Genomic DNA, 57,671 nt, shown 5'->3' on the forward strand with positions numbered 1-57,671 from the left:
ACCACGTAGCCCAGTGGCTGCGTCAGGGTGAACGGGAACAGCACTGGCAGCGACTGCAGGCTGGGCACTGAAACGGGCTTGCCAGCGTGGCGCACGGCGGCCTCGATCAACCAGGCTGTGAGTTCGTCATCATCAATCAACACCGCTTGACGTTTGATGACACGCTTAGCCGTCTCATCTCGTGTTAATACTTGCCAGCTTTCCTGAGTCTGAAGCACTCTAGCTACCGCCCTCTCGATCCCACTGCGATCGCCGTACTGCTCTGCCATACGGCGCTGAAGCTCTTTGATCGAACAATCTCCTTGCAACGCAAGCAGTCGGCCTGTTGTTTCAGAGGTTTTCCCGAAGAATGGATAGCTGGCTATGGAAGCGCCCCAGACCAGCGGCAGCACAACGTATTGCCCCTGCCTCTTGTAGATAGCAATCCCTCTGCTGATGAAATCAGCCAAGTGCTCAAAGGGCTTGGTGCTCAAACGCTTGAGAACATCCAGTGTTTTTCGCTGGGACTCGATGCCCGGCAGCATTGTGGCAACCTGATCCCTGACAACTTCGATAGAGCTTTGGGTCGCGGCTGCATCAAGTGCTATTCGACACCATTCAATGTCTACATACCGATCAAAGCCAATAAGTGGCACCTTTGTGGTCATGCCACATCTCCTGAATAATTGACTTTCACAAAGGGCACGATCAACTCTTCGACCGACACCCCGCCGTGGACGACCACTTGGTCGCCCTCCGGCACAAAGGCTGTTCGCCCGCCTGCAAATAGCGGCATGAAGTTCGCGGGTAGTCCTGCGATGTCCAGACTGAGCGTGCCGGGATAAGCCGTGGCTGAATCGGCGCGTAAGGCTTCGCTTCGATACACCCTTACGCGCTCACCGCGCGTTTCGGCTATGACGCCCTGGTTGGGCCTGCCAACGCCAGTGGCCTCAACGTTCCCGTGATCCGCCGTGAGGTAGATGTGGTAGCCCTTGTCGAGCAGCATCGAAAACAGCCGGTCAACAAAACCGGTCGTCAGCCAGTTGCCGATCCACATCGCCACGTCTTTCTTGGACCGCTCCTTGTGAAGCCGCTCATCCACCTCATCGATGACCAGGCCTACCACCTTCGGATGACGGTCGTTCAAATCCGCCTCAAGCGTGTCCAGTTGATCAATCTGGCGTAGCGCACGGCGGTACATCACCTCATTAGAGTTGACACCCTCGTTCTGCCAGAACATCTTCCACAAGGATTCCTCTTTGTCCGTTCGGTCGATGGAATCCTCGAACTCGCGCGGCTTCAGGCCAGAGAACAATGCCTGGCGTGATACCGATGTCACTGCCGGCAACCATGCAAACGCAGCGCCCTCGTCAAATGCGAATCGCTTTGCGTTGGCGCTTAGGTGCTCGCGAATCTGCACCCACTGGTCAAAGGCCAACCCGTCAAAAACCAGCAAAGCCAGCTTGGTTTCCCCGGCGGATCGCCGATGACGCAAAAAGCGCGGTACGTGATGCACCATCGCCGGGCCTTTGGTCACTGGTTGCAGAATCAGGTCGGCGTAATGCTTGGCTGCCACCCAGGCTTGCAGATGGTCGTCTGACTGCGCCTGCAGGGTCTTAATGCGATTTCGAATTGCCGTGAGATGCTCGCTGACTTCCTTGCCTGGCAGACCGTGCGTACGGGCAAGGATCTCACCGTAGCGCTTGGCGAATTCGCTCCAATCTTTGTGCGAAGAGGCTGCCGTTGGCGTTGTCTCGATCAGGCCGTTGATGCCTTTGAGCATCAATGCCTGCAATGCCGTCGGGTCCTGGATGACCCCAGCCTTGACCCAACTCGGCATCCCTGCGGGAACGCTGTGAACCGCCAGCGGATGCAAGCTGCCATCGAGAAACATGGAGTCGACCAGCACCTGCACATCAGAGTGGTCGAACGGAATCTCGATCCTGGCCACATAGTCAGGTGGTGGCGGCTCCCCTATACGGGTGCCATCCAACCCCAATTTCGACAGGTAGCGATACCACGCGTCCTGCACTACGCGCAGCAGCGCACTCTTGGACGTCAGCCATGTGGCAACGGGAAAATCCGCGAACAAGCCCTTGCCCTGAATGATGCTTGCCGCGTGCTGGGCGAACATGGGTGGCAAAGAACGGTTGGCGAAGTGCATTCGCAGCAGCTCGCGCCAAAAGTCCACCGGGTTACGGATGGATCGGGGCGCAAGCTGGTAGACGTGTTCAAGGATGAAGTCCTTCGACTCGCTTTCACCCCGAGCCGACTGCAACTCAGTCTGATGAGCATGAAACAGCTCGGCAAAACGCTCTGGCTCGACTTGCTGTACCGCGCTGTACGCCAGCTTGGGAAATAGATCAGCAAGGCTGAGCCGAACCACACGCCCGTGATGCACGATGTCCCAGGGCAAGGCATTCGCGTCCGCGCTGCGCAGATGCAAAACCAGCGATGGTGCAGGCCCTGGCTCACCCCGATCCCATGCTGCGCGATAGCGCTCTTCGTACTCCGCACGGAAGGCGAACGGGTCTTCGTACAGCATCAGCTCAAAGCCCCGGCTGCGCAGCTCGGACAGCAGCTTTTCGTCCAGCAATACATCGTCAGGGTCACACGCCACCCACAGCCGGGTGAGGTCGGCGGTGAAATGACTCAGGATGCGTTCCGTCCACAGGCTCATGCCTCACCTCCAACGCGCACCATCATCACGGCATTCAAATCCGGCACGCTGGCCTCCATGTCGTCCAAGGTGGCCATGCGGGCCTCGTGTTCCTGTTGCAGCCGCTTGCGGCGGTGTTCCCGCACGGCAGGTAAGCCGATTCGCCCAATGGCTTGGCCTCGTGCCTCGAACGCATACACAGCACGTTCCCGCTCTTCCTTCAAGCGGGCGCGGTGTTCGGTCAGCAATTCGGTGAAGATCCGTTCCCCCTGGACATTGGCCGCCGCATGGGATGCCTCAAACCACTTCGCCGACGCCTCGGTGCCGGTCACCGCATGCACGTCCACCGTTTCAGTCAGCAGCAAATCCCACACGCGCTTGGCGGTCGGCACAAAAGAACGGCCGTCCTCATTGATGAACACGGGCAAAAAGCGCTTGCGGCTCAAACCCTCAGCCGCCAGGCTGATCTCCCACAGCGACCAGATGCCGCGCACCGAATCCGGCAAGCCGGTGACGCGGATCATCGGCAACGGCTGCCCGGCGACAAAGCGTGGCAACTCGCTGATCACCGCCCGAGCGCGCGGGTCTTCCATGGTGATCCATTCCAGCTCCGGGCTCTCATCCGCTGTGCGGGCGTCAAAACAGGCTTGTGCTGACTCACTGCCGTCCGTCCATTTCACCCGCCACGCCTTGCCGGCCTTCGTTGCCGAGCCACCGCGCACGGCCAGCCCACTGGTGATGGCGCGCTCCAGCCAGAACTGCGCCGGGTGGTCGCGCCATTTGCGGGCATCGTCGGCGTCCAGGTCGTGTTCGGTGGTGAGCAGGTCGGAGGACTTCTTTGAATCCGCCAACGTAGATCGCAACTGAGACACCGCGTCATCGCACTCCTGCTCGATGGCGTCCGGGTTCTGCAAGCCGCGCACGAACAGTTCGTCGAAGATCGGGTCGGCCTCGACTGAATCCATCACATCGGCTGCCTTATCGACGCCGAACTCCTGCGCGATGACTTCCAGCTTTTCCTCCAGAACCTGACGCACGCGATGCTCGACGGTGTCTTCAAGCACGAAGTTGATGGCGCGCACCACATGCTTCTGGCCGATACGATCCACCCGGCCAATGCGCTGCTCGATCCGCATGGGGTTCCACGGCATGTCGAAGTTGACGATGACATGGCAAAACTGCAGGTTCAGGCCTTCGCCACCCGCATCCGTCGAAATCAGCACGCGCACATCCTTGGAGAACGCCTGCTGTGCACGGGTGCGGGTTTCCAGATCCATACTGCCGTTGAGCGTCGTCACCGAGAAGCCACGGCTATCCAGGAAAACGGCCAGCATCGCTTGCGTGGGTACGAACTCAGTGAAGATCAGCACCTTCAGCGCCGGGTCGCCTTCTTCCTGCTGCAACTTGTAGATCAGCTCCAGCAGCGCCTCAGCCTTTGCATCGGTACCGGCGGCCTCGGTTTCCCGCGCCAGTTCCAGCAACATCTCGACTTCAGACTTTTCCATCTCCCAACCGCTGGACTGCATGGCCAGATCCACCTGTGACTGGCCATCCAGGTCCGCCCATTCGTCGGTACTGGTGTTCTCGAACAGATTTGCCTGGGGCTGCGGCGCATCAAGCAGCGCTTGGCGCTTTTCCAGTGTGGTACGAATGGCCGCCGTACTGGATGTGACCAGCCGCTGCATCAGTATCATCAAGAAACCGATGTGGCGTTGCTTTGCGGCCAATGCTTGGTTGTAGCCGTGGCGTACGTAGTCGGTCACTGCCTCGTATAGGCGCTGCTGTGCACCGTGGCGCGCCTGCCAGGCCACCGCCTGCAGGCGGGTCACACGTGGCTTGAACAGCGGCTGGCCCTCGGCGTTGATCGATGCACGCTTTTCGGTGCGGATCACGAAAGGTCGCACGCGCTCACGATTGACGCTGCCTTCGTCTGGAAAGGCTTCCCGGTCCAGCAACTGCATCAGCCGCATGAACTGATCGGTCTTACCCTGGTGCGGCGTGGCCGAAAGCAGCAAGAGATAGGGCGATGCCTCGGCCAGCGCCGCGCCCAGCTTGTAGCGGGCTACCTGCTCGGTGCTACCGCCCATGCGGTGGGCTTCGTCGATGATGACCAGGTCCCACGACGCCGAGATCAGCTCCTCGAAGCGCTCACGGTTGTAGGTGTTCAGTTGCTCCAGGCTCCAGCCACGTCGGCTTTCCATGGGCTTCACGGAATCCAGCGAGCAGATCACCTGGTCGTGCATGCGCCACAGGTTCTCTTCCTCGCCCGCGCCGCCGCTGCGCCACTGGCGGAAAGCCGCCAGCTCGGACGGCTCGATGAACTGAAAAGTTTCACCAAAGTGCAGGCGCATTTCCGCCTGCCACTGGCGCACCAGTCCCTTGGGCGCCACCACCAGAATGCGCCTCACCCGGCCACGCAGCTTCAATTCGCGCAGCACCAAGCCGGCCTCGATAGTCTTGCCCAGGCCCACCTCATCAGCCAGCAGGTAGCGGATGCGATCACGGCTGATGGCGCGGTTCAGCGCATAGAGCTGATGCGGCAACGGCACCACGCTGGACTGGATGGGCGCCAGCAGCAGGTTGTCTTCCAGTGCGTCCAGCAGTTTGGCGGCCGCCGTGCTGTGCAGAATCTGCTCCACACTCGGCCGCACGCTTTCCAGCGAGGCCAAGTCCAACGTTCGGGCACGCACCACCGCGTCCTTGGCGGGCAACCACACGCGGTAGGCCACCTCGCCCCACACATCCTGCCGCTCAATCACACGGCACGGCGACGCCTGCCGAGTGAACCAGCACCAATCGCCAATAGAAAAACTGCGCTCGGTTTGCGTCATTGGCCCACCTCGCCGCGCAGCGCTCTGCCTTGTACAGTCAGGCGATAGCGCTGTTTGCTGCTGTTGGGCTTGTCAGGGATGGTCATTTCGACGAGTGCCAATGCCAGCAACGGCGTCAACACCACCTCCCGAAACTTGCTCCTGTTGCTGCGGCCAACCCACTGCATCAAGGTGGCAACATCATGTTCATCGGTCATCTGAGCCAACAACGCTTGCTGCTCGGCACTGAGTCCCGACTTAGGCCCGACTTGGTCCCGACTTGGTCCCGACTTGGCCCCCGCTGGGTCCCCGGCCTGCGCTTGCGCCTCTTGGGCAAAGCGCTGACGAATCGCCTCGCGGGCCTGAAACTGGGTCTCGCTGAGCGGGTCGAGCAACTGCTGCCGCACCAGATGGTCAGCCACTGCGCGGGCCTGCTGGGTGGTACTGATACCCAGACCGCGGATCGCCGTGAGAGTGAGCGGCTCGTTATCGGGCAGCGACAGCGCCAACGCCAGCACACCCGCCTGCTCGGGCGTCAGGTTCGCCCCCAGCGTTTGGCGCAAGCGCTGCATGGCTTCGGTGACCAGGGGCTTGTTGATCAGCACCAGCTCAAAATCCTTGCGCGCCTTGTCGTTCTTCAACTGGGGCGGGGTGCGCCCCAGCTCGTGCCAGTTGCGGAAAATGGCGCGAATGCCGGTGCCCGCCTGATCCGACAAACCAATGCGGCGAAACGCTTTCACAATGGCCGGGTTGCGCACTTCCTTTTCGGTGGGATCCAGCAGCTCAGCTTCGGTCGCGAAGGCATCGCCGGGGTTCCAGAACACCGTGCGGTCGGTAAACAACTTGATGGAGGCCTTGCGCCCGTGGTCACCATAGTCCTGGTGGATCAGCAGGTTGATAGCTGCCTCACGGAAGGCAACATAGTCCGGCGGATCATCATTGCGGCGCAGCGTCGTCGGGTCGAGCGAGAACGGATGCTCGGCAATGCGCATGTAGCGCGCCACCAGGCCCTGCCAGGTCTGAAAAATGTTCTCCTCAAACACATAGCGGTCATGCCAGCGCTGTTCAGCAGACCATTGGTCAAAAGCCGTGTCGATACGCTGATAGTCCAGCACCGGCCTAGGCAGAATCTGGCGGACAAAACGGCCCGTGCCAAACAGCAGCACACCCGCGCGGGTGGGGTGCAGCTTGCCGCCTTGCTCGACCACGAAGTTCCAGTTCAGCAGGAAGGCGATCGGGTCGGTGATCTCGGCATGTTCAGGGTTCCGCCGGGCAAACTGGGCCTGATACCACTTGACGGTATCCAGATCGAAGCAGGCATCTGCAGCAAGCTCGGTCAGCACCGTGCCGTCATACCGCTCTTGCGCCGCGTCACGTAAAAAACGCTCCAGTTCACTTTGGGTGAACTGTTCATCGCCCGCACCACGTCGCAAATAACTCTGGCGCGGGTCGCCCTTGAGGTAAACCGGCTTCTCCAGGCGCGGCATTTCCGGGATGTGGAAGGCAAACACATGCTTGCCGTCCAGTTCAAAGCGATGGGGCGTAACCCTGATCACCCGATTGAGTTTCTGCCCACCACGCAGCACCGCCAGAAAATCATTCTGAACTTTGTCCGGCTCTTCAACGCCGGTTACTTCCAACCGGCCATTGGCCTCGCTGACACCAAACACCAGCCAGCCGCCTGCCGTATTGGCAAAGGCCGAAACGGTTTTGTAGGCATCTTCCGGCACGGCGCGCTGCGCCTTTTTGCACTCGAAATCGTTCCATTCGATGCCGTTGAGTCGTGCCAGCAGTTCATCCTGATTCATCGAGCGGCTCCGAGTGGGGTCATCAGATGCCGTCCTCACTGCGCGTCAGCGCCATGTCGTACAGGGTGAGAAGCTTTTCATCCTCTTGCAGCGTGGCTTCTGGCAGCTTGTCAGCGACGCGCAGGATGGTGGCGTAGTCCTTGGCCGCCCACGCATCGCGGAAACCGGCGCGCAGCACTTCCAACCGCGACTCCTTGATCTTGCGGCCCGTGAACGTTTTGTACTGCTCGAACTCCTTGAGTAGCGCCTTCTCGCGCTTCTTCTCCAAGTCCTGCGCCTTGTTTGGGTCGGGCACATACCAGCGGTCTTGCGCCTTGGCGATCAGGCGCGGATCGTTCTTCTCCAGCCCGCGCAAGTCGTGGTAGTTGGTAGAGAGGTAGCGGTGAATCTGGCTGGGCACTTCGCCGGCGCCTTCAAAGCGCAGGAAGTTGGCTTCCAGCAACGCCGAGAGTTCCGGGCGGGTTTCGTGCTTCTTCCAGCCTGCGCCCAGTTGCTTGATGAACTCCGGGTGGATGTCCTGATAGGTCGAAGGCCGTGCCTTCAGGTAATCCGCCGCCCAGTCAATGGCGCTGCGTTCGTCGGAGACGAACAACTCCATTTGCGGAGTTTGTGCGGTCTGGGCGCGCTTTTTGTCGTATTCGGTCACTTGCTCCGGCAGGAAGACCATGCCGTCACGTTCGGGAAAACGGGCGCGCAGACCAGATAGGAATTCGTCGGTGGAGAGCGGTACCGGTGCGTCGTGGCGCACGAACCATGCCACCATGCGGTCAAAGATGCGGCGCGGATCGCGCTCGGCAACGAAGTCAAGTTCCTCGGACTTCACCTTTACCACAGGTAGTTGCCGAAGATGAGTCTGAACAAAATCCCAAGCGGAATCCGGGACAGCACCTCGCTCAGAATACCGCTGCTCCAACCCGCCGTTGGGCTTGTAAGCAGAAATCACCAAGTCTTGCTTAACAGCATTAGGCGATATTCCCTGTTGGAAACTTCCTTGCTTTTTGTCTAAGGCATTAACTTCAGCGACAACGAAGCCTGCCTGCTGGAGGGCAACTTGTATTGAGTTCCATACTGCGGCCCGACTATTTGAAAAAACCACCGTCATCCAACGTCCTGGCTTCAAGACACGAAAATACTCTTCAAAGCAATTTTGCATCAGCCGCTGATAGTCAAAAATTGCTTTCTCGCGTACCCGGTCAACAATTGCTTCCGGCTCTACATCTGTTTTTACGCCATGCCATGTTTCAACCAAGAAATTTAGGTCGGCGTAATAGATGTTTTCTCCAAACGGCGGGTCAGTGAATATGTAGTCAACTGATGAGTCCGGGAGAGGTGAGTCACTTGCGCTGCCAGTGGAGATTATCGCCGAAGCGGGCTGCGCCTTGAATGTCGTAAATGTCTTAGAAAGCCTGTCCAACTTCCCTTCAAATTGTGCCCAAGGACTGACTTCCGAAATAATTGACGGAACGTAAAAGACGCCCGGCAGGTCAAGGCCGACCTGTGAGCCACCGAGTCGGCCATGCTGTACAGGTTTATATCTGTTGAGAACAGACATCCCGCGAATGCCCTGCTCAATGAAGAACATCAGCATTTGACGCAGCCTACGATCTGGATTGCGCTTTGCTCCCCTCCACAGGAGCGCCATAGCTTGCGCAGATCGAGGAAGAAACATCGAATGAATGGTCGATGTGTTCGTGGTTCGCATTCTGCCAACTCGCGTCATCTGCGAGTCTGGCATTTTGTCGCTTGGAAGCTCCTCTGGGAGTGAAAGCTTTGCAACTCGCTCCACAACCTCCAAATCCTGCGAGTCCGGCTTCTTCTGAAACTTGTGCCCGTCGATTCGATACTGAATCAAGACAGGAATTCGCTTTGGCCTCTTTTCCACTGTCTTGTAGACCGGATCAACAAAAGACTCGAATCGAAGATCCATTTGCTCTTTCGTCCCCTGCGCACCGCAATGTGGGCACGGGAAAACATCAGCAACCTCTTGGCTCACGGGATCAACCGCTGCTTCAGTGAAGATAAACTCTCCCTGGCAAGTGCGGCAAGTCAGAAACTCACTCCACACCGTGTATTCAATGCGCGCCTTCGTCTTTCCGTCGCTATGCAGCGTTTCATACATCCAACCGATGTCCTGTTCCATCTCCTTGAGCAGTTGCTTACCCGCCTTGGCGAAGACATCCACATCGAAGGGGATGTTGTAGTTCGCGCCGATGAAGGTGGCGGCGGGCGACAGGTCGTTGAGCACCGCACGGCGCGCGCCCCACTTGGGCGCAGCGCGGCCTTCCATCTTCCACGCCTGTTCCAGCTCAAACCGGTAGCTGGCCGTGGCCGCACCGCACCACTGCGCGGCCACGCCGGTCATGCCCGAACCGGCAAAGCCGTCCAGCACCACATCGCCCGGCTGCGTGTAGTGCAGAATGGACGGCACGATGGCTAGGTGCGGCACCTTGGTGTGGTAGCTATGCGCCTTGTAGATGGCGTCGGTCTTGCCCACGCTCACATCAATCGCCAGCGGCTCGCGGCTGTACTTCACCGCCGGGTCATAGGGCTTGCCGTAGTGCGCCACAAACTCCGCCAGCCACGGATTCGGGCAGGCGGTGTAGTACGGCGGATCGGACATGGCGAGGATGGCTTCGTCCGTGCCTTGCGGAAAACCTTCCTGCTTGCGAAATGCCGGGTCTTTCAACTTGTCGGCTAGCAGCCCAAGAAAATGCGCGCGGCGCGCGTCGTTGCTGGCGAATGTCTGGCCAAGGCATTCGACGGGGCCTGCCAAGGCGTCATTTGTTTGGAAAAAATCACTCATCATACTTTTGCCTTATTCTGTTTCTATTGCTTTGAGTCGCTGTTGAAGCGAGGGATATGCATAGTGATCGGAGGCATCCCTACTATCAGCGATCCGAGCATCTATAAATGCTTGCCAATGAGGATGAGACCCAGGCAGAAGATTTCGTGTGGCGTCGAATACGGCATCCAGGATCGTAGATGTTCCGCTTGCACCCCATATTTGGCCATTCCCCTGCACAGCTTCAAGCATGGAACGCACATCATCCACACCCATTAAATGTGCAAGTGGAATCATCAATGCTCGCCCACGATGCTCTGCGCTTCGCCAGCCACTAGACTCACCATAGATGCGGATGGCCTGCGAAATAAACTCGCGCCTTGGAATTTGGGAAATAATTCCAATCTGAACATCTTGTTCAAAAGAATCGAATCGTGCCAACAGAATATTAGCCAGTTCGGGAATGCCAAACACCTCGAAGGCAGAATGCGCTTTGAGGGTTTCAGCATCGGCAATCCCAAGCAACTGCTTAAATCTAATTCGGGTCGGCTCCGCGAGCCAGTCCCAAACGCGGGAATCGCACTCAACAAAAGCGCTGATGCTGAGCAGCAGTGCGTCTGGAATCGCATCGAATTTACGTGCGATGTGATCCCTGGCTGTTACGTCGTAAATTGCTGTCTTAGCTTTGGCAACTTCCCGCAGCGTTCGGGCAACTTGACGAAGTTGCCCGATATATTGGGCAGACTCAGCGCCGAAAGGTGCACTCATCAGGGACTTGATCAAGTTGACGACCATCACATCTTTCGCTCGGTCAAGATACTTGGTGCGAACGAATGTGCCGATACTGTCGCCATCCACGGGGAAAGAAGGACTCAGCAGATCGGTGTGGAACCGCTCAATCGCGCTCTTGCCTTGAAGCGGCGCGTTGATCAGCAGGTGCTTCAGTGCATGGGTGATGTGGGTCCGCACCAGTTCTGGTGTCGGCTGAAACAGGGAGTCTTCCGTGGCAAAGGCAGGATGCGCGCACAGGTGCCGATCCCTCTGCAAACGATTCAAATCTTCAAACTCGTGTGGAGCGAATAGTTGGAGCTTTTCATTTGCCGTAGCCAGGACAGCAGACTCTATAGCCTGCATCTTTTTCACATCGCTGTTCTGTATCGCTTGCTCGACTTCCCGCACGAACGCGATGGCTGCGGCATCGCCATGCGCAGCCAACTCCTTGGCCTTGGCGATGATGTCGTAGTCGACCGCGATCCATGTGGAAACGATGGCGGAACGAAACGCTCCGCCGCGATAAGCTGACAGAGCCTCGCCAATCAGCCGTTTTGACTCGGGGTCGCGCACAACCAGCGCCAGAGAATCTATGTCCGTCAGGCCTTGAGCCGCGAAGGTGCTCATAGCGGCTCTCCTTCCGAACCCGTGGCGTGCTGTTCGGCATATTTCTTCATACCATCACGCAGAATCTCAAGGAATGTGTGATTTCTGCACTCGGCATCCGCAACAATCGCATCAAAGGACACCACAAACGTTGGCGTGGGAATGATTCTCCCATCGGGATGTGGGGTTTCGAATTCCTGATAGTAGACTTTGCCTTTGGAGAAAAAGGGCGTCCACTTGAATTGCCGCAGCCGAAAGGCAGTGGTGTCATTGATATCCATGATTGCGTAATACCAAACCCGTTGGATATTCGGGCAGTAAGCCACCAGTTTTCCAGCGCGATCAAGCAGTTGATTTACCGCATAAAAATTATCTTTTTCTTCGTCGGTCTTCTTCTTTATTTCAACTACCACGACATCGACCGGCGCAGCGTCACTCGGATCGGCTGAGAAGATCATGGCAATGTCTGGCCGGCCAGTATCTCCCACGCTTTCGTCATCCAGGCGGATGGCATTGATGACAGCATCCATACTTTTCTCGCTCAGTATCGTGCGAAAAACCATGAACTTGTCGTCCAGCAACCAAGCATTGTTCTGGTAAATCTCGGTAGACAAGGTATCTTGGGAAAACTCCTTAAACCTCGGGACGATCAGGTTGTGTATCTCAGCCTCGGCATTATCGGCCGTCATCTCCTTCATCCGGCCAATGATCTTGTCGCGATACAGGATGTACTCTGTCAAAGTCCGAGAAGAAAGCTCCATAGATTTTTCATAAGCAGTCTCACTCAACTTCTCACTCTGAAGGATCTCTTTTTGGACCCGGAAGAATCGTTGCTGGGCGATCGCTAGAGCATCGTCCCGATCAATCAGGCCGACGGTATCGTTTTCAAAAAATCCAAGCAAATGAGGAAACTGCTCTTCGAACTTTTCTTTTATTTTTCCGTTTCTTTCGGTGATCTGCGGAATTTTCTGAGCAAGTACTTTTCCAAGCTCACGACGCAGCACTCGGAAGAGCCGTGCCTCTTGAACCCCTTCGGGCAACACCAACTTCTGACGCGAGCTATCGGCATTGGAGTGGAAAATTTCAGATTCAAATAGAAAAACACATAGATAGCCCGCCGGAAATGATGCCGGAGGTATCAGGTTGGCCGGAATCGTGCGTCCGTCGATGCTGAATGCCGTTAGAGCGCTGCCTTTTCCCGCCACAGACTCAATGTGGTAGTACATATCAATAGCCGAAATCGCATCCAGAGAATCATCCTGGATCGTGATTTTTGTCATTGATGGCAAGTCATCTGCTGTAATGACCGTTTCGTGTGGGAAGAACTCTTTTTGGACGTTGCTTTCTTTGGTGTTCAAGTTGATCGAAATTTTGAATGCCGTACCGTCGCGCTTGCGCGCATCCAGCGTCGGCAGGAATTGCTCGATCAAGAGTGGCTTGAGTGCGTCAGGTTTCAAATCGTCATAGGACTTGACGCGATCTTTTGCAAAGCCATTGAAGGCCAAAGCTGTTTTGGCGGGCTGCTCATCTTTCAGGATTTCAAGTGGTGCATTGCCATCGAATCCATCTTTGAAGATAAAGCTCCTGCGCCACTTGTCGCGGGTGCTGTTGACCTCTACCCGGCTAAAGTAGTTGAGGAATACCAGGCGGCCGATGCCTTTATGGAACTTATCTCTTGGCCTTAGCAGTTTTCTAAAGCGCTCAAAGTTCTCGTCCGTGAATCCATCGCCGTTGTCTGATACCGTAATTTTCAGTGTGTCTGGCTTGTCAAATGCCTGTACATCAATATCGATGGACACATCGGTCGCACCCGCATCCAGCGCATTGGCTAGCGCCTCGAAATAAACCAAGGTCAATGATGGGTTGGGGAAAAACAGCCTGATGGCCCCAGCGGTTTCAATATCCATTGCCGTCTTCCTTGCCAATTTCCGCTTGACTGGGTGCGGCGAGCCGGCAGCGATGAACCAATTGCTCAGCCAGATCTAGCAAGTTACTGGTTGCATTCGTTGTCATAGGCATAGGTTGCACCTCAAACATCCATTTTCTTGCGCAATTCATCTACGAACCGCTTGGCCCATGGCGATGCCTGAATTACTTTGGCCGGGTCGATCTTCGTCAGCAGCTTGAACGAGTGCTCGCCCTTGCCGTAAACGGCTTTGGTCTTGCAGTTACTGGTGGCCTGCTCCAGGGATCTATAGACCTGCTGCTTCGCGATGCCTTCGATGGCGTTGTCGGCAGCAGGCAAGGCGTTTTCCTTGAAACCCTGTCCGAAAAATGCTTTGAGTGCATCCCTGTCCGCGAGGAACCAGCTTTCCATGATTTTCACCATGAGGTGACAATCCGTGTCGGCGGAATGCTGCGGTTTGTCCCAGCCGTCTCCCTGCCTGGTTTTCAGGTGTGCCCATGGTTGCCAGGTATCCGGCTGTCCTTGCTGGTGTTGAGCATTGACGAGATCTTCACTGTCCACGAGCAGAAAAGCTTCTTCGCCACTGGCAATTGCTGTGCAAAAGGAATCGAACGCATCGCGTCTGCTCCCGCATGCCACGATTCGTGGGCGGTTCTTCAATCCGGCCTTGGTGACGAATGTCGTAAATCCTTCGCGGCAGGCAGTTTTCAATGCTGCCGTATCACCGCCACCTTCGACGTACAACTTCACCATCTCGTCCCCCCAATCTCGCCGCGTGTCCACAGTTGGCCCAGCCGGTATTTTTCCAGCCAAGGTTTTAACTTGTCGGCATCGAGTCGGGTCAGTGTGGTTCCCTGCGGGCCGCGCTCAGCAACGATGACCGCTTCTGGTTGGTCTGTCAGGGCATCGACAAGCACATCAGAATGGGTGGTGACGATCAGTTGGGTGCGATCTGACGCATCTTTGAGCAGGTCGGCCAGCGTTGGCAGAACGTCGGGGTGCAGGCCCAACTCGGGTTCTTCAATACAGATCAGTGGCGGCGGATTGGGGTGGCAAAGGATGGCCAGCAAGCACAGGTAACGCAGGGTACCGTCCGAAAGCCGTGTGGCGGGGACGATGTACTTGCCTTCCTGAAAGAACACCTGCACCGTTCCACCTTCGATCTGCACATCGAAGTCGTCGATACCGTCGTACAGCGCGCGCAGTGCGTCGAGCAGCTTCTTTTTGACCTCTGGATCGCGGCGCAGCCGGTTGAGCACCAAGCCCAGATTGCTGGCGTCCGGCTCCAGCAGGTCGTTTGGCAAGTCAGCCTTTTGCGGCAGTCTTGGTGTGGTGTAGCGCCCAAAGGTCCACTCGCGGTAGAGCCGCATCTTTCCGAAAGAATTACCTAGCCAAGTCAGTTCTGGATACTGATCGGGGTCTTTGCGCTGAGACAAAATTGACGCGGTGGAGTCAATGTCTTCGTGCTGCAAGCGTCGCTCATGGCCTTTGATGTTGAGCACGCCATGACCGTTCTGGAAACGGTAGTAAAAATAGGGATTGGTATGTCCATAGTCCGGCTGCTCGTGTTCGACACGCTCATCTAGGATCTCAAAGCGTTGCCCCACTTCAGAAAAACTCAACACATAGCGCAAATTTTGGGGCGCTCTTGGGTTGTCGAATACCGCATCAATGGTTGCGTGTGGTGTTTTGATTGCGCCTTTCCACAACCAGTCACGCACACCACCGCCATCGCGGATGGCCGCCAGCAGGTTGGATTTCTCCGAGGTGCTTGGCGTGGAGCGAATCAGGTCGATGGCTTCGATCAAGTTGGATTTGCCCGACCCATTGGGGCCGATCACCACATTGAGCGGGCGCAGTTCTAGCACCTGCGCGGACTCGCCAAAGCTCAGGAAATTGGTCAGTTTCAGTGATTTGAGCAGCATGCTGTTCTCCTTCACTCGATCACGAAGCGCAGCTTGGTGGCATCTTTGCCTTTGCTACGGTCACTGATCAGTGCATCAAAGCGTTTGCGCAGGTCGTCCGGCGTGGCGGGTGAGCCGCCTTGCAGCAGCGCCCGCTTGATCTCGTCGCTCTTGACTTCGATCTTCTCCAATCCCGACAGCGCCTCTTGCACGGCGTTGGCGAACTCTTGGGTCAATGGGGCCGGCAGCGTGCGTGAGGCTAGGAAGGCGTCGATCAGCTTTTTGCTGGCGGTGGGCAACAGGCTCAGGCTCTCCTGGGTGAACGGGTCTTCCAGGTTCTCCAGCAGGGTTTGCTGCCAGTTGGCCAGCAATTCGTCCAGATCGTCGTCCAGCTTGTGCAGGCGGTTGGCGGCGGGCAGCAGTTCCAGTTGCTCAGCGGACGGGCGAAACTGGCAGTGCGGGCAGACGGCGGTCGTGACCAGCGTCGGCTCATCCAGCGACGAGCAGCTCTTCAGGCCATTGAGGGATTCCTCGAACGCGGTGAGTTGGCTAGTGGGCATCAACGACACGCCGGCCAATACGCGCAGTGCCAGCAGGCGCTCGTCGCGACGCAGGGCATTGCGGGTCTTGTCTTCGGCCACGCCAAGCCGTGCCTTGCTGTGGCTGGCGATGTAAGCAGCGATGTAGTCCTTCTTGAGCTGGCCCAGGGTTTGCCGGTACTCAGAAGCGTGCTCAGCCGTGCGGTCCTGGCTCAGCTTGTCTTGTAGGGCTTTGCGGGCTGCCTCGGCTTGCTTCACCCACGGATGCTCGGTGGGCAGCACCATCTCGGCCTGGGAGAGGTAAGACGCCGTGCCACCCAGATCCGCGACCAATTCGAGCAGGCGCTCAACGGCGGCGAGAATCTCCAGATTCTTCTTCTGGCTATCCAGATCATCCGGCGTCACGCGCAGGTTCTTGAGCTTGCCGACGGTGTTGTACGGCGTCAGCGACTCGGTGAACTTTTTCAGCGAGTCGAGTCGGGCGTACCAGTCTTTGGCTTCTTCTTCGCGCAGCAGGTTCTGGCCCCAGAAGCCGAGCTTGCCTTGCTGCAGGTCGGAACCGGCCTTGAGCATCCGGGCTACCTGCGCGCTGACCTTCTCTTGCAGCTTGATGACGGGTTCGGTATCGCCTTGGCTGGCCTTCTGAGCCAGGCCGGATGGCAGATCGAACAGCTCGAACAAGGCGCGTAGCACGGCGAGGTTGATCTCCTTGGGGGCCTCGACATGCTTGAACTGCTTGAGTTCTTCCAGCGAGCGCTCTGCGAGTTGCGCCAGCTTGCCGGAGTCGATCTTGTCGCCAGTGATGGACAGCACGAGGTCACCGGAATAGACCAGGCCGCCCAGCACGGTGACCAGCAGGTCGGGCTCCAGCCGGTACTTGATCGGCGCGAAATACTCGATGTCGGACGAGCCAGACAGCAGTTCGTTGCGGTTGAGCACTTGGCCGTGGCCTTTAGCCTTGAGGCGGCTCAGCACCTCTTGCGCGTAGCGGGAGTTGGCGGGATCAACGCGGTCGCCATCGAGCAGTTCCAGCGCATCGAGAATGGCAACGGCATCCTTGGTTCGCGTTCCACCTGCCAGTGCGCGCAGTGCGTTGCCCACCAATTGCTTGCGGTTGGCTTCGGTGACCAGCACCGAGAACGTGGGGTATTCAGGCGCGATGTCAGCAAAGCGCTGGCCCAGTGCCAAGCCAGAGACTATGTTCACCACGTCGCGGAAGTTGATGCGTTCTTCCGGACCCAGGCGTGCCCGCTCGCGCAGGGACACGCCCTTGGCCCAGTCCTGTAGCGTCTTGGTCTTGCCTTGGTAGGTGACCTCGAACGCGGTCATCTGCTTTTCTTGCAGCCACTTGCTCATGGACCGCAGCGAGTCCTGGGCTTTGGATAGGTAGACGGCCTTCGCGCCGCCGCTGGCGGTGGATGCCAGGTCCAGTGCCGCAGCGTATTGCGACAGATAGCGTTTGTAGTCTTCGTCGGGTGACTTCAGACGGAAGAACACCTCGTCCGCCAGGTTGGCATCGCTGAATTTCGGCCTGTCGAATGGCTGGATGAAGTAAATGTAGAAGTCACGCTCAGGCTGTGCCGTGGGCCGGTCGTTCGGCGCGCCAAAGAACAGGTAGCCCATGCGCTCGACGCGACGTTCTTGCCATTCGACCTGGTACTGCCAGATCTGGAAACCGGGGTAGCGTAGGTCGTCGCTGCACTCCATCAGCGCCTTGATGGCGCTGTAGTAGGCGCGATCCAGCGCGTCGTCGGACAAGGCTTCGGCGCGTTTTTCGATCTGCGCGTCGTAGTCGATGTCTTTCTTGAGATCGAGGTAGTACTGCTCGGTGTCCGGCGCCTTGGAGATGAACTGGCCGTTGACGGTCTTCAGCACTTCCCGCATCACGGTTTGCACCATCGACAGCAGGTTCTCGGCCGGGTCGCCGGGCATGTCCTCCACGCCAGGCTGGAACAGACACAGGGCGTCGCGCAGTTCGGCTGCGGTGGGGCCGATGGGGATGTGGATGTCGCCACCGGTGGTCAAGCGGTGGACGGCCAACGCATTGATGACGCGCAGTGCCATCGGCTTGTAGGCCGGGCGCGTGAAAGCCTGCTGCACGCGGGACTCCAGCACTTCGGACACGCGCATCACTTCCTTGATGTTCGGGTCGGCGCGCAAGACAGAGTTGGCCTTGATGGTGTTCCAGAAACTCTCGTAGCTGATGAACAGCGGCTTGTCGGCGGGCACTTCCTGGTCGAGGATGGCCAGCATGGCGGCCTCGATGGTCTTGAGTGCACCGCGCTTCTCGGTGAAGTGGATCTGCTCAAAGGTCTTCAGGTAGTCCGGGTGCACCGGGAACAGCCGCACGTACTCGTCCATGCGCTCGTTCATGGAGCCGTAGAACTTGGCGAACGGCGTGAGGTATTCGCGGATCTTGTTCTGCTGGTCAGCCGTCTTCTTGAGCAGGCGCGCGGAGACGACGAAGCTGACGTCCTGGCGGTCGATGAGGATTTGGGTGAAGCGCTCGTTGACTCGGCGCATGCTGTCGGCGACGTGCTGGAAGCGCACGCTGTCGAAGATGGCTTCCTGCACGCCGGCCACGAAGCGGAACTTGAGATGTTTGGTGACTTCGCCGATCTGACGGAGGATTGCCAAGTCGCGAATCAGTTCGTTGTCTTTGCGCGATTGCAGGTATTCCAGGAACTCATCGACCACCAGCAGCAGGCCCTGGTCTGGGTAGACCTCATGGAAGGCCGCCATCATTTCTTCAAGAGACTCTTTGTTGTTGAGTTCTTGATCTGCCGGCGGGAAGCTGTAGCTGACGCCCAGTTTGTCGAGGAAGCGCTCAAGCTGCTGGGTGATGACCTGGCGCAGCGGCATTTCCAGACCGCCCACCTCGATGCGAAGAACCTTGAATTTTCCGGCGATGGAGGCAACCGCCTCGGCGACCTTGGGGTGGCGAATCATCGGCGCATAAGCGGCGTCTTCTGCCACCAGCGACAGCACCGACATCAAGTGCGATTTACCGGTGCCGTAGTTGCCGACGATCAGCACGCCCTTGTGATCGACCGAATCCTCGAAACTGAGCTGGGGAACCATGAGCTTGGAGATCCGCTCGGCCATGTCGTCGGAGATGACATAGGTGGCGACGAGCTTCTTGGCTTCGTCCGGGCGTCCGGCATCGAGCAGTTGAATGACTGACTCGATCTGCTCGAACTGGATCAAATCTCCGTATTTCATGTTCGTGCCCATAGGTTTCTCTCTTCCCGCAGTTTTCGTAAATTCGGTCAAATTTCGAGTACGACCACACCGTCCTGGCTGTAGTCACGATGTTCTGGATGGCTCATGTCGGCGTAGATCAGCCGATCACCGCGCAGCTCGCCAGGCCAGACGGCCACGACGCGCTTGGAGTGAGCCAGCCGCCTGACGAGGTCAAGCGGGTTGATCTGCAAGCTGGGCTCGAACAGCAACTCCAGGTTGTCGAGCAGCAGCGGGGTTTCGGTTCGTTCCCCGAATTGTTCAAGCAGCGCGATCTCGCGCAGCAGTTCGCCTGCCGAGAAGCCGCGCTTGTTGTTCGGCGTGGCGGCCAGCCGGCGCCCCAGCTCCAGGCCAACGTTGAGCGGCTCGATGTTGAGCTTGGCGCTGAGCTGGCGCAGCAGTTGGGTCTTGCCACTGCGGCTGGGGCCGACCAGCAGGATCAACTTGCTGTTGAGGTCGCCGATTTCGCCGATGAGTCGTTCCAGTTTTGCGAGCATGCTCATCCAATCAGTCTGTCTCGGCTTCGAGCCGGTGTTGATCAGGGGAGCGATAACCCGGCGCCAGCACCGCACTGCGCACTCCATAGATGGCGAGGTGGTTCCTCAACCAAAGCCGGTACTCAGGGCCGCGCAGGCTATGGTCGGGGGAGCAGTCCACACTCCATTTGCGCAGGATGTAGCCGGCGGTGGCGGCGCGTAGCTTCATGTGCAACACGCCGCCCTGCATGCCGTAGTCCATTTCGGTGATTTCTGGCCGGGGCTGATCCGGGTGAGGAACCAGCTCCAGCTCGACAATCCGTGTCCACTGAATGTCCTGATCGTTCATTTCGTGGGGCGCCACGGGCTGCCCCTTGCGCACCACAGGGCGCTTGATGCGGGTGATGACAAAATCCCGGAACTCCTGCGATTTGCGGTCGAAGGCGCGGACGTGCCAGCGCAGGCCGTTGTCGATCAACGCGAACGGGACGATCTCGCGTGTGGTGCGGCCACTGGAGATGGAGTGGTACTCGATACCCAGCGGGCATTCGTGGTGGATGGCACGAGTCACGCTCGCCAGGATGTCCAGGTCAGGATGGGTGAGCCGGGACGGGCTCTCGCTGGCCACCCACGCCTTGATGTGCATTGGTTCACCGTCGCCAAACCCCTGCGTCAGCCACGACAACGCCCGCTCGGGCGGGAAGGTGAAGATCGGCTGGAAGCTCGGCCCAAGGACGTAGCACTTGCCTTTGCCGTCGTAGTCGATGTTGCCCGGGGCAAGCTCCTTGTACAGCGCCAGATCCCTGGACGCAGCAGCGGACTGGATAGCAAAGCGCGTGACCAGATCCTGGCGGCGCATCTCCCCCATGAAGCGCAGGCGCAACTCCACGAACGCGAGGCGGTCGCGTTGTGGCTGGGTTAGATCGGTAAGTTGTTCGTGGGGCATTCTGGTTGACTCGTTCGGAATAACGAATGCTTATGCGGGTTTCTGCAGAAAGTATATGAGCTGCTTGAAAAGACGTCTATAAATCTAAGTTGATTTGCTAGTATGCTGCATTATGATAACCATTTTTTAAGGCGCAAATGAGAGATCTGATGTGGACGAGTAGGCAATCAGCCCAGCGGAGCGCACCAGGATCGGCGTGGAATGGGGTGCATCCAGCAGGCCATCGCGGACGAAGACTGGTGCGAATAGATCCTTGATAGGGAGCAGGAGCACGGCCCATGGAACTGCGACACCTTCGCTGCTTTGTGGCTCTCGCAGAGGAGCTGCACTTCACACGGGCCGCCGAGCGCCTACATATCGAACAACCACCCTTGTCCCGCGCCATCAAGGAGCTTGAAGACGACCTGGGTGCAGTGCTCTTCGTGCGCAACCGCCGAGGTACGGTGCTTACCGAGGCGGGCGCAACTTTCCTGCAAGACGTGCGCAGGGTGTTCGCCGCGCTGAAGCAGGCTCAGGAGAACGTCCAGGCGGTCGCCTCGGGCCTGAGCGGAAGCCTTCGCATTGCAGTGTCCGACGGCGCCATCGATCCCCGGCTGTCAGCCCTCCTGGCCCGTTGCCGCGAGGAAGAGCCGGAGATCGAGATTCGTCTGTCCGAAGTGCCGTTGGCCGAGCAGTTGCGCGGGCTACGCTCGGGCGACTTCTCGATCGGGTTCGCGCACACGGCGGAGGTCGGCGATGACATCGTGACCGAGCCGCTCTGGCACGACTCGCTGGTGGTCGCCGTACCTGCCCGGCACCCTTTGCTTTCACACAAGGCCGTTCCGCTGCACCAGCTTGCGAGCTACCCACTGGTCTTATGCGACCCGCAGACATGCGAAGGCTGCTACCGCGAACTGACGCGGCTGCTGCGGCCGTTGGAGCGTGAGCCCGACGTTGTCGAGCATGTGTCCTCGCTGGATATGATGCTCACCCTGGTCGGTGCTGGCTACGGCGTTGGCTTCATCACGGCAACCAGGGTCGCGGCGAGCCCGCGCCCCGATGTGGTGATCCGTCCACTGGCTATGGATTCCGCGATCATCACGACCTACTTGCTGCGGCCCGTCAGCGAGGATTTGCCGGTATCGGTGGAGCGGTTCATTGCGCGCCTGCGCGAGCACTCGGGCGATTGATGCGGCGGCACGAGCTGTAACTGAAGTTCGCGGCTGTTTATGGCGAGTCTTGCGGCTCACTGCCAGAGTTGAGGTTCTTTTCAGTCGCCGCCATCAACTCGCTGGCGCTGATCCCGAGCGCGGCGGCAATTTTCAGTATCAGGGGAAGCGTCGGCACATGCTCCCCGCGTTCGATCTTGCCCATGTGTGAACGCGATATTCCAGCCTGAAATGCAAAGTCGTCTTGAGCGACGCCGTGCGCGACGCGGGCCGCGCGCACGGCCCGCCCGAAAGCTAATGCTGGTTCGGATTCATAGGTGGGTGTGCCAGGTGGACGACCTGGCTGAATAGTAAGCTTCTGCATCGTCAGAAGCGTCAAACAATCCTCTTAAATTAACCACGTTAAACATATAGACGTTAAAGTTCTCTCTTTACTATGATGCTGGTTTGCCCTTGACCTGCTTTGTCGCTTCTGTGGGTTCTCCATGGACAACATCACCAGCCAGCCCGCCCACCTCAGGTTTGCGATAGCGCCAGGCGTATCGTCATCTCGGCTTTCGGCGCTGCTCGCGCTGCAACGTGCGCAAGAACCAGAGGTCAGCATCGGGTTCTTTGAGGTTGCAGGTGACGAGTTGCTTGATGGACTTCGTGAAGGCCGCTACGACGTAGGGGTGTCGCTTCAAGAGGCGAGCGATCCGGTCATCCAAACCCAGCCCTTGTGGGTTGAGAGCATGGCCGTTGCGATGCCGCTGCGGTTTCCATTGCTGGATCAGGCATCGCTCACCATCGCTGACCTACAGAACTACCCGATCTTTCGCTTGCAGGCTGAGGCCTGTTCTTCACTGGACCATCGGCTGCTCTCGCTCCCGTCCGCCGACCCGCAAAAACTTCAATACGTGACGTCTTTCGAGATGATGGCGCTATGGGTTTCTGCCGGCTACGGTGTCGGGCTATCCGCGCAATCGCGCATCAAGCACGCCCATGGATGGGGAGTCAGCATGCGCCCCCTGGACGACGGCCCCTACGAGATCGTGACGCACCTGCATAGGCCCCAGGGGCAAGCGAACTCTGTTTCCGTGCGATTCGAGAGCAGAGCTCTGCATGTAGCACAAGCTCAGGGCGCCTGATGCCGCTTCGCTTAGGAGCAGGCCGCTGGGCACACAACTCAGTGGCTGTCAGTGGCTGCCCTAAGACCGCAGTGGATGCATCTATCCATCAGGAGGGCAAAACTGGTATCATTTACGGCCCAAACCGGACATCCGAACTTGGGAAACCCGTTATTAATCAATGGGTTGAATGATTGGATCGATTCCCATCACCCGCTCCAGAGCCCACTCAAGCTCCATCACTTCAGGCGACAAGCCAACCCGTGGATCACACGGGTTGACCGGCTTGCCTCAGGCCTCCAACGCTTCTTCCGACAACTGTGCTGGCGCTTCATTGGCGGCGTCTTCCGGCGGCGTGGACACCACGGGCCATACGCGGTGCTCGACCAGCGCGGGGATGCGCTCGATCGCGCCCAGTCGCGCTATGCCCAGCGCGTCCAGTGTCTCCACCAGGTCGGCGATGCAGTGTTCACGCGACAGTTTCCAGGTGGAGGCAAAGCAGCGCCAGAAAGTCCAGCCTGCGCGCTCCAGCACGCGTTGGCGGGCCATGTCCGCGGGCCAGCGGTCGGGGCCGTGGTAGGCGTCGCCGTCGCATTCGATGGCAAGGCGTCGGTCTTCGCCGCCCTCCACCACCATGTCGATGCGGTAGACGCCGGACTTGACCTGCGGGGTCACGCGGTAGCCGAGCTCGACCAGCGCGTTGAAGACGTCCTTCTCGAATCCCGATTCGCACAGGGCCGCGAGGTTGGTCGCATCGTGTCCGGCCGTAGCGGTGGGCATGGCGAAGTGCCGCAGCAGGCCTTGCCGCAGATCCTTGTCGGAAAGGTCTTCGAGCGTGACCGAGCGCACGAGCACCATGCGGTCGCGCGCGCGGCTGGCGGCGACGTTGAAGCGCTGCTCGGCGCTGGTGCCCGAACGCGCCGTGCTCAGGCCCGGCGAGACCACCATCGACAGGAACATGATGTCGCGCTCGCCGCCCTGGAACATGCTCGCGTCGCCGCAGTAGAAGTCACGTTCGAGCAGCTCCTTGGCGTCGACGCGCGCGCGCACCAGCGTGTCGATGTGCTTGGCCTGCTCGAGACCAAGCAGCGAGACCACGCCGATGCTGCGGCCCGCCATGTCGGGATCGGCGACGATGGCCTCGATCTCGGCGACGATGGCGTCCGCCTCCAGCGCGTTGATGTCGCGGCCATCGCGCTGGCCGCCGCGCACGAAGATGTCGACCAGCGGAGGATCCATGCGCTCGGACGCCTTCGGGATGCGCAGCGGCTGGATCTGCTCGCCATAGAACGCCGTGTTGCTGTAGGCGATGATGGCCGGTACGCAGCGGAAATGCTCGCGCAACATCACGCGCTGCGACGCGAACACGGTCGATGCGAGATCGTAGAGCGAGCGGTCGATGGTCATGACCGGCGCGAACGGCTGATCGGCAAGAAAACGGTCGCGCAGTTCCTGGATACGGGCCGCGGAGATGAACGCTCCATCGGGCGAGACCTGCTTGTCGTCGCCCACCACCAGAATCTTCTTGGCGCGCAGAATCGCGGGCAGCGCCCACATGCTGGACTGACTGGCCTCGTCGACGATGACGAGATCGAACGCACCGAGGTCGGCGGGCAGCGATTCCGAGACCTTGGCGTGGCTCATGATCCAGCAGGGAATCGCGCCCTGAGCGTCCTGCATGGCGCGCTGCGCATCGCGCCGGTGCGTGCCGACGTTGGCGCCCGTGCCCTTGCCGATCTTGCGGATCGCGACCTTGTAGGCCTCGAGCGCGGACAGCACCTTCTGCGACGCGCCGTTGCGGGTCGACAGCCACGCAGATTCGGTGACAAGATCGGTATAGAGCTTGGACAAGCGCTTTTCAAGTTCCTTGCGTTCGCGTGACAGCGACTTGAGCTCGGCAGCGCCGGCAAACTCGGCGAGGCAGCCGGACATGCGCCGGTACCGCCACGCATCGCGCCAGTTGCTCGGCCAATGCGGATCGTCGCCCGAGGCGGCGAGCGGCTGGGTGCGCAGCTTCCACGCGAGCTGCAACGCGCCCGCCTGATGCACGCGCCGCGTCAGCGCGTCGAGCTGCTGCAGTTGCGGCTTCAGCGACTCGATGCGGCGCACCTCGTCGAGGATCACCGCATAGGCCTGCTCGACCTGCGTTGGCGTCTGCGCGTGCGCACCGAGCACGTCGGCCGCGAACGCCCGCAGTTCAGGCACGAGATGCGCGGTCTGGTTGGCGAGCGATTCGCGAAAGCGCGCCACCGCCGCCTGCGCCTTGGCGAGCTGGGCGCGGCTCAGATGCCGATCCAGCTGCGCGCGGATGAGCAGCAGGTCCGGCTGGCCCTGCCTGAGCTTGTCGATGGGCGGCGTGGCGAACACTTGCTCGGCAAGCCGCACGGATTCGACGTCGAGCCGCGCGACCAGTTCATGCACGCCCGTGACGGTGCGCGCGGTGAGCGAGAGCGCCCGCAGGATCTCCACGCCACCCGTGAACTTGGGAATCCCGAGCAGCCCGGCCACCTCATTCCAGCGCGTGGTGAACGAGAGCACGTGGCTGTGCAGCTGCTGATATCGGCGCACATGCTTCCAGTCCTCGGCCCCGACAGGCTCCAGTCCGGCGACGCGGAATTCCGCGACCACGGTTTTGACGTCGCCCATCCCGAACGAGAGAAAGCCGAAGGGTTTGCCGTCTTCAGCCCCCTTGGCGATGGCCTCGCGCACCTTGGCGTTCTCGAACGCGCCGGGTGGCACGGTCACCGGACGCTGCAGAAACGCCGAACGCGCAAGCTCGAGCTTGAGCACATCGTCAAGCAGCGCCTCGAGCGCCTGACGCTCCACCGAAAAACGGCTCTGGCCAAGGCGCTGACGCAGCATGGGCCACCAGTCATCACCCGACTCGTCCAGCTCGCGCACGACGGCAAGCACTTTGTCGAGATGGCTTTTGAGATCGTGCGCGCGCGCCAGCGATTCGGGCGAAGTCGACGCCAGGCGTTCCAGCGCACCGCTGCGCTCGGCATCCTCAAGTTCGTGCTCGGCGAGCAGTGCCTGCTGCCATTCGCCCACGTCGGCAACGGCGGGCAGATCGCCCGCATGCAGCAGTGATTCGCCCAGCAGCCCGATGTCGCCGCCGAGCTGGCGGCGCGCATCGCGCAACTGCGCGCCCTCTTCTTCGCTGAGCGGCGCGGCATGTTCGGGGCGCAGCGTCAGCGTGTCGGGAAACCAGCCATGCGCTGCCTCGCCATCGACGACCAGCTGCGCCATGGCCTCGGGCCGCATGGGCACGCCGTCCACTTCGATGGACGTGAGCTGCTCGCGCGCCATCTCGTTGATGCGGCGGTCGATGTCCGAGAGCCTCGCATGGGCCTGCGTGACCTCGCTGCCGAGGTTGGCGATCAGCGTTTCGGTCTGCGCGGGCTGCAGTTGCGAGACGCGATGCGTGATGGTCTCGATGGAGGTCTGGAACTGCCGCATGCCCTCGCGGTCGCCCGCAAGCAGTGCGACGGTGAGCGCGCGCACTTCCTCAGGAATCTTGCTGCGCAGCACGGTGAGCGCCGGCTCGCCCTTGGAGGTGACCAGCACCTTGCGGCCCGTTGCCAGAAAATGGCAGATGATGTTGGCGATGGTATGCGTCTTGCCGGTGCCGGGCGGGCCCTGCACCACCACGCCATCGGTGCGCTCGAGCTGCTCGATGACGGTGACCTGCTCCTGGTTGTAGGCCAGCGGAAAGTACAGCTCGCGCACGGGTCCGGCATTCGCGCCCGACCCCGCACGCGTGTGGCCGGACATGCCGCGAAAGCTCAGGGGCTCGATGTCGGGCGTGGCGTCGCTGGGCGGCGTCACCAGCATCAGCGCGGCGCTGGGAAGGCTGTCCGCCTGGGCTATGCGCTGCTGCAGGCGCAGGATGTCTTCATGCAGATAGTTGCTGGGCTTGGGACGCGCGAACAGCACGGCGGCGTTCGAGACGATGAACTCGTCACCGATCGCGGGAAAGTCCAGCAATTCAGGATCGTAGGTGCCGCGTTCGTGCAGATTGCCGGCGACGAACCGCGCGAGCGGCTCGTAGCTCGCCGGATCAAATGGCGAGAGCGCGTTTTCAGACTCCGCCAGTTGCCGCCGCGCCGCGTTTTCCACCTCGGCCGCGAGCGCCACATTGCAGTGCGTGAGCGCATCGAACTCGAGTCGCGGATGGACCGTCGAGCGTGGCCGCACCTCGATCGCGAGCGACACCGCATCGACCGAAATATCCACCGCCTGCGTCAGCAGAGGGTACTGATAGTCGACTCGACCATGGCGCTCGCTCGCGAGCTTCCACGCAGCCACCGCCATGCCCCAGACCACCTCGACAGGCTTGAGGCTGGTCTCGAGCTCCATCTGCGTCTTGAGCGCGAACAACTGGCTGTACAGCGCAATGGACTGGCGACGCGCGGCCTCTTCATCCGCCCACGATTGCCACAGCGGCAAGTAGTGCGCGAGTACGGAGCTGGCCTCGTCGGTCACGGTGCTGAAGGCGCGCTTGACGATCACGCCTTCTTCCATCAGGCGCCGATCCTGCTCCTCGCGCAGCGCCTCGAGCGCCGCCACGCGCTTGTCGTCAATGCGCGGCGCGGCATCCTTCGGGGACTCGCCGATGATCAGGTAATCGCGATGTTCGAGATAGCCCACCGCAGGCGGCGCAATCGGCACGAGGCGGTGCACGCACAGCCAGACTGCGCCTTCCTCGTCCTCGGTGTTGAGCTCGATGCCCGGCAGCGGCGAGAGCGCCTGCTGCGCGATGATGAAATCCTTGTAGCCCTGGAGCTTGAACCCGCGCGGGTCAATGTCCTTGTCCTGCTCCAATATGTACGACAGCAAGTTGCTGAGCTGCTCTTTTGCCTCAGGCATCTACCCCATCTCCGGTATGCGAAATTCAGTGCGTCTGAAACCATCGGACGCTGTCATCGATTGGACCATCAATGACGGCGTGCAATCGCGTGCCGGAGAAAAATTTTGAGAACCTGTCGGCGATCTCGGCGCGAAGCCGCACCTGCGGACCGCACAGAGATCGTCGACACGTTTTTTGCCAAGGCGGGCCGCTCAACGCACCCAGATGCCGCAGTTGGTCTGATCCTTGTCCGCGATGTTCTCGACCGTACCCTCTACGATTTCAGCGGCGGTGAAGGTCTCGGTACGCGACATCAGGCACACCTGGCCACCCGGCGCGAAGGTGATGGAGCGCTGGAATGCGTAATCGGTCATCGGGCCGGTGGGGCCTTGGGGCACGCTCATCACCCGATGCACGGTGTATCCCTTGACCACCTCCGAACTCAGTACACGGATGGTTTCCGTGACGTAGCTGCTGACGCTGTCACTGCGTGATCCGCTGCAGTTGCCGCCAGAATAGCTGTAGCGGCCCGACGTGACGGCGAACGTGTCACTGCCGGTGCGGATGTGGTTGTGGTAGTCGCGGTAGGTCCCGTCGGTGCCCCCGACATCGAGATTGCCACAGCCATTGGGCACCCAGCGACCGACGAGCGCATCGGCGGGCGACGGCGTGGGCGTGGGGGTCACGGCGTTGGTCTCGCAGACCACGCCCACGTTGCTCACGTCGGCGCTCACCTTGCCCGATGCGTTGCTGACGGTGCAGGTCTGACCATCCGGCTGGGCGGACACGGTGACGACATAGCTGCCGCCGTTGGCCACCACCTTGGCGAACGCGAACTTGCCATTGGCCTGCAGGCGCAGATCGTCACCGCCGTTGTTCTGCAGCGTGACGATCTTGCCGCTCGCCAGTCCCACGAGACTGCCCGAGACCACATAGCCCAGATTCGGATCGGACGGATTCGTCGGATTGGTGGGGTTCGTGGGGGTCGACGGATCAGTCGGGTTTGTGGGGTTGGTGGGATTCGTTGGATTGGTCGGCGTCGTCGGGTCGGTGGTGCTTCCACCTCCGTCATCGCTGCCTCCGCACGCCGCCAGCAAACCGGCGATCACGATTGGGCACAGGCGCCAGGTCAGTTGTTTCACGTTCATTGTGTTCTTTCCGCTCTCTGCAGCAGGTTGTTGATCGAATCTCCTCATGCATTAACTATCAAAGTTAATATATCGATCAATAAAGATAAAGTAACAGAGCGTACTGCAGTGAGCTACCCCACGATGGTGGGGTATTGGAAAGAAATGTTTACAGCCCGTGAGCCCAGAGCGCGTTGACTTTCTCAGAACCGTGCGTTGACCGCGTGAGCCGCCACTGCGCCCGCGTCGTAGAACAGCTCTCGCGTGCGCTTGAACGGCAGCGGACGGATCGCGCTCGGCGCGAGCGACATGTCGACCGCATCCATGCGCCCGACCAGCACGCGCGCCAGTTCGCGGCCCAGCACGGTGCCCGCAGCGATGCCGCGACCGTTGTATCCGCCAAACGCCCAGACGTTGTCGTCAGGCTGATGCAGATGCGGCAGATGGTTGGCGGTCACGTCAATGTAGCCATGCCATGCGTGCTCGATCCGCGTGTCGCGCAGTTCGGGATAGAGCCGCGTCATCGCGCGCCGCACCCAGTCCCTGTGGGTGCCGCGCGACCAGTCGGCGAGCGAGCCGACGCTGCCATAGACCAGCCGCCCGGCGCGGTCCATCCGAAACGATGACAGCACCGTGGCCGTGTCCCACGCGCCCTGGCCCTGCGGCAGGATCTTGCTCCGCAAGGCTTGTGACAGCGGCTCGGTCGCCATGTTGAAGTACGGCATGCGGATCGCGTCGCTCTGCAGCTCCGGCCAGGCGTCGTCACGCCCCTCCTGCCGCGTGTTGCTGGCCACCACGACCTGCGGGGTGCTCACCACATGCCCCGTCGACGTGCGCAATTGCCACACGTCGCCCTGCTTGTGTTTGCCAACCACCGCCGTCTGCGTGAAGATCCGCACGCCGAGCTGCGTTGCCACGCGGGCGAGGCCGCGCACGTAGCTCAGCGGCTGGATGGTGCCGGTGCGCGGGTCACGCAGCGCGCCGGTGAATCGATCGCTGCCGACCAGCGCGGCGGTCTGCGTGGCATCGAGCAGCTCCACGGGAATCCCGAGCGCGCGCCACTGCCGCGCACGCTCCTCGATCAACGCGAGGCCGCTCGCGCCCACCGCGCAATGCAGATTGCCCTGGCGCACGGGATCGCAGTCGATTCCGTGGCGCGCGATCAGCCCGTAGACCTGCTCGGGCCCGTTGCCCAGCGTGTCGAACAGCCGCTTGCCATACACCGGGCCGAGGCGCCGGGGTAGTTCCTCGGGCGCGATCCACGCGCCCGCGTTGACCAGCCCCGCGTTGCGCCCGGAAGCGCCGTAGCCGATCTCCGACGCTTCGAGCACGACGACGGAGCGCGCCCCCTCCTCGGCCAGATGCAGCGCCGTCGACAGCCCCGTGAAGCCCGCTCCGATGACCACGAAATCCGCGTTCAGTTGCCGATCCAGCGGCTGCGTGACGGGCGCGGCAATCGCCGTCGCACCCCAGAGCCCGTGCGTGTTCTGCGCAATGTGCATCTTGCTTTTAGACGAGTAAGTAAACCGAATCAAACACTTGCAGCGCTTCACGTCTGCGGCGGCAAATGAAGCTGGCGCTGCCCGGGCGATGGCAGCCGCGCTGGCGGCCATCGCCCTGCCCGCATTGCAAATGCAACATGCAAAGCAATGCGAGCGCGTGGAGATCGCAATAACGCTCTCAGGGAACGCTCATGCTCAGCGAGCGATCAGCTTGCCCGCATCGTACTTCAGCATGTCGTACGGCGGGTCGATGCGCTGGCGTCCGGCGTCGAACTTGATCGGCCCGGTCACGCCCACGAATCCGTCTGCCGAGACCTGCTTCAAGCCCTTCTGCACATCGGCCGAGGTCGCGCCGCCGGCCTTGTTCATGGCGGCGGCGAGCATCAGCACGGCGTCGTAGGCGTAGCCGTTGAACGCTGTCTTGAACGGGCCGTTGAACTTCTTCGTGAACGCCTCCGAATAGGCCTTGCCCAGATCGCCCTTGACCGAGCCGAGTTCCATGCCGATCTGTCCCTGTGCGATGTCGGCCGGCGTGTCGGACACACTCATGCTCATGATGTAGGCGTACCAGGGAACGTCGCGCAGCCCCAGCTCGGACGCCTCGCGGTTGATGACGGCGGACTCCTGGCCGTAGGCCGTGTAGAGATACGCGTCGGGCTTGCTTCGCGAGAGCTGCTGCAGCTCACGACGGTAGGTGGACTGGCCGCCGGTGTAGAGCAGCTCGGTCGCGACCTTGCCGCCCAGCGCCTCGAACTCCTTCTTGAAGCCCTCGGCCACGCCCTGACCGTATGCGTTGTTCGGCGCGATCACCGCCACGTTGCGCTTGCCCATGGCATGCATATCCTTGGCGGCGTATTTGTTGCCCGCGTCTTCAAGGCCGATGAGGTTGAACGCGGTATCGCCCAGCGTTTTCACCTTGATGCTGCTGCTGCCGATGTTCATGTGCGTGACGCCCTCCTTCACGAGGTATTGCGCCATCGGCAGCGTGATGCTGGACGAGTATTCGCCCATCACCGCGGGCACCTTGTCCACGTTGGCGAGCTTGCGCGCAGCCGAGAGCGCCGACGTCGGGTTGTTGCCCGAATCCTCGACGATCACGTGCAGCTTCTTGCCGAGCACCCCGCCCTGCTCGTTGACCTTGTCCACCCCCATCATCACGCCACGGCGGATGTCCTCGCCCACCGTCGCGCTCGGGCCGGTGAGCGGCAGCACCGCGCCGATGTTGATCGTGCCGCCCGCCTGCGGCGCCGGGGACTGCGCCTGCGCCCCCCCGGCGCACAGCAGCAGCGCCGCCGTGGCCACCAGCGTGGGCAGATGGATTCGATGACCTGAACTGCGAGAGTGACTTGACTTGTGCATGTGCTGCTCCAGAAAAAAGAAACCGATGAATGGATTGACGAAGAACGAGACCAACGAATGCAGAAACGAGCCATGGCCTGAAGCCCTGTCCGCTGATGAGCAAAGCGCTTTCAACGCTTCCTCAAAGTCGTTTCAAAGTGTTTTTGAAACTGCATTCTTAATTGCCGTCGTAAGTGTAGACAGTTATGAATTCAATGGTCAATCCTGCAATCGATAGTGGTTTTCCCGAGGCAATTTTCTGGTGCACGGCAGTGCCCTGCACCGTGTTGGGTCCCGAAACGGATCCAGTCTGGTGCAAGGCTTGCAAGCGCAAAAAGAACAGCGCCGATGAACGGCGCCGAGAGCGAAAACGGGTGTGTTTGAACGCGGCCGCGTTCGAGACAAAAGCGGTTCAGGGTGGCGCCCGATTCCCCGGGCCAAGCGTCGCGCCAAGCCATCCGATGAACATCACCAACGCGGTGAACAGAAACAGCCGCGTGTACATCGCGCCGCCCACTACTCCCTGCCGGGCGGCCTGTTCCGCAATCCACCCGAAGGCGCTGTTGCTCACCGCAACGCCGAGGAACACCATGCTGTTGAGCAGGCCAAGCCACAGCCCGAGGCTGCGTGGCGGCACGACCGAGCGGGCCTGAGCCATCACGAGCGGATGCATCGACCCCACGCAGAACAGCACGCACACCAGCGTGACGCCGAGCCATGCGCTCTGCGCGGGCCATTGCGCGAGCACCAGCGCCGACGCCACGCCCACCGCGAAGGTGCACAGCACCAGCGTCTTGACGGCCATGACGCGCAGCACGCGCGAGATCGACAGCGCCCATGCCATCGCGAGCAGGCTCGCCGCCGTCATCGCGTAGCCGCGCTGCACCACATCGAACTGAAAGATGTCGGCGAAATAAGGGCCGCCCCAGGACATGCGGAACGTGCCTCCAGCGATCAGGGCAAAGCTCACCGGCACCAGCGCGGCGAAGGCGATGCGCGAGGTCATCGCGGTGCGCGGCGATCCCGCATCACCCGCAGCCGAAGCGGCCTGTGGCGAGGCGGCTGCTGGCTCCTCATGCAGCGAGAGCGCCACCCCCACCGTGGCAGCCACCATCAGCAGCCCGACGATGCCAAGCGACCAGCGCCAGCCCATCATCGCCACGCCAAACGCCAGCGGAAGCCCGGCCGCCACCGCACCTACATAGCCCATCGCGCTCGCCCGCGTGACGATGCGCACCTGCTCCTCACCATTGCCGGTTTTAAGCACGAAGTTGAGCAACCCCATGTAGAGCGGCGCGCAGCCAATGCCCAGCCCCACATGCGCCGCAATCGCCACCGGAATGCTGTGCGTGAGCGGCAACGCGAGCGCCCCCATGCTGCCGATCACCATGCAAAACAGCACCGGCCGCCTCACGCCATAGCGATCAAACGCCAGCCCCAGCGGCAACTGCGCAAAGGCGAACGTGAAATACAGCGCCCCGGCAAACAGCCCGAACATCTGCGGCGACAGATGCAGATCGTCAATCAGCTGCGTGGCGATCACCGCCACGTAGCTGCGATAGAACTGGCTCAGCACATAGGCGCCGGTAAGCACCGCGAGCGCTAGCGACCTCGACGACGAAGCTCTCGATGAAACCGACGATGACGCCCCCGCCCGCCGCATCAACCGCGCAGCGCCTTCAGTGATTGCTTCTGCTTGCCGTCAGCCGTGAAGTTGGCAGCGGCCAGCCATTGCTCAAACCCCGCCTTCACCCTCGGCCATTCCGAATCAATGATCGAAAACCACGCCGTATCGCGGCTGCGGCCCTTGTAGATCACGACTTGGCGGAAGACGCCCTCAAACGTGAATCCCAGCCGGTCCGCCGTGGTGCGCGACGGCTGATTGAGCGCATCGCACTTCCATTCATACCGCCGGTAGCCCAGTTGATCGAATGCATAGGCCATGAGCAGATACTGCGCCTCGGTGGAGATCGGCGTCTGCTGCAGAAGCGGCGAGAACATCACGTTGCCGACTTCGATCACGCCGTTGTTCGGATCGATGCGCATCAGCGAGAGCGTGCCCACAGCCTTGCCCGTAGCCAGATCGATCACCGCATAGTGGCGCGGGTCGGTACTTTGGGCGATGGTCTCGGCATAGGCGCGGTAATCCTCCTCGCGCTCGAACGGCCCGGCGACCATGTAGGTCCAGCCGCGTGGCGCCGTCCGGTAGGCCGCAAACAGATCGGCCGCGTGTCTTGCGGGATCGATGGGCTCGAGCTGGCAGAAGCGGCCCTTGAGCGTCACGCCCGAGGGCTGCGCACGCGGCGTCCAGTCGGGCATTGCGGGGCCGATGGGCTGGTCGAATTCGTTCATGCGGGTGGACATGGTGTCATCTTTCTGGTCAAAGCCAAGGAGGTGGGACAGCCAGCAATCTAGCGCCGCCGTGGCTTGCCAGAAAGCGCCACTCCATGCACATTTGATGGTGCCACGAAATCGCCGCGCAATGCACTCCCCTCGGGAAAGCACCGAGCGCCCTTTTCGATTTTCCATTTTCATCGTTTGAGATCCATGCCACCGGATGAACTACTGGCCGACCCGCTGATCGCCCTGCTCACAGAATCACCGCTCGCGCGGCATCCCGGTGCGGAGTCGCTGCAGCGCCAGTTGCAGCACAACATCCGCAGCGCCATTCTGAACGGCCGCCTGCCCTCGGGTACCCGCCTGCCCGGCACGCGCGCGTTCGCGCTCGCGATGGGCGTTTCGCGCAACAGCGCCACGGCGGCGTATGAACTGCTCGGTGCCGAAGGCTTCATACAGCTCAGCCGCCAGGGCACCACGGTCGCCACGCTCGCGCCCACATCGGCAAATCACACCCCCTCGCGCGCCAAGAAGCAACCGCTCCCCACCATCGCCGAACGCAGCACCCACGTGCGCGACAACGGCTTCGCCAGCGCCGAATCTCTGGCGTTCCGGCCCGGCGTGCCCGCGCTCTCGCGCTTTCCGCTCGCCGTCTGGAAACGCTGCATGGACAAGGCCATCCAGCAGGCCGGCGTCTCCGCGCTTGGCTACGGAGACCCCTTGGGCGAGATGGCGCTGCGCACCGCCATCGCGCACCACCTCGCCGTCGCGCGCGGCGTGCGCTGCTCGGCGCAGCAGGTCGTCATCACCGAAGGCGCGCAGGAGGCCCTCGCGCTGTGCGTGCGGCTTGTCACCAACCCCGGCGACACCGCCTGGGTGGAAGAGCCCGGCTACCGAGGCGCGCAGACCGCCATGGCCTGCGGCGACCTGCGCGTGCATCCCGTGCGCGTGGACCACGACGGCATCCACGCCACCGACCGCGCCTGGAAGACCCATCCCCCGCGCCTCATCTACACCACGCCGTCGCACCAATATCCGCTCGGATCGGTGCTCAGCGCCACGCGCCGCCTGGACCTCATCGCCAAGGCCGAACAGCACGGTGCATGGATCATCGAGGACGACTACGACAGCGAATTCCGCCACGCAGGCGAGCCCATCGCCGCCATGCAGGGCCTCGTGCCCCAGGCGCCCGTGCTCTACGCAGGCACCTTCAGCAAGACCCTGTTCCCCGCCCTGCGCTCGGGCTTTCTTGTATTGCCCGAAAACCTGCTCGCCCGCGCCGACGTGCTGCTGCGCGAGACCCTGCGCGGCGGCCACCGCTTCGAGCAACTGGCTCTCGCCGAATTCATCATCAGCGGCCACTTCAGCCGCCACCTCGGCCGCATGCGGCGCCTGTATCGCAGCAGACAGCAACTGCTGCGCGAGGCCATCGCCACCCATTTCGCGAAGCTGCCGCACAGCGTCTCGGGAGGGGACAGCGGCATGCATCTGACCTTGCGGCTGCCAGCCCATTTCAACGACACGCAAATCGCCGAAGCCGCCCGCGCCTACGACATGGCCCCCACGCCGCTGTCGCGCTTTGCGCTCCAACCGGAGGAGGAAGACAATGGGCTGGTGCTGGGGTATGGGAATACGTCGGAGGCCAGAATTCCCACGCTGGTAAAACGCCTCGCGCAACTGGTGAAGGCGCAGATATCGCATTAAGATCGACCGAGTTTTCAACCCCGCCAGAAACCAGAATGACCGACGCCGCCGATACCCATTTGCTTGACGATGCCGTCTGGGCAAGGTCTCTTACGCACGACATCGCAAATCAGTTGCAGGGCCAGTCAATGCAATGCTTTTACGGTGACGCACAGGGTCATTCACATGTCGCCCCATTGCTGCTGCGGGCAGTCAAAGAGCGCCCCTCGCTTGAGCAGTTCCAACAATTGAGCCTGTACTTTCAAGGTCCCGCGTCACCGCAGCTGCCGCAGCAGACCTATCGGATGCGGCATGCCGAACTGGGTGATTTTGCGGTCTTCATCACGCCCATTGCACGCAATGCCGAAGGCGTCGAGTACGAGGCCTGCGTGAGCCATGCGGGCTGAGTTTCCCGCCACCGTGCAGGTCGGTGAGCTGACGCTTCGTGATGCAGTGCAGGACGACTATCCGTTCCTTCGCGAAGTCTACCGAGGCGTGCGCGCCCCCGAGCTTGCACAGACCGCCTGGACGCAATGGGAGAAAGACGCCTTTTGTGATTCGCAGTTTGCCCTGCAGGACCGCCACTACCGGGCCCACTATCCCCATGCGCGCTATTTCGTGATTGAGTTGCACAGTCGCTCGATCGGGCGCCTTTATCTGAGCGATGCGCCTGAACTGATGGCTCTCATGGAGATTTCACTGCTGCAAGAGTTGCGCGCCCAAGGACATGGCACGGCTCTCATGCAATGGCTGACGCAGATCGCCGATGACAGCGCTCGCCGAATGCGTCTCTTCGTGGAGCCGGAGAATCCCGCCAGGCGCCTCTACGAGCGCTTTGGCTTCGTGGAACACGAGCTTCAGGGCGCGTACCTGAAGATGTTCCGCGAGCCGCAACCCACCAGCACCGCACAGAACCGCTTCACCCCCGATTGAAGATCGCTTCGATCTCGCGACCTTGCGGGTCGTTCGGGCTCATGAAGATGGCGTGCTGACCCAGTCGTGGATGAGTAACCTGCCACAGCGCCTGTTGCGCACCATCCGCCCCCTGCACTTCAAACACCACACGAAACGATTTTTCCCGGTCAATGCAATGCGGCAGGTCTTCCACCGACGTCAGTCGGACGGTCCTCTGCACTGCACCGGAATCACCATCGTTTGAAAGCATGAATGACTGATTCAGAAGCGGCAGAAACGTCTGACGCGTCAGTGATTCCCCGCCCAAGGACTGGTTGGCATGGGCTGCCGCCGCACTCCACATGCCCCCCGACAACGCTGCGGTTGCAGGCATGGACCCAGCCACCTTCAAAATGCGTCTGCGATTGAAATTAATCATAGTCATTTACTACAAAACTTTAAACATTTTGCCAGTAATCAACTAAAATTTACAAGACTTAAAACAATTGTGACGCCAGCAGCGTCGTTCCTTCGCTATGGCTCAGCCCTATATTGGTGAGATCCGGATGTTCGCGGGCAATTTCGCACCTGTGGGCTGGAATTTCTGTGCGGGGCAATTGTTGCCGATCTCCGAATACGAGCCGCTGTTCAATTTGATCGGTACTACCTACGGTGGCGACGGTGAGTCGACGTTTGCGCTGCCAGATATGCGCGGACGCATCCCCCTTCATCAGGGCGACAACTACCTATTGGCCCAAACCGGTGGCGCGGAAACTGTGACGCTCACCGTCAACCAGATCCCCTCCCATTCCCACGCACTGCTGGCCAGCTCCGGAACAGGCTCTCAAGCGTCGCCCAAGGATGGTTTTTTCGCAGGCCATCGCGATCACAAAGTATTTGCCAATACGCAATCGCCTCAAGGCAGCTTGAATCAGAGCACGGTCATGCCCGTGGGAGGCTCGCAGCCGCACGACAACTTCCCGCCGTATCTCTGCGTGAATTTCATCATCTCGCTGTTCGGCATTTTTCCGAGTCAAACCTGATGGCAGAACCCTTCCTCTCAGAAATCCGCATCCTGTCCTTTGTCTTCGCCCCCAAAGGCTGGGCACAGTGCAACGGACAGTTTCTGCCGATCAATCAGAACCAGGCACTCTTCTCGCTGCTGGGGACTACCTTTGGTGGAAATGGGCAAACTACTTTTGCCTTGCCGGACTTCAGGGGCCGCATGCCGATGCATGTCGGCAGCGGGTATGAGCTCGGGGCGCGCGGTGGCGAAGAAGCGCACACGCTCAACATCAATGAAATACCAACCCACACCCATCTGGTAAACGCCTCCGAGGCGCCGGGCAATCGCAGCAGCGGCAGCGGCAACATCCCTGCTGCGGCCTTTGGGCACTATGCGCCAGGCCCAGACACCAGCCTGACGCCCGACAGCGTCACGAAGGTGGGGGGATCTCAGGCACACGAGAACAGACCGCCCTTCCTGACGCTGAATTTCACCATCGCCCTGCAAGGCATCTTTCCCTCATCGAGTTGAGATCATGGCCGATCCCTTTGTAGCGGAAATCCGCATTTTTCCATTCAACTTTGCACCCAGAGGCTGGGCCTGGTGCGATGGTCAGTTGCTGCCGATCTCGCAGAACACCGCATTGTTTTCGCTGCTGGGAACCACGTACGGCGGCAATGGACAGTCCAACTTCGCGCTGCCCAACATGCAGGGGAGAATGCCCATGCATCCCGGTCAGGGGCCCGGGTTGTCACCTCATGATCTGGGAGAAATGGGGGGCTCCGACTCGGTCACGCTGCTGGAATCCGAAATTCCGAGTCACTCCCACGTCATCCAGACAGGTCTTGCCGGTGATGCGGCAATGACGGCGGCATCCAACTCATCGGCACTGGGCACTGCCCCGACGCGTGCCTATGCGACGTTTCCCTCAAACAGCCTGACCTCGATGTCGCCGAAGCAACTCGCCACCGCTGGCGGATATCAGCCGCACAACAATCTGCCGCCCTATCTCACGACGTATTTCTGCATCGCGATGCAGGGTGTCTTCCCTGCACGCTCTTGATTCCGATCCTTCTCCCTCAGTACCCCAATCCTTCGACGCGCCATGCTCAAACCCCTACTTGCCGCTGCAATGCTCATGAGCGCGTCAATGGCCCACGCGCAAACCGAACCACTGGTTCAGCGTGACCTTGCCGAGCGCAGCGGTCGCTTCATCGACCTTTCGCTGTCTCAGGCTGAGCCGCTCTATGTGGTCAACGCCATGGGAGGCAGCATTCGCTTCGACGCGAGCGGCGTACGCATCGAACAGGCGGCGGCGAATCAGGCTGGCAAGCTCAAGAGCATTGGCGTGCATGCGGGACTGAGCTATGCGTTTGACGGCGGCGTGACAAGCGCACCGTTGGGCCAGAAGGTCAGCCGATCGACGTTCAGCTCCTTTGTGGGCCCGGAAGGCACATGGGTGCGGAACCGAGCGAGCTACTCCGAACTGGTTTACCGCAATGTCTGGGCAGGTGTGGATGCGGTTTTCAAAGGCACGGACAGCGGATTGAAGTATCAGTTTGAGCTGGCCTCCGGCGTCGACGCCAAGCAGGTGGCGTTGCGCATCGCGGGCGCCCAGTCGGCACGCGTGAAGGACGACGGTGCGCTGGAGTGGAACGTCAACGGCACGGTCCTGCGAGACGGCGCTCCCATCGCTTGGCAAACCAGCGGCGACAAGCGGATCAAGGTGCCCGCCAAATATGTGCTGCAACGGCTCGACGCCAGCACATGGCGCGTGACATTTGAACTGGGCGCGCATGACGTGGCCCTGCCGCTGGTGATCGACCCCGCATGGGCCGCACCAGCCGGTCTGGTGGGGGGCAACTCGAACGATTCCGTCAACGCCGTGGCGCGTGACGCCACCAACAAGGTAACCTGGACGTGTGGCACGACGCAGGTCAACAGGGTTCAGAAAGCGTTCGTCGCCAGATTCAGCGACGGTGCAAGCAGTTCATTCACGCTTGGCGGCAATGGCAACGACAGCTGCCGCAGTCTCGCCCTGGACCCGCAAGGCAATGTTTACATCGGCGGCACAACGGAATCCACCGATTTCCCGACGATTGGCACACGTACCGATGCCAATCTGCGCGGCAGCAAGTCGCAGAATGACAAGGACGCCTTCTTCGCAAAGATCAACCCTGCAGGTGACACCGTCATCTGGTCCAGCCTGTTCGGTGGCGCAGGTGACGATCAAGTGAATGCCGTGGCGACCGACTCCGCAGGCCGCCTCTACATTACCGGCTACACGACTCCGACCTGCGCCGCTGGCGTCTGCACCCCGAACACACTGGGCTCCTCCACTACGCAATGGAGCAGCGAAGGTAAGAACGCTTTCGTTGCCCGCGTGGCGGCAAATGGTCAGGCGTTTGAGTACTTCCGTGCGTTGAATGGTGATGGCTCCGTCAACATCGGTCACGCGATTTCGGTGGATCCAGGAACCAACGCCGTCATCGTGGCTGGAGAGACCAACTCCACATCGGCTGGCATGCCCACGGGTGTGCCCGGGCTGAACAATGTCCCCAACGCCCGCCCCACGGATAACGACCCCAACGGAGACGTGGCCGACGGATTTGTCGCGCGCGTCAACCCGACGGGTAATGCCTACGAATATTTCACGCTCCTCACCGGCTCGTACGATGCCGCCAAAGTGACCAGCGACCGTGCATTCGGCGCCCGACTTCTTGCGGATGGCAGCGTGCTGGTGGTCGGAGAGACCAGCGCAGTTGATTTTCCCGTCAACGCAGTCGCCAGCAATACGCTGGCAGGCAGCATGGACGGCTTTGCGGTGCGCCTTGCCGCTGGAGGCACTTCCGTGCAGTCCGCACGGTATCTGGGCGGCAGCGGATACGACAGCGCCACCGCAGTCGCAGCCGTGGGCGATGGCTACTACGTGATCGGCAATTCGACCGGTGCGCTGACAAATCTGACGGGAGCGAGCAACCCCGGTGGCCTCTCCACCGCGTCGCTGGGAGGGCAGGACGGATTCCTCGCACGCTTTGTCGCGACATCCAACGACCCCGACTTCTGGGGCCTGATCGGCGCACCCGGCACCGACAGCTTCAACGCATTGGCTGCCGAGGCGGTGGACTTCAACGCCACCGCTCGCCCTTACGGCCGCCCCGTGCTGTACGCGGGCGGCGCGTCGAGCACTTCCTCGGGCAGCGTGCAGCGAGGAGAACTCAGGCAGATCGATTCGTATGGTCCGCCTGTCTCATTCGACATTCAGGACAACGGCGGAACGCAGAGCGCCGTCATTCTTCAGGACTATGCGGATCTGAAGATGCTGGTCAAGGACTCGCTGGGGCAGCCCGTTCCCCGAGTGATCGTGAAATTTGAGGCACCCAACGTCACGAACGCTCCCTCCAGCAACATGCCCGGTACCCGCGAAGTGACCGCAGATGTGGACGGCTATGCCACGCTCACCGGCGTGCGGGCCAATGGCTATGCCGGTGCCTATATCGTGAAGGCCACAAGCGGTGTCGCCACGGCCAACTTCTCGCTGACCAATCTGAAGGCGGATCAGACCGGCTTCACGGCATCCACCAGCAACGCGTCCGTGCCCTACCAGACCAGCGTCACGCTGACAGCCACAGGTGGCGTATCGGGCGTATCCGTGGCATACAAGCTCGATCCGACCGACACGAGCGCGCAGACATATTGCTCCGTATCCGGCGATCAGGTCACCGCTCTCAAGGCCCAGGGCTCTTGCAAAGTCATCGCGACCAACCCGGGCAACGCCAACTACAACCCTGCTTCCTGGACGGTCGAACTGACGACGACAAAGGCACCACAACCCTCATTTGCCGTCACAGCCGTCCCCGCAAGCATTTCGGTCGGTGAACTCTCGTCCTTGAGCTTCGCGGGCGCGCTGTCCGGCGGAGACGAAACCGCTGCGGTAGGCACGTCTTCCAGCACAGTCTGCGTGATGAGCGGGACTGCGCAAGTAAAAGCGCTCACCACCGGAGCCTGCACGATCGAAGCGGCAGAAGCCGGAGATGACAACTACTTCCCCGCCACCGCATCCACCGTCATCACCGTCACCAAGGGAAGCGTTGGAACGCTTGCCGTGCAAGCCACACCCGCAACCATCGCCTTTGGTCAGACATCGCAACTCAGCGTGACACCGACATCCAGTACAGGAAGCATCTCGTACGAAGTGACCAGCGGCCCCTGTTCGGTTCAAGGCACCGTGCTGTCGACGTCAGGCGTTGGCAACTGCGTGGTGACGGCAACGCAGGCCGCCGACGACAACTACGCAGCAGCCAGCGGCGGCCCGATCACGGTGACGGTGTCCCAAGCGACGCAGACTACGCCCTTGGTGCTGACAGCAAACCCGGCAAGCCTGAAACCTGGCGATTCAGCGACGTTGTCCGCAAGCGGCGGCAACTCCGGTGGTTCGATCCAATTCACGCAGATCTCGGGGGCGCCCACCACCTGCACGCTGTCCGGAAACACTCTGACTGCCGTCACTCCTGGCACCGACTGCGTCGTGCAGGCCACGATGGCGGGCGGTACCAACTACGCTGATCTGCCATCGTCGCCCGTCACGGTTCCCGTCGCCAACGTGGCTCAGGCCGCGCTGGTATTGACGCCCGCGACGGCCAACATCGCACTGCATGGATCGGTCACGCTGACCGCCAGCGGCGGCAACGGAACCGGCCAGTTCGCCTATGCCCTGACGGCAGGTCAGCAGTACTGCTCGCTCGACACCCAAACCGGCATCGTCACCGGCAATGCCATAGGTGAGTGCCGGGTGAAGGCCACGCGTGCCGCCTCCAGCGGCTACGACGCGGCCACCACCACGAGCGACGCCATCATCAGCGTCGGCAAGGCCTCGCAGACCATCACCTTCAGCCTCCCCGCAGGCCCGCTGGTGCTCCGCGCCGCAGATGTGGCGCTCAGCGCGACGACGGATGCCACGGGTCTGACCGTGAACACATTCGCCTCCAAGACCACCCGCGTGTGCGAGGTCGAAGGCTCGACGCTCAAGATCTACACCGCAGGCACCTGCACCGTCACCGCCAGCCAGCCTGGCGACGCGAACTACGCGGCGGCGGACAAGGACGCGAGTGTGACGGTCAACCTGCCTGCGGGCACATCCAACACGGTGACCGGTACGCTGTCGCAAGGCACGGCCACCGCCGAGATCTCGGGCGACGGCTGGACCTTTGGTCCGCAAGGCAATGTGCCGGGCTGGGAGGTGACGGGATTCTTTGCCCCCACCAACCCCGCCCCGCCATCCAACCTGACCTTCCCCGCAGGCCTGTTCGGCTTCACGGCGATCAACGGTCCCAAGGGCACGGCGGCAACCGTCAAGTTCACCTACCCGATGAGCTTCCCGGCTGGCGCGCAATACTGGAAGTACGGCAAGACCAGCGACAACACGACGGACCACTGGTATCAGCTGCCCGGCGTGACGATCTCCGGCAACACCGTGACCTTCTCGGTCACCGATGGCGGCAAGGGCGACAGCGATCTGGTGGCCAACTCGTCCATCACCGATCCGGGCGGCGTGGCGATCAATGCCACCGCTCCGCCCGTGACCGGCGATGCCACGCCCGTGCCCACGCTCGGCGAGATGGCGCTCGCGCTGCTGTCGCTGTTGATGCTTGCATTCGGCCTGCACGCCGCAAAGGGCGGCGTGGCGCGCCGGTGCTGAAGCCGACGCAGGCCCGCCAGCCCAAGCGCATGTTGACGATCGATCTCCGCACGGTCCTGCAGGCGCGGCCTCGGGCTGAGATCGCAAACACGCTCTAGGCGTTGTTGAACTCTTCCAGCGCCCGCAACCGGCGCTGGCTCTCAAACCGCCGCACAGCCCCGGTCACGGGGTCCACAAACTCCAACCGCTTCGCGAGCAGTTGCAGCGGGTTGGACCAGTCGCCCTCTTCCGGGTCGTTGACCACGGGATAGAAGCCATCACCCATCAACGGCAGCCCAAGCGCCGCCATGTGCACGCGCAGTTGGTGGCGCTTGCCGGTCACGGGTTGGAGCAGGTAGCGCGCAAAGTCGCCTTGCTGCTCGATGATCTCCATCTGCGTGTGGCTGTTGGGCTCACCCTCCACTTCCTGCATGCGAAAGAACTGCTCGGGGCATTCCTGCATGCGGCTCGTGTGCTCACGCGGAAAGGCGAGCTCGGGGCGATGGCGCGCCACGGCTTCATAGGCCTTCTTCACGCTGCGGTCGCGAAACAGGGCCTGATAGGCGCCGCGTGTTTCGCGCTGCACGGAAAACAGCACAAGCCCTGCCGTGTCGCGGTCGATGCGGTGCACGGGCGAGAGTTCGCGCAGGCCGGTCTCGCGCTTGAGCCGCACGAGCAGCGTGTGCTGCAAAAAGCGCCCGGTCGGCACGACGGGCAGAAAGTGCGGCTTGTCGGCGACAAGCAGATGCTCATCCTGAAAAAGGATTGGAGACGCGAACGGGATCTCCGCCTCATGCTCCAGTTCGCGGTAGTAATAGAAGCGAAGGCCGGGAACGAAGGCGCGCTCCGGCGTCGCGGGCTGGCCGAGTTCGTCGACCACCTCACCCAGCCGCATGCGCCTGATCCAGTCCTCGCGCGAAACAGCAGGCAGGCGCGCGGCGAAGAAATCGATCAGGTTGCCCTCACCCACGGAGGGCAGCACCACGCAGCTCGGATTGATTCCATCGCGCATGGGCAGCACGCGCGGATCGTGGGAATTGTGCATGGGCGGCGATTGTAGGCCCGCTCCAAGCACATTTCAGTTGGCTGGCGGCTGCTTTCGTCTCGCCCGGCTCTTGACTGCGGGAATGGGAAGGTCCTGAGGCTCGATCTCAGGCTCCGGATGCAGCTCGGGCTCGGTGCCCGCCGACACCGGCTCGGTGTCCGCAATCAGCAAGTCGTCCGCGAGAAACTGAAGGTCGCCCGTCAGGCCAAGAAACGGCGATGCCGGTGCTGCGCCATCGGGTCTGCGGTTGGCTGCCGCGATGTCCGCCAGGGCGTGCAAAGCCGCGCGGCGACTGCTCCAGCGCTTGTTGGGCGCATCGACCGGACTGCCATCCACGGAGATCGCACTGAAGAAAAAGTGCTTTCCATCACGAGCCATGCAGAGGGTCGCGGTATATGTGGCGTCGTCCAGGACGCCTTGCACCTTTTCGCTAGTGAGAGGAATCATGATCGCTACCATTATCGAAGATTAATAGACATTATTAATCAAACAAACCTGTCACAGTTACGTAAAAATCGCTTTCAAGCTGAAATCTTTGTGCTGTTGGTGCCGAATCCAACAGTGAGGCCACGCTCTTTTCACCGAAGCGCCAAGCGAGACAAGTCAAGCAAGTCGCCAGTTCTTGGCAAGATTGGACGACCCGCAGCAAGGGACGGCACGGTTACGCATTCGCAGAAACTTGTTCGCGGCCCGCATAGCATCGGCACAGCGGCTCGCTTGAACAGCAGACGCCTACTACCGTCAACGCGTTGTGACACTAGGCCACCAGATGCCCAGACACACTTGCAGGATGGGCGAGTGGCTTGAGAGCGCCCGAGAAGACCGCATCGACTCGCGCCGACTTGTGACATCCGAACAATCAAGCCATGAAGGAGCAGCACTTGCCATTCGACCACCAGCAGCAAGCCCAACGCACGCGGCACGTCTTGAATGTGCAGCGCGGTTGGAGCGCCTTGCGCTGGCTGCTGGGCTGTGTGGCGGCGTTCTTCATTCTGCTGATCGCGGCGATGGTGGCCATCACGCATTGGGACTGGAACAGCGCGCGTCCCTGGATCGCGCAAAAGGTCAGCGACACGACGGGGCGTGACTTCCGGATCGACGGCGATCTCTCGGCCGACTGGCATTGGCCGCAGCCACTCGAGCAGGGATGGAAGCGCTGGGTTCCGGGCGTGACGGTGCAGGCGCAGAACATACATCTGGGCAATCCCGGCGATTTCGCCGTGGCGGAAGAGCCCGCCAAGGGAGACAAGGACATCCCCGCCCTGCCCGCGCGATCGCAGCTCAAGGACGGGGGGGTGAAGCTGCCGCTCAAGACAGCACCGCAAGCGCCCGCTCGCGCGCAGTCCATCGAGGAAAGTGCCGATGCATCCCCCAGCAAAGAGGCTGAGGCCGAAGCCGAAGCCGCCGATGCCAGACGCCTGTTCCGGCAAGATCGCGAGAAGAGCAACGTAGAGGCTCCGCCGCGCAGCGCCGAGACCATGGGAACGATTGCCCGCGCCACCGCCACGCTGCGCCTGCTGCCGCTGCTCAGCCGCACGATCGCCCTCGACACCGTCGTGCTGACGGCACCCGACATCGCCCTCGCCCGCAGCAGACAGGGAGCCAACAACTGGACCTTCACCGCGCGCACGAGCGCAACCGGTGCGCCGTGGGCTCTGAGCCTCGGGCAGCTCATCGTGCGGGACGGGTGGCTGGGCTATGCGGATGGCGTGAGGGACATTGCGGTGCGGGCGCGCATCGACACGCTGGACCCGGACGAGGCCAACGACGATCGGGCCGGCGATGGAGACACGGGCGAGGACGGCACGGCATCGCCCTACGGAGTGCACATGACGCTGTTCGGCCGCTACGGCAAGGCGCGCGTGGAAGGCGAGGCGCTGGCCGGCCCGATACTTTCGCTGCGCAAGGCGACGCTCGACTACCCCATCCACGCGAAGCTGCGCGCAGGCTCGCTGCGTGCCGAGGCCGAAGGCGTGCTCGCCAACCCGCGCGAGCTGGCCGGGCTGGATCTGCAGTTCGCGCTGAACGGCGCCAGCATGGCGGATCTGTACGACCTCACGGGCGTGGTGCTGCCCAGCACACCGGCCTTCAAGACCAAGGGTCGCCTGCTGGGCGATCTCGCGCCGGGCAAGGCCGTCTGGGAGTATCGCGACTTCGATGGCGTCGTCGGTTCCAGCGACCTCCACGGCAGCCTGACCTACACCTCTGCCCAGCCACGTCCGCGCCTCGAGGGGCGCATGCTGTCGAAGAAACTGCGCCTCGTCGATCTCGGTCCGCTGATCGGCAACTCGCCCAGGCAGGAGACGGCTCTCGGCAAGAAGGGACACGTGCTGCCCGACACGCCATTCGACACCGGCCGGTGGAATGCGATGGACATGGACATCGCGTTCACCGGCGAAAAGATCATCCGCCCCGACAGCCTGCCGATCGAGAATCTGAGCACGCGCGCGGTGCTGCAGGACGCGCAGCTCACGCTCTCGCCGCTGCGCTTCGGCGTGGCGCGTGGACAGATCAACGCCGAACTCACGCTCGACAGCCGCGAGAAGCCGCTCAAGGTCCGGCTGCACGGCGACGCGAACGGCCTGCAGCTCGGCTCGATGTTCCCCAAGGTCGATCTGATGAAGAAGAGCTTCGGTCGCCTTGATGGTGGTTTCACCTTGGCCACCCGTGGCGACTCGGTGGCGGCGATGCTGGGCCACGGCACGGGCGAGGCCAAGCTCTTCATTCGCGACGGCACCTTCAGCAAGGAGTTGCTCGATCTGGCCGCGCTCAACCTTGGCAGCGTGATCGTCAACAAGCTGTTCGGCGAAAAGAAGGAAGTTCCACTGCGCTGCGCCGTCGCCGACTTCGCGGTGCGCGACGGACTCGCCACCGCGCGCAATGCCAAGCTCAGCACGGACGAGGCCATCGTCGAGGCGACTGGCACCGTCAATCTGCAGGATGAAAAGCTGGACCTGAGCATCAAGCCCGAATCGCTGAAATGGAAGTTCTTCTCGCTGCGCACGCCGCTGTATGTGCGCGGCACGTTTGCGGATCCCCAGGTCGGCGTGGAAAGCGGCCCGCTGCTGCTGCGCGCCGGTGTGGCCGTGGCCGCCATCGTCGCCGCACCTGCGGCGCTCGCGCTCGTGCCCGTGACCGTGCCGGGAGCGCAGGACGACGCCGACTGCAAAACGCTGCTGGCCCCGGTCGACAGGACACCACCGAAACAATAGCCGCATCACGCAAACCGAGCAGATCGCAAAGATCGCGGAGCGTCGCCGTCAAAGCGGCATGCGACTGGTTTTTCCCTGCTCTCTCGCGGTGACGATCACGACGATCTCGGTCCCGACCTCGTCATCGGAGCGAATCTCCAGCATGCCCCCCGCGCGCAGGGCGCGGCGCTTCATGTGGGCAAGCCCACGCCCGACATAGCCGATGCGCGCCGTGCGCTGCATGCCCACGCCGTTGTCCATCACGCGCAATATCCACTCTCTCTGACCGCCGGCCGAATGGGGACACAACTCGATGATCAGATGCGAGGCCTTGGAATGCTGCAGCTCGTTGCTCACGGCCTCCTGCACCAGTCGACACAGCTCCCTCGCGCGCGAACCGCGCGGCAGCAGCTCGGTGGGTTCGGATTCGATGGCCCACGTCAGCGTGATGCCTCGCTTTTCAAGCACCGGCTGCACCCGGTGGCGCAGCGTTCCCAGCTTTTCGGCTAGGTTGCCCTTGCCGTCGCTCATCACGTCGACAAGCAGGCGCAGATCGAGCATGCATTGCTCGAGCGTCTGCATCACGGGGTCGGATTTCTTGTCGGGTGACTCGAACAGCATCATCGCGTTGACCAGCTGCGAGCCCACTTGATCATGCAGCTCGCGCGCGATGCGCTGGCGCTCCTTGCGCACGGCGGCCACCACCTGCGCCCTGCTGCGCGGATGCCAGTAGAGCGCCCGCACGATCAGCACCCCCAGAGCGATGCCGACCAGCAGATCCATGGCGAGCGCGGCTCTCAGAATCCACGGCCAATCGAAGTAGTGCTCGAAATGCCGGGACAGTCCGACCACGGCCAGCACGAACTGGATCCCCCACGCCAGAACGGTGGCGGCAAGTATGGCCAGATGACTGATGTGCAACATGGGCTGCTCCGTCCAGACCTCGCAGGCATCCCACGCGGCGCGAGCTGCGCGGGAGACTTGCTGAGGCTCAGAACAATTTGCGCAAAGCCGCGAACTGCACCGCCTGGGCGCGCGTTCGCACGCGCAGCTTGCGGTAGATGTTCTTGATGTGCGAATTCACGGTCAACATGCTGATCTCGAGACGCGTCGCGATTTCTGCGCTGGTATAGCCATTGGCCACGTTGCGCAGCACTTCCTTCTCGCGCTCCGACAGCAGCTCCGACTCGCTGGAGCAGCTCGCCGCCGCACGGGGCGACGGGTTGTTGCGGGCATCGAACTTCTGGATCAGCCGACGCGCCAGATGCGGCGTGATGTAGGCACCGCCGTTGGCCACCTGCAGCACCGCCTGCGGATAGTTGCCGAACCATGAATGCTTGACCAGATAACCGGTCGCACCCACCTCGAACGCGCGCAGCACCTGTTCATCGCTCTCCATGATCGAGAACATGATGGCTTCGGCCGAGGGTCGCTGGAACTTCATCAGCTCGATCAGCGAGAACCCCAGCCCATCGTTGAGGTTCACGTCCACCAGCATCACGTCGAACTCGTGCTGCTTGATGAGCCTGCGCCCTTCCTTGACGCTGGAAGCCATGCCGACCAGCAAGGTGCGCGGGTCGACCATGAGTTCCTGCGCCACCACGCGTTGCATGTGTTCGTCGTCGTCAATGAGGATGACGCGAACCGGCTTGTCGTCCTGACCGACGAGAAAATTCGGCCAGATCATCGAACCATTCCGAGCAAGGCCCTGATTCGGCATGACACGGGGCGGCACACGCGCCTCTTCTGCATTCCCAAAGCTTCCAAGATAAGACATCTTTCCCTCCTTCCCGCCAGCACACAATCCGTAGCTGTTCTCTTGCGCCAGAAATTTACTATTTATAAAAACAAACACCACAAGATTAGCTATCCGATGGTCGTCACGTTAAATGAAATGCAAACAATTTTCCAGTTGCAGCGCAGAAATTAATATTTGAATAATTAAGTTACAAAAATAAACTACCCAAAAATGGTGATCAATCGAGGGAATCCCTCACCGAGATAGCTTGAAATTATTCAACTCGGGTAACTAAAAGACTCAGTTTTTGACATTTCACTAATGAGATCTTCAAAAATTCAAATTTCCTGAATCACTTTCCTAGTGCTGGATACATTCCAAACGGAATTTCTGCGCAATCTTTCATGAGATTGCAGTGTTTACACATCGTCACTCACCATTTTTTCGAGGGCACTCACACCCTTCCCAACAGGCTCGCTCGCTGTAAGGCAGGTGTAAATATCCTCCTGTCCGGTTGATGGTCAGAACAAATCGGGCTACCCATTTCTGGTGATTTCGCTCCGGCATCGCGAATCGGACACTGAAACCAGACAAATGCACGAGGGAAGAACAACTGCTTTGTCCAGTCCGCCGCAGTATCCGGTCAACACATTTGAAACTGGATACGCGGTTTTCACGACACGTTATAGGAGAGACAGTCATGAAAGCTATCGCATTTTTCGCACTGACCGCCATCGCAAGCACCGCCTTCGCAGCTGGTCCCATCACCATCAACGGTACCAGCAACCAGTCGACGTTCACATCGGACACCACCATCAAGAACACATCGGGTGCCAACAACAAGGCGCTGCAGAATGTGTCGTCCAATGCGGCGGAAGTGACCATCAAGGGCACATCCAATCAGACATCCGATCTGACGGATTCCCATGTCAAGAACGAAGCCAAGGGTGACTACTCCGTTGCGCGCCAGAACCTGGCAACCAACAATGGCAAGGTGGAGATTCTGGGCACCTCCAATCAGGACGTTCTGGCTGACGGCGCCAACATCAGCAACATGGCTGACGGCAATGGCGCACGTGCAACCCAGAACATTTCCTCGAACTACGGACGAGTGACTGTTGCGCTCGGCGGCACTTCGAACCAGTACACCAGCCTGATGGGCAAGTCGGCCGCCATCAACCTGGCCAAGGGTTCGTTGTCCACTGCAGTGCAGAACATTTCGTCCAACGACGCTTGCGCGGACGATCCTTGCCCAGGTGGCCGCTGCCACTGATGGTATGTGTGACATCGGGTTTTGGCGACCCGATGTCACTTCGCTTTTCCCCAACTCGTAAGGAGGCCGCATCATGAACCACCGCTTCAGCGGTTATGTGCTGATGGCTACCGCCGTCTGCCTGAGTGCGCCCATCTGCGCTCTGGCACAGGCTCCGGGTGAGGACCCCATTGTTCTGACTAAAGAGGTGAAGGTGCAGATGCTGCCCCTGAACCAGACCAAGACCAGCGGTCAGATCAATTACACCAACGGCATCCCCGCCTGGCAACAGGCCAAGCTGTCGCGCTACACGGCCAAGGCATTCTCGGCCGACACCACCGGCATCTACACCGAAAAGGACGTGGTGCAGACGGTCAAGACGCAGGGCGCCAAGGTGACCTGCTCGCAGTCCGTGGGCAGCAACGTGCAGGGCACGACGCCCGCCGGCGCAGCCGCGAAAGGGCAGCTCGGAGCGAGCGGAGATCAAGTCGTCGTGCTGCGCGGCGATCTGGTCAACGTGTGCTTCTGAGAAAGCACGCTACAAGAGGACTTTGCGACAAATGGAGGGCTGGCGCGACATCTCGTGATTTCGCGGCAGTGGAAGCAGTCGCAAAGCCTCGCTTTGATTTTGAAGAAACATCGGCTTCCGTTTCGCCCCCAAACGACACACTCTCGGCGCTGCATAAAAAAGGGAGGCATGCCATGACTGCTGGTTCATCCATCTCACAAGAGACATCTCCAGTACGCCGCGCATCGCGGCTTTCGTTCTGGCTGGGATGTGCAGCAAGCGTATTCCTTCTCAGTGCCTGCACCACGCCGATGGATCCACGCAAGGACGCGGCGTACCACGAATTCGCCTACACGGCCGATCGCCCGACGGTGCGCCCGATCCGTTCGATATCCAGCTTTTCCGACTCGCTGATGTGCATGGACGAGATGTTGCGCGCCGCGCAGCTCCCCACCACGCTCATCACCAGCAAGAACTTCATCGACTACTCCTCCAAGGTGCCCGCAGGCACCAAGGAGATGATCATCACGGCGCTGTCGCAGATGTCGCGCCGCTCCAATGCCTTCCGCTACGTGGACTACGAGGTCAACATCGTCCAGCAGGACACGGTGCAGAACCTCACCACCATTCTGCTCAACAACAACCAGATCCAGCTGCAGCGCCCCGCGCTCTACATGTCGGGTGGCATCACCTTTGTGGACCAGGCCGTCATCAGCAACCGCAACGACGCGGGATTCTCGGGACCGCGCATCGACATGGGCGTCAGCAAGAGCGCCACGGCCACCGTGATGGGGCTGGAGATGCACATCGGCGACTTCCGTACCCGCACGCTGATTCCGGGCCTCGATTCGGCCAACGAAGTGGTGATCGGCGGCGGCGGTCAGGGCCTTGATCTCGCGGGCCGCATCGGCACCTACGGCGTGACCTTCAACGTAGGCCGTGACTACGCCATCGGCTCGGGCGGCGCGCTGCGCACGCTCGTCGATCTGGCCACCATCGAGCTGATCGGCAAATGGTCGCGCGTGCCCTACTGGCAATGCCTGACCCTCGATCAGACGCATCCCGACTTCCAGCGCCAGATGCGCGACTGGTACATGGACAGCGGTGGCGTCGCACAGGCCAAGCTGATCCAGAGCTCGCTCGTCGCGCAGGGCTATCTGCCGCCGGGCACCGAAGTGCTCGACAGGGACTCCCGCGATCTGCGTGATGCGCTCGCGCGCTTTCAGTCCGACAACGGCCTCGTGCCCAACGGCACCATGGACTTCAGCACCTACGAGCGGGCACTGAACCGCTTCGTCACGCTCGACAACTCCGGCCACCTCCGTCAGATTGGCTGGACGCCATCCGGCCCCAGTGGCGGCGCTCAGGAGGGCAAGGCCTATGCGGGCTATCTGCCGGTCAAGAATGCCAAGGAAATCCAGCTGACGGCATCGGCCCCGATCGATCGCGTCATCGACCTGCAGATCAAGAACCCGATCGGCCCCGGCGACAAGCCGACCTTCGAGGTGGGCGAGCAGGTCTTCGCCGCCGCCACCGTGTCACGCGCATCGCATGTCTATTGCTACTTCAACGACGCGGTCGGCAACGTCATGCGCCTCACGCCCAACAACGTGAACCCGAGCTCGCTGGTGTCCGCCAATGCGGTGCTGCGTCTGCCCGACTGGCTGGTGCCCAACCCCGCGTTCATCATGGACGCGAGCCAGCCCGGAACGGAACGCCTCGCCTGCCTCGCCACGGCAGAGGACGTGATGGACAGGCTGCCCGCTCCGCTGCAGGGCGCCGGCGTGGTCAATGTTCCCGGCTACCGCTCCATCGAAGACGTGGAAAAGGCCTTCCGCCATGCTCTGGGTGAGGAGCCCTTCTCCAAGGCCGAGGTGCAGTGGCGCGTGATCCCCAAGCGGGCACAGCCGGTGCAGCAGCAACCCACAGCGAACAGGCCCGCACCGAACGCCTGAAGGTTGCGGCAGGCAGGGCAAGGACAACCGGGCGGCCTGAAGACGGGCCGCCCGAGCAAAAGACATGTAGAGCCACCCCAGGAGGAGCACGATGCGCAAGGATTCCGTCGCCACAGGCGTGCGTCGAGGCTGCATTGCGCTTTGCATTTCAATGCTCGCACTGCTCGTCACCGCTCCCGACACTCAGGCCGTCGTGCGCGCCATTCCCGGCGCGCAGATCCAGCCACCCAACACATCGTCGGCCCAGCACGCCCCGGTGCAGCCCGCTGGCGTCGCATCGCCCTCTTCCATCCAGCCGGCCGGCACATCGGTGGCGCCACCGCCCATCAAGCCATCGGGCCAACCGGGCGCGTCGGCTCCAAAGCTCATGGAGCCCGATGAGAACGACACCGATGCCGAGCGCATCCGCAAGCTCGAAGCGACGGCGATGGTCAGCGCCAAGCGTGGCAGTGCCGCGGACCGGCTGGCAGCACGCACCTCGTGGCTTCTCGGCCTGCTCTACCTGCATGGCGAACACGCGCCGGTCGATCGCGCCACCGCGCAAAAATGGTTCGAGCGCGCGCGCACCCTGAACGAACCCATGGGCAACGCCGGGCTCGCATGGTGCGAGATCGACGGCTGCGTCGGGCCGCCCTCCCCCCGTACCGCTCGCAACTATCTCCCGCCGCTCAAGAACGCCAACCCCGGCCTCGCGCTGTTCCTCGACTGGAAAATTCAGGAACGCGTCGCGCCCGTCCAAGGCACCAGCGCGACCCAGTCCACGCACACCAATCCCGACATACAGCGCATGCAGCTGCTGCAGCAGGCCGCTCAGGCGGGCAACGCTTCGGCGCTCAATGAACTCGGCCTGATAAACGTCACCGCATCGCGCTACGATCTCGCCCTGCCGCAGTTCACCAGCGCTGCCAAACGCTCGCCAGCCGCCGCCTCCAACCTCAAGCTGCTGAACGTGCGCATCGAACAAAACCAGAAGACCGCACCAGGAAAATCCGCGAGTGACCGCGCCGAAGGCTGGTACACCGAGGCCCGCCGCTACCATCGCGGTGAAGGCGTGCCCTCGAACTACGCGGAGGCCATCCGCCTCTACCAACTCGCCGCTGCCGCAGGCCACCCCCCCTCACGCCGCATGCTCGAGCTGATCTATTCGCGCCCGGCGCCCGGCGGCTCCGTCAACGTCGCATGGATGCGCCAGCTGGCAAGCATGGACGTCACGGCCGAGGGCGCGATCCTCAGCATCTCCACACCGCCCACCCCCCTGCTCTTCGTGCGCGATCAGACACCGCTGTATGAATTCATTCCGCAGGAATGGAGGAAGGACAGAAGTCTGGGGCAGCGGTGAGCTATCGCGGCGACGGCTGCTTGCCCGCCTCGCCAAGCCCCGCTGTCTGCTCCTTGATCCAGTCCCGAAACAGCATCACCTTGCGTGCGTGCCGCTGCAGCTGCGGGCGCACGAGGTAGTACGACGCGCCGGTGCGCACCGGCAGGTTGAACGGGCGCACCAGGCGCTGCGCCTTCAGATCATCCGCGAGCAGTGACGTCTGGCCCACGGCGATTCCAAGGCCCTCGACGGCGGCCTGCCAGGTGAGCACCGAGGTGCTGAAGCGCATGCGTTCGGTGCTGGCGATGTCTTCGTCGTAGCGGCACAGGCGCGTCCATGTCGGCCAGTCGTCCTGTCGGTAGTGCGACACCAGCAGGCAGGTGCGCAGCAGCGCGCGTGGATAGGCCGCGTCGGGCGCGTGCTTCCTGAAGAACTCGGGGCTGCAGACCGGCTCGATGATGTCTTCGAACAGAAAATCCGCATCCTGCCCCTGCCAGGCACCGTTGCCCATCTGGATGGCGAGATCGACGTTGTCGCGATCAAAGTCCACCGGCTTCACGGAGTTGGTGATGACGACCGAGATGTCCTTGTAGCGCGCATGAAAGTCCGACAGGCGCGGAATCAGCCACTTGGCGGCGAAGGTGGTGTAGGTCTGGATGCGCAGCGTGTTGTCCGAGCCGCTGCGCATGATGCTCGAGGTGGCCTTGGAAATGGCCTCGAAGGCCGGTGCAATCTCTTCGCCGTAGAGCACGCCCGCCTGCGTGAGGCTGATGCCGTGGCGCTCGCGGCGGAACAGCTCGATGCCGAGATAGGTCTGCAGCACGTTGAGCTGCTTGCTCACGGCAGACTGGCTGATGTGCAGTTCCTGCGCGGCCTTGGTCAGGTTCTGGGTGCGCACGACGGCATCAAAAACCTTGAGCGGATTGAGCGGAGGCAGCTTTTTCGACATGGACGGATTGTAGGAGCGCCAGCGCATCGCACCGGCGTGCATCTCCGGGTTTCAGCGCTGCGCGAGCCAGGAGTGGAGCAGCACGTTGACGGTGGAGGCGGCGTCGTACTGCACCCAGTGCCCCGCGTTCGGGATCACCATCCATTCGCGCTCCGGGCGGCTCTGCGCGAGAAACTCCGCAGCCTTCACCGGCTCGGCGGTCACGTCGCGCTCGCCCCAGAGCAGCAGCATCGGTGCCTGCACGTCGGGCAGAACGTGGGTCAGCAGGGGCTTGTGCGAATAGGTCTTGCTGTAAAAGCGCGTTTTCTCGCACGACTGCTCGTGGATCCAGCAGGCATCCGCATCGGCCTCGCCCGCGAGCATGAAGGCCTCGAGATTCTCCTTGAGCACCAGCGCGCGCTCTTCGCCGTCGAACTCGCGCCAGTTGCGCATCGCCACCTCACTCGCGCGCCGCAGGCCGTGGCCCGCACTGCCGAGCAGCGTGAGCGTGCGGATCTGGGGCATGCGCTGCGCGACCTTCGCAGCGATCAGACCACCGAACGAGAAGCCCATCAGATGAAACGGCAGCTTGCCCAACAGGTCTTCCACACCGTGCTGCACCGTCTGCACGAGCAGATCGAGCCGCGCCGGATCGCGTGCGGGCAGATCGAAGTCATCCGAATCGCCAAAACCCGGCATGTCCGGCAGCAGTACGCGATAGCGGTCCGCCAACGTGGCCACGTTGCGCACCCAGTGCAGCCATGTCCCGTGGCCGCCGTGCAGCGCGACCAGCGGCACGCCCTGCGGGTCGCCCCACTCGCGCCATTGCACGCTGCAGCCCGCGTGCTGCGTAACATGCAGGCGCGCCGTGGCCTGCAACGCGCGCACGGCTTGGGGGATGCGCTCGACGTGTTCGACATGTTCGATGTGCCCGGCTTCTTGTTCACTCATGCAATGCACTTTCAACGCACCTTTGGCGGATCAGGCCTGCAGAATCAAGGCATCCACCGCGAGCACGCCCTCGCCTTCGGGCATGACCATGAGCGGATTGACCTCGGCCTCGCTGACCCTGAGTTCCGGGCGCACGGCGAGCTGGGACAGGTTGGCGATGGTCTGCGCCAGCGCCTCCAGATCGCCCTTCTTCGTGCCGCGCAGTCCCGCCACGGTCTGCAGCATGCGGACCTCGCCGATCATCTCGCGCGCCACCTCCACGCTCACCGGCGCCAGGCGAATGCTGCGATCCTTCATCACCTCGGCCCAGATGCCTCCGGCCGCGAGCATGATGATCGGCCCCGCGTCCACATCGACGCGATAGCCCACGAGCACCTCGGTCAGCCCCTTGCGCATGGGCTGCACCAGCACCTCGTTGCAGGCAATGCCCGGCGCGCGCTCGGTCAGGTTCTTCCTGAGCGTGCCAAAGGCCTGCGCGAGTTGTTCTGCGTTCTGGATGCCGAGCACCACGCCGCCAACCTCGGTCTTGTGCGGAATCTGCGCGGAGCAGACCTTGGCGACGACGGGAAAGGCAAACGGCAATTCCGCCGATGCCGTGTTCATCGCGCCCATCGCATCCATCGCGAACGTCGCGGCGGGCGCGTGCGGCACGTTCAGCTCATCGAGCAGCGCGTAGGCATCCGACTCCTTGAGCGAACGGGCGTCGACCACCTGCCCGGCCGTCGCGCCCTGCCCCGGCTGGCGGCGCGCAAACACCGACGCGATGGCATCGGCGCAGGCCTCAGGCGTGCGAAAGCACGGAATCCGCGCCTCCGTCAGCTGCGCGAGGGCATTCGGCGCATCGGGCACGAGCATGGCGAGAAGCGGCTTGTCGTGATCCGCACTGTCGATGATCGGCTTGACGGCCAAGTCCGGGTTGAAGCGCGCGGACGAGCCCACGACCGCGACCACCAGATCGAACTCCGGGGCCTCGAGAAGAATGTCGAGCGCCTTCTTCATCACCTCGTACTTGGTGCCCGCCAGCGTCAGGTCGAGCACGCGGCCAGCGGTTCCGGGGATGTCGGCGGCCTGCAGTTTCGCGAGCGTTTCGGGCGAGACCGACTCGACCGTTACGTCGCGGATGCCAAGCTGGTCCACCACCATCGCGGCACCGCCGCCGGTCGTGGTCACCACGCCGACGCGCTTGCTTGTCTTGCGCGCCAGCGGCAGCTTCTTCGCGAGCGGCATCACCTCGAACAGCGTCTCCAGCATTTCCACGCGCACGACGCCCAGATCCTTGAGGAAGGCATCGGCGATGTCATCCTCGCCCGCGAGCGCGCCGGTATGCGTGGCCGACATTTCCGCCGCAGCGCTGGAGCGCCCCAGCTTGTAGGCCACCACCGGCTTGCCGCGCAGCGCAGCCTCGCGGGCAAAGGCCTTGAGCTTGTCGCCATGGTGCAGGCTTTCGAGAAACAGCACATAGCCCTCGATCTTCGGATCATCGAGCGTGGCCATGCAGATCTCGCCGACGCTCAGGTCCACCTCGCTGCCGACCGAGACCAAACCCGCAAAACCCACGCCGCGCGCCTTGCCGCGCGACACCAGCGCGCCGATCATGCTGCCGCTGTGCGATGCGACGAACACGTTGCCCGTGGGCATGTCGGGCTCCGCGAAGGCTGCGTTGGCCGTCAGCATCAGCCCGTTGGACGGATT

General features: G+C 61.6%; 41 protein-coding genes (2 of these 41 cut by a window edge). 14 read left to right on the plus strand and 27 right to left on the minus strand.

Annotated features, from left to right (window positions below; all coding sequences use genetic code 11):
* The 12 genes from ISG32_RS08015 to ISG32_RS08070 all read right to left on the minus strand — a co-directional run.
* On the minus strand, positions 1-647 hold the 5' portion of the coding sequence (locus ISG32_RS08015; RefSeq protein ID WP_181127550.1) for a hypothetical protein. Its footprint begins 73 nt before the window's first position; only the first 647 of its 720 coding nucleotides appear in the window; it begins with the start codon at positions 645-647; its stop codon lies beyond the left edge, outside the window.
* On the minus strand, positions 644-2,659 hold the full coding sequence (gene pglZ, locus ISG32_RS08020) for a BREX-3 system phosphatase PglZ (protein WP_181127551.1): 2,016 nt from the start codon (positions 2,657-2,659) through the stop codon (positions 644-646). Before pglZ ends, ISG32_RS08015 begins: the two co-directional genes overlap by 4 nt.
* Positions 2,656-5,469 (minus strand): DEAD/DEAH box helicase, encoded by a 2,814-nt coding sequence (locus ISG32_RS08025; protein ID WP_194770508.1) that lies wholly within the window; start codon positions 5,467-5,469, stop codon positions 2,656-2,658. The genes pglZ and ISG32_RS08025 overlap by 4 nt, the downstream gene beginning before the upstream one ends.
* A complete protein-coding gene (locus ISG32_RS08030) occupies positions 5,466-7,256 on the minus strand; it encodes an RNA-binding domain-containing protein (RefSeq protein WP_194770509.1) in 1,791 nt (596 codons plus the stop codon). The genes ISG32_RS08025 and ISG32_RS08030 overlap by 4 nt, the downstream gene beginning before the upstream one ends.
* A 22-nt stretch (positions 7,257-7,278) precedes the next feature.
* Positions 7,279-10,059: a DNA methyltransferase gene (locus ISG32_RS08035; protein ID WP_194770510.1), complete on the minus strand. Its 2,781-nt coding sequence runs from the start codon at positions 10,057-10,059 to the stop codon at positions 7,279-7,281.
* Positions 10,060-10,071: 12 nt separating this feature from the next.
* Positions 10,072-11,436 (minus strand): hypothetical protein, encoded by a 1,365-nt coding sequence (locus ISG32_RS08040; RefSeq protein ID WP_071038003.1) that lies wholly within the window; start codon positions 11,434-11,436, stop codon positions 10,072-10,074.
* Positions 11,433-13,322, minus strand: coding sequence for an ATP-binding protein (locus ISG32_RS08045; protein WP_071038002.1), 1,890 nt, complete (start codon positions 13,320-13,322; stop codon positions 11,433-11,435). Before ISG32_RS08045 ends, ISG32_RS08040 begins: the two co-directional genes overlap by 4 nt.
* Positions 13,323-13,444: 122 nt before the next feature.
* Positions 13,445-14,074 (minus strand): DUF4276 family protein, encoded by a 630-nt coding sequence (locus ISG32_RS08050; RefSeq protein WP_071038553.1) that lies wholly within the window; start codon positions 14,072-14,074, stop codon positions 13,445-13,447.
* Positions 14,068-15,246, minus strand: a complete 1,179-nt coding sequence (locus tag ISG32_RS08055) for an AAA family ATPase (protein WP_194770511.1) — start codon at positions 15,244-15,246, stop codon at positions 14,068-14,070. The genes ISG32_RS08050 and ISG32_RS08055 overlap by 7 nt, the downstream gene beginning before the upstream one ends.
* An 11-nt stretch (positions 15,247-15,257) precedes the next feature.
* Positions 15,258-18,998, minus strand: a complete 3,741-nt coding sequence (locus ISG32_RS08060; RefSeq protein WP_228529679.1) for a DUF6079 family protein — start codon at positions 18,996-18,998, stop codon at positions 15,258-15,260.
* A 35-nt stretch (positions 18,999-19,033) separates the two neighbouring features.
* Entirely contained in the window at positions 19,034-19,501 is a 468-nt protein-coding gene (gene brxF / locus ISG32_RS08065) for a BREX-3 system P-loop-containing protein BrxF (RefSeq protein ID WP_181127558.1), read from the minus strand.
* Between the two features lie 10 nt (positions 19,502-19,511).
* Positions 19,512-20,426, minus strand: a complete 915-nt coding sequence (locus ISG32_RS08070; RefSeq protein WP_071038000.1) for a WYL domain-containing transcriptional regulator — start codon at positions 20,424-20,426, stop codon at positions 19,512-19,514.
* Between the two features lie 278 nt (positions 20,427-20,704).
* Between ISG32_RS08070 and ISG32_RS08075 the strand changes: the two genes are divergently transcribed.
* The gene (locus tag ISG32_RS08075) at positions 20,705-21,595 is read left to right on the plus strand and encodes a LysR family transcriptional regulator (protein WP_071037999.1); all 891 of its coding nucleotides are present in this window, start codon (positions 20,705-20,707) and stop codon (positions 21,593-21,595) included.
* A 37-nt stretch (positions 21,596-21,632) separates the two neighbouring features.
* On the opposite strand, the gene ISG32_RS08080 is transcribed toward ISG32_RS08075, so the two are convergent.
* Positions 21,633-21,938, minus strand: a complete 306-nt coding sequence (locus ISG32_RS08080; protein ID WP_071037998.1) for a helix-turn-helix domain-containing protein — start codon at positions 21,936-21,938, stop codon at positions 21,633-21,635.
* A 121-nt stretch (positions 21,939-22,059) separates the two neighbouring features.
* On the opposite strand from ISG32_RS08080, the gene ISG32_RS08085 reads away from it, so the two are divergent.
* On the plus strand, positions 22,060-22,701 hold the full coding sequence (locus ISG32_RS08085; protein ID WP_071037997.1) for a substrate-binding domain-containing protein: 642 nt from the start codon (positions 22,060-22,062) through the stop codon (positions 22,699-22,701).
* A 270-nt stretch (positions 22,702-22,971) separates the two neighbouring features.
* Here ISG32_RS08085 and ISG32_RS08090 read toward each other — a convergent pair whose 3' ends face one another.
* The 6 genes from ISG32_RS08090 to ISG32_RS08115 form a co-directional block, all read right to left on the minus strand.
* Positions 22,972-27,549, minus strand: a complete 4,578-nt coding sequence (locus tag ISG32_RS08090) for an AAA domain-containing protein (protein ID WP_194770512.1) — start codon at positions 27,547-27,549, stop codon at positions 22,972-22,974.
* Between the two features lie 192 nt (positions 27,550-27,741).
* Positions 27,742-28,677, minus strand: a complete 936-nt coding sequence (locus ISG32_RS08095) for a hypothetical protein (RefSeq protein WP_194770513.1) — start codon at positions 28,675-28,677, stop codon at positions 27,742-27,744.
* 182 nt (positions 28,678-28,859) lie between these two features.
* A complete protein-coding gene (locus ISG32_RS08100) occupies positions 28,860-30,158 on the minus strand; it encodes an NAD(P)/FAD-dependent oxidoreductase (protein WP_194770514.1) in 1,299 nt (432 codons plus the stop codon).
* A 195-nt stretch (positions 30,159-30,353) separates the two neighbouring features.
* Positions 30,354-31,517, minus strand: coding sequence for an ABC transporter substrate-binding protein (locus ISG32_RS08105; protein WP_194770515.1), 1,164 nt, complete (start codon positions 31,515-31,517; stop codon positions 30,354-30,356).
* A gap of 391 nt (positions 31,518-31,908) precedes the next feature.
* Positions 31,909-33,090: an MFS transporter gene (locus ISG32_RS08110; protein WP_194770516.1), complete on the minus strand. Its 1,182-nt coding sequence runs from the start codon at positions 33,088-33,090 to the stop codon at positions 31,909-31,911.
* A gap of 68 nt (positions 33,091-33,158) precedes the next feature.
* Positions 33,159-33,860, minus strand: a complete 702-nt coding sequence (locus tag ISG32_RS08115; protein WP_194770517.1) for a GNAT family N-acetyltransferase — start codon at positions 33,858-33,860, stop codon at positions 33,159-33,161.
* 183 nt (positions 33,861-34,043) lie between these two features.
* Between ISG32_RS08115 and pdxR the strand changes: the two genes are divergently transcribed.
* Genes pdxR through ISG32_RS08130 form a run of 3 tightly spaced genes read left to right on the plus strand, consistent with a single transcriptional unit; the run spans position 34,044 to position 36,449 of the window.
* The gene (gene pdxR, locus ISG32_RS08120) at positions 34,044-35,537 is read left to right on the plus strand and encodes a MocR-like pyridoxine biosynthesis transcription factor PdxR (RefSeq protein WP_194770518.1); all 1,494 of its coding nucleotides are present in this window, start codon (positions 34,044-34,046) and stop codon (positions 35,535-35,537) included.
* A 35-nt stretch (positions 35,538-35,572) separates the two neighbouring features.
* A complete protein-coding gene (locus tag ISG32_RS08125; protein ID WP_194770519.1) occupies positions 35,573-35,923 on the plus strand; it encodes a DUF6916 family protein in 351 nt (116 codons plus the stop codon).
* Positions 35,913-36,449: a GNAT family N-acetyltransferase gene (locus ISG32_RS08130; RefSeq protein WP_194770520.1), complete on the plus strand. Its 537-nt coding sequence runs from the start codon at positions 35,913-35,915 to the stop codon at positions 36,447-36,449. Before ISG32_RS08125 ends, ISG32_RS08130 begins: the two co-directional genes overlap by 11 nt.
* Here ISG32_RS08130 and ISG32_RS08135 read toward each other — a convergent pair.
* Complete coding sequence (locus tag ISG32_RS08135) at positions 36,436-36,804, minus strand: DUF6916 family protein (protein WP_194770521.1); 369 nt, start codon at positions 36,802-36,804, stop codon at positions 36,436-36,438. The genes ISG32_RS08130 and ISG32_RS08135 overlap by 14 nt on opposite strands.
* Before the next feature lie 142 nt (positions 36,805-36,946).
* Between ISG32_RS08135 and ISG32_RS08140 the strand changes: the two genes are divergently transcribed.
* The 4 genes from ISG32_RS08140 to ISG32_RS08155 all read left to right on the plus strand — a co-directional run bounded on the left by ISG32_RS08140 (position 36,947) and on the right by ISG32_RS08155 (position 43,114).
* Complete coding sequence (locus ISG32_RS08140; protein ID WP_194770522.1) at positions 36,947-37,453, plus strand: phage tail protein; 507 nt, start codon at positions 36,947-36,949, stop codon at positions 37,451-37,453.
* A complete protein-coding gene (locus tag ISG32_RS08145) occupies positions 37,453-37,947 on the plus strand; it encodes a phage tail protein (RefSeq protein WP_194770523.1) in 495 nt (164 codons plus the stop codon). The genes ISG32_RS08140 and ISG32_RS08145 overlap by 1 nt, the downstream gene beginning before the upstream one ends.
* A 4-nt stretch (positions 37,948-37,951) precedes the next feature.
* Entirely contained in the window at positions 37,952-38,479 is a 528-nt protein-coding gene (locus tag ISG32_RS08150; protein ID WP_194770524.1) for a phage tail protein, read from the plus strand.
* Positions 38,480-38,566: 87 nt separating this feature from the next.
* Positions 38,567-43,114 carry an IPTL-CTERM sorting domain-containing protein gene (locus ISG32_RS08155; protein WP_194770525.1) on the plus strand — a complete coding sequence of 1,516 codons (4,548 nt, stop codon included), beginning with the start codon at positions 38,567-38,569 and terminating at the stop codon, positions 43,112-43,114.
* 94 nt (positions 43,115-43,208) lie between these two features.
* Here the strand turns inward: ISG32_RS08155 and ISG32_RS08160 are convergent, their stop codons facing one another.
* Together ISG32_RS08160 and ISG32_RS08165 are read right to left on the minus strand one after the other, a co-directional pair.
* Positions 43,209-44,138 carry a pseudouridine synthase gene (locus ISG32_RS08160; protein WP_194770526.1) on the minus strand — a complete coding sequence of 310 codons (930 nt, stop codon included), beginning with the start codon at positions 44,136-44,138 and terminating at the stop codon, positions 43,209-43,211.
* 33 nt (positions 44,139-44,171) lie between these two features.
* Positions 44,172-44,516, minus strand: coding sequence for a hypothetical protein (locus tag ISG32_RS08165; RefSeq protein WP_194770527.1), 345 nt, complete (start codon positions 44,514-44,516; stop codon positions 44,172-44,174).
* Between the two features lie 503 nt (positions 44,517-45,019).
* On the opposite strand from ISG32_RS08165, the gene ISG32_RS08170 reads away from it, so the two are divergent.
* Positions 45,020-47,350, plus strand: a complete 2,331-nt coding sequence (locus tag ISG32_RS08170) for an AsmA family protein (RefSeq protein ID WP_228529681.1) — start codon at positions 45,020-45,022, stop codon at positions 47,348-47,350.
* 48 nt (positions 47,351-47,398) lie between these two features.
* Here the strand turns inward: ISG32_RS08170 and ISG32_RS08175 are convergent, their stop codons facing one another.
* Both ISG32_RS08175 and ISG32_RS08180 read right to left on the minus strand, forming a co-directional pair.
* Entirely contained in the window at positions 47,399-48,253 is an 855-nt protein-coding gene (locus ISG32_RS08175; RefSeq protein WP_194770529.1) for a sensor histidine kinase, read from the minus strand.
* A 67-nt stretch (positions 48,254-48,320) separates the two neighbouring features.
* Positions 48,321-49,049, minus strand: coding sequence for a LuxR C-terminal-related transcriptional regulator (locus tag ISG32_RS08180; RefSeq protein WP_228529716.1), 729 nt, complete (start codon positions 49,047-49,049; stop codon positions 48,321-48,323).
* A gap of 718 nt (positions 49,050-49,767) precedes the next feature.
* Between ISG32_RS08180 and ISG32_RS08185 the strand changes: the two genes are divergently transcribed.
* The 4 genes from ISG32_RS08185 (at position 49,768) to ISG32_RS08200 (ending at position 54,121) form a co-directional block, all read left to right on the plus strand.
* Complete coding sequence (locus ISG32_RS08185) at positions 49,768-50,340, plus strand: hypothetical protein (protein WP_194770531.1); 573 nt, start codon at positions 49,768-49,770, stop codon at positions 50,338-50,340.
* 73 nt (positions 50,341-50,413) lie between these two features.
* On the plus strand, positions 50,414-50,848 hold the full coding sequence (locus ISG32_RS08190) for a hypothetical protein (RefSeq protein WP_194770532.1): 435 nt from the start codon (positions 50,414-50,416) through the stop codon (positions 50,846-50,848).
* 290 nt (positions 50,849-51,138) lie between these two features.
* Positions 51,139-52,782: a DUF4384 domain-containing protein gene (locus ISG32_RS08195; protein WP_228529682.1), complete on the plus strand. Its 1,644-nt coding sequence runs from the start codon at positions 51,139-51,141 to the stop codon at positions 52,780-52,782.
* Between the two features lie 91 nt (positions 52,783-52,873).
* Positions 52,874-54,121, plus strand: a complete 1,248-nt coding sequence (locus tag ISG32_RS08200) for a tetratricopeptide repeat protein (RefSeq protein ID WP_194770534.1) — start codon at positions 52,874-52,876, stop codon at positions 54,119-54,121.
* Position 54,122: 1 nt separating this feature from the next.
* Here ISG32_RS08200 and ISG32_RS08205 read toward each other — a convergent pair whose 3' ends face one another.
* The 3 genes in view from ISG32_RS08205 to ISG32_RS08215 are tightly spaced (at most 51 nt apart) and all read right to left on the minus strand, a layout consistent with a single transcriptional unit that may run on beyond the window.
* Entirely contained in the window at positions 54,123-55,049 is a 927-nt protein-coding gene (locus ISG32_RS08205; protein ID WP_194770535.1) for a LysR substrate-binding domain-containing protein, read from the minus strand.
* A 51-nt stretch (positions 55,050-55,100) separates the two neighbouring features.
* A complete protein-coding gene (locus tag ISG32_RS08210) occupies positions 55,101-55,979 on the minus strand; it encodes an alpha/beta fold hydrolase (RefSeq protein WP_194770536.1) in 879 nt (292 codons plus the stop codon).
* A gap of 30 nt (positions 55,980-56,009) precedes the next feature.
* A protein-coding gene (locus ISG32_RS08215) for an acetate--CoA ligase family protein (protein WP_194770537.1) crosses the window boundary here: on the minus strand, positions 56,010-57,671 show its 3' portion. Its footprint extends 447 nt past the window's final position; only the last 1,662 of its 2,109 coding nucleotides appear in the window; its start codon lies beyond the right edge, outside the window; it ends in the stop codon at positions 56,010-56,012.

The sequence above is a fragment of the Diaphorobacter caeni genome, from assembly GCF_015354245.1.
GTDB classification, from domain to species: domain Bacteria; phylum Pseudomonadota; class Gammaproteobacteria; order Burkholderiales; family Burkholderiaceae_C; genus Diaphorobacter_A; species Diaphorobacter_A caeni.

Coding starts and splice junctions, on each gene's coding strand:
- pglZ (WP_181127551.1), bottom strand. CDS start 2,659: ATGAGCCTGTGGACGGAACGCATCCTGAGTCATTTCACCGCCGACCTC.
- ISG32_RS08025 (WP_194770508.1), bottom strand. CDS start 5,469: ATGACGCAAACCGAGCGCAGTTTTTCTATTGGCGATTGGTGCTGGTTC.
- ISG32_RS08030 (WP_194770509.1), bottom strand. CDS start 7,256: ATGAATCAGGATGAACTGCTGGCACGACTCAACGGCATCGAATGGAAC.
- ISG32_RS08035 (WP_194770510.1), bottom strand. CDS start 10,059: ATGAGTGATTTTTTCCAAACAAATGACGCCTTGGCAGGCCCCGTCGAA.
- ISG32_RS08040 (WP_071038003.1), bottom strand. CDS start 11,436: ATGAGCACCTTCGCGGCTCAAGGCCTGACGGACATAGATTCTCTGGCG.
- ISG32_RS08045 (WP_071038002.1), bottom strand. CDS start 13,322: ATGGATATTGAAACCGCTGGGGCCATCAGGCTGTTTTTCCCCAACCCA.
- ISG32_RS08050 (WP_071038553.1), bottom strand. CDS start 14,074: ATGGTGAAGTTGTACGTCGAAGGTGGCGGTGATACGGCAGCATTGAAA.
- ISG32_RS08055 (WP_194770511.1), bottom strand. CDS start 15,246: ATGCTGCTCAAATCACTGAAACTGACCAATTTCCTGAGCTTTGGCGAG.
- ISG32_RS08060 (WP_228529679.1), bottom strand. CDS start 18,998: ATGGGCACGAACATGAAATACGGAGATTTGATCCAGTTCGAGCAGATC.
- brxF (WP_181127558.1), bottom strand. CDS start 19,501: ATGCTCGCAAAACTGGAACGACTCATCGGCGAAATCGGCGACCTCAAC.
- ISG32_RS08070 (WP_071038000.1), bottom strand. CDS start 20,426: ATGCCCCACGAACAACTTACCGATCTAACCCAGCCACAACGCGACCGC.
- ISG32_RS08075 (WP_071037999.1), top strand. CDS start 20,705: ATGGAACTGCGACACCTTCGCTGCTTTGTGGCTCTCGCAGAGGAGCTG.
- ISG32_RS08080 (WP_071037998.1), bottom strand. CDS start 21,938: ATGCAGAAGCTTACTATTCAGCCAGGTCGTCCACCTGGCACACCCACC.
- ISG32_RS08085 (WP_071037997.1), top strand. CDS start 22,060: ATGGACAACATCACCAGCCAGCCCGCCCACCTCAGGTTTGCGATAGCG.
- ISG32_RS08090 (WP_194770512.1), bottom strand. CDS start 27,549: ATGCCTGAGGCAAAAGAGCAGCTCAGCAACTTGCTGTCGTACATATTG.
- ISG32_RS08095 (WP_194770513.1), bottom strand. CDS start 28,677: ATGAACGTGAAACAACTGACCTGGCGCCTGTGCCCAATCGTGATCGCC.
- ISG32_RS08100 (WP_194770514.1), bottom strand. CDS start 30,158: ATGCACATTGCGCAGAACACGCACGGGCTCTGGGGTGCGACGGCGATT.
- ISG32_RS08105 (WP_194770515.1), bottom strand. CDS start 31,517: ATGCACAAGTCAAGTCACTCTCGCAGTTCAGGTCATCGAATCCATCTG.
- ISG32_RS08115 (WP_194770517.1), bottom strand. CDS start 33,860: ATGTCCACCCGCATGAACGAATTCGACCAGCCCATCGGCCCCGCAATG.
- pdxR (WP_194770518.1), top strand. CDS start 34,044: ATGCCACCGGATGAACTACTGGCCGACCCGCTGATCGCCCTGCTCACA.
- ISG32_RS08125 (WP_194770519.1), top strand. CDS start 35,573: ATGACCGACGCCGCCGATACCCATTTGCTTGACGATGCCGTCTGGGCA.
- ISG32_RS08130 (WP_194770520.1), top strand. CDS start 35,913: ATGCGGGCTGAGTTTCCCGCCACCGTGCAGGTCGGTGAGCTGACGCTT.
- ISG32_RS08135 (WP_194770521.1), bottom strand. CDS start 36,804: ATGCCTGCAACCGCAGCGTTGTCGGGGGGCATGTGGAGTGCGGCGGCA.
- ISG32_RS08140 (WP_194770522.1), top strand. CDS start 36,947: ATGGCTCAGCCCTATATTGGTGAGATCCGGATGTTCGCGGGCAATTTC.
- ISG32_RS08145 (WP_194770523.1), top strand. CDS start 37,453: ATGGCAGAACCCTTCCTCTCAGAAATCCGCATCCTGTCCTTTGTCTTC.
- ISG32_RS08150 (WP_194770524.1), top strand. CDS start 37,952: ATGGCCGATCCCTTTGTAGCGGAAATCCGCATTTTTCCATTCAACTTT.
- ISG32_RS08155 (WP_194770525.1), top strand. CDS start 38,567: ATGGCCCACGCGCAAACCGAACCACTGGTTCAGCGTGACCTTGCCGAG.
- ISG32_RS08160 (WP_194770526.1), bottom strand. CDS start 44,138: ATGCACAATTCCCACGATCCGCGCGTGCTGCCCATGCGCGATGGAATC.
- ISG32_RS08165 (WP_194770527.1), bottom strand. CDS start 44,516: ATGGCTCGTGATGGAAAGCACTTTTTCTTCAGTGCGATCTCCGTGGAT.
- ISG32_RS08175 (WP_194770529.1), bottom strand. CDS start 48,253: ATGTTGCACATCAGTCATCTGGCCATACTTGCCGCCACCGTTCTGGCG.
- ISG32_RS08180 (WP_228529716.1), bottom strand. CDS start 49,049: ATGCCGAATCAGGGCCTTGCTCGGAATGGTTCGATGATCTGGCCGAAT.
- ISG32_RS08185 (WP_194770531.1), top strand. CDS start 49,768: ATGAAAGCTATCGCATTTTTCGCACTGACCGCCATCGCAAGCACCGCC.
- ISG32_RS08190 (WP_194770532.1), top strand. CDS start 50,414: ATGAACCACCGCTTCAGCGGTTATGTGCTGATGGCTACCGCCGTCTGC.
- ISG32_RS08195 (WP_228529682.1), top strand. CDS start 51,139: ATGGATCCACGCAAGGACGCGGCGTACCACGAATTCGCCTACACGGCC.
- ISG32_RS08200 (WP_194770534.1), top strand. CDS start 52,874: ATGCGCAAGGATTCCGTCGCCACAGGCGTGCGTCGAGGCTGCATTGCG.
- ISG32_RS08205 (WP_194770535.1), bottom strand. CDS start 55,049: ATGTCGAAAAAGCTGCCTCCGCTCAATCCGCTCAAGGTTTTTGATGCC.
- ISG32_RS08210 (WP_194770536.1), bottom strand. CDS start 55,979: ATGAGTGAACAAGAAGCCGGGCACATCGAACATGTCGAACACGTCGAG.